Raw genomic sequence first — 42,840 nt, 5'->3', positions numbered from 1 at the left:
CGTCGCCCCCGCGGCCGCTGTCTCGAGCCAATCTAAAACCCCCCGTGGGTGGGGGCGGGCCGCCCCGCCCCAGCGCGGGGGGCGGGGGGGGGCCGCCCCCCCCCCCCCCCCCCCCCCGGGCTGGTCTGGGAGATGGTTACCAGCCGGGATACTGGCTGACGTTGTCGCGAGTGACGAGAACGCTTTCGATGAGGATGGTTTTGTCCTTCGGCGCCTTGCCGGCAATCATGTCCTGCGCGACCTTGACCGCCTGGCGCACCATCTCCGCCGGGTTCTGCGTGGCGGAGCCGATGAACGGCGACCCTTCCCGCTTCAGTTCGGCGACCGCTTCGGGGCTGCCGTCCACGCCGGTGACCTTGATCTGGCTGGTCTTGCCGGCCTGTTCGACAGCGAGCACTGCCCCGAGCGCCGAGGGGTCGTTCATGCCGAAGATACCCGCGACATCCGGGTTGGCGGTCAGCATGTCGGTCGTCACGGCGAGGCCCGAGGCGCGGTCATTCTTCGAGGCCTGCTGGCCAACGATCTTGATGTCGGGAAATTTCGCGGCGACCGCCTTGCAGCCATTGATGCGGTCGATGATCGTCTGGATGGGCGTGCCATCCACCAGGAGCACCTGACCCTTTCCGCCCATTTGCTGGAAGAGGTACTCGCATGATTTCTCGCCCGCCTGTACGGCATTGGTCATGATCACCGCGTCGGCGCCGTGAGCCGGAGTATCGACTGCGATGACGATGATGCCGGCCTCCTTGGCCCGCTGGATAGCCGGCTCGATGCCGGCTTCGTCTACCGCAGAAATGACGATCAGATTGACGCCCTGCTGCATGAAGGCGTCGATCTGGGTGTTTTGGTTGGCCAGGTCGAGTTGCGCGTCCTGCACGTTGACGGTGGCGCCGATCTGCTTGGCTGCATCTTCCGCGCCTTTCGTCATGGCGGAGAAGAACGGATTGGACATGTCCTGCACCATCAGGCCGATTTTCTCGATCTTGCTGGGAAGCTTGCCTTCGGCCCCTGCCGGTGATGCCCCGCAGGATAGGCCGAGCGTCAGAAGGGATGCGGCGGCAAGTAGCCGGATACTAGTGGTTGCTTTCATGGGTTTTCCTCCTTGTTGTCTGCCGTCGTGATGTGACGGCGAATTCGGTTTCCTCGACTGCCGAGCCGCGACAATCACCGCGGTCAGACTCCGAGTTTCGAGTACCCTAATCGTTTAGGTCCGGGCGAAACATCGGTCATCATCTTTCCAATTCTAGTTGTCGTTAGGCTGCTTGCGAGGCCATCGGTCCGCGGGCATGGGCTCCGTCTCTCGAACACCCGCAGGAGCTGCGAATTGTCAGACGGGCAGGCACACGCTGCTGATCCTCGGGAAGATAGATCGGGGTCGCAACCTTGCCCTGCTTCTCGGCTTCGACCTGCTTGTCAATGATCCTGCGCAGGGTCACTGCCGCGAGGCGTCCGATCTGCTCGCTATGCTCGTTCAACACCGTCATCGGCGGATCGGTAAGCTCCGACCAGGCGAATTCGTCATAGGCCACAACAGCCATTTCCTGCGGTATTGCGATGCGCCTTTCAGCGGCAAGTTTCATGGAGCCTAGCAACAGCGGGTTATTGCCAGCGATCAGCGCGCGCGGAATCTTGCCGGTCACGTCGAGATGGCGCGCCAATGTGCTGTAACCCGACTGTGCGTCGTTCTCCGATTCCAGGACCAAGAGGTCGGCCCCGTGGCTCCGCGCTGCCTCCCGTATGCCGCGCTCACGATCGAAGCGCGTCGACCATTTTGACGGATAAACCAGAAACAGCCAGTCCTTGTACCCATGATCGGCGAGATGTTTGCCCACCATCAGACTGGCGTTGTAATTGTCGGTCGTCACACTTGGCGTATGCGAGGCCTCGGCAGGCGGCGAGGAGTCGACAAAGACCAGCGGAATGTCCCAGCGCTCAAGCAGTCGCGTGTTCTCGGCCGTCAGCGTCAGGGTCGAAATCACGCCGGCGGTCCTCGACTCGATTAAGCGGTGGATCATCCTGTCCTCCAGACGGGCGTCATACAGGCCGTTGACCGCGACGTCGCCGACAACCACCGTCCATTCTGAAGGTTCCAGGGCCTGCTGTATGCCTGCCATCAGGTCGAGATAATAGGAATTGGAGGTACTTGCGGTAATAACGGCAACCGAGTCTCGGCTGGCCCGACGCAATTCCTGGGCCGCGCGGTTGAGCACATATCCGAGGTCGCGCGCAGCCGTCAGCACCTGCTGTCGACTTGCCGCGGAGACCCCGTCGGCTCCGCTGAGGGCGCGCGACACCGTGAACACAGACAGGCCTGTGGCGCGACTGATGTCGCGCATCGTTGATCTTGCCAAGGGTCCATCCTCCATCGCCAAGGTCAGCCCACAGCCTGAACCTAAACGATTAGGTTTAATACCCGACCGCTAAGCGCGTTGTCAACGGTTTGTCTTCATCGCACGTGATCGGTTGTGCGCCATCACACCGCGTGGCGGTCATGTATCTGGGAAAGCTCATTGAGATCGCACCTGAGGCGGAACTCTACGAGAGACCACCGCACGCCTATGCGCAAGCCCTGATGTCGGTGCCGCTGGCCGATCCGCCGCGCGAGCGCGCCCGCGCGATCGCATCATCCTGAAAGGCGAAGTGCCGAGCCCGCTTAGACCTCCATTTCGCCCTCGCTGTCCTATCGCTTAGGAAGCGTGTGCATAGAACGAGCCTCTCCTGGCCGCGACCTTGTCGGAACGCATGGCCTGTCATACTCCTCAGATCCTGCGGACCTTTAGCGTTCGAAACTAACTGCTGACGTCACAGATCAATGAAAACGCTCGCTGTCATGTTAGATGGCCAATTCGATCAGAAACGGAGCTTTTTGCTTGAAGCTTTGCCGCATCAGGTCAGCGCATTGTTCGAGTGTGGTAGCGGGAGCTGCTTCAACGCCCATCCCGTTTGCGAGCTTGACCCAATCGATGTCAGGGTTCGACAGATCCAGCATATCCATGGCAATCTTCCCAGGCACCGCCCCGACGCCCTTGTACTCGCCGATTAGTATATTGTATTTTCTGTTGCTTAGGATGATCGTCGTGCAGGGCAGTCGCTCACGTGCCTGCGTCCAAAGTGATTGTAGAGAATACATAGCCGACCCATCAGCTTGGAGGCTGATGACGCGGCGATCGCCATCCGCTCCTATTGCTGCACCTGTCGCTACAGGAAGCCCATCGCCTATGGCGCCCCCCGCCAGATGAAGCCAATCATGCGGCGGCGCATCGAAAGTGTGTTGGTAGAAGCCCCGCCCGTATGAGACGCTTTCGTCGGATATGATTGCGTGCTCCGGCATCACAGCGGCCAGTGTCTGGGCCAAACCCTCTGGAGATGGTTTGCCAGTGACCAGTTCAGGCCGGCGCCCCGAGACAAAGGCTGCGGTTTTGGGTGCACCTAGCGCAGCGGCAAGTGCCTCCAATGCAGCCACTGGATTCTGCTCGGGCCGAGTGAGAACATGGATCTGGGCATCTGGGGGATACTGGCGGGAAGGCTTGCCCGGATAGGCGAAGAAGCCGACTGGAGCACGGGCGTTGACGAGAATGATGTGGCGGAAACGCGCCAGGGCATTCACCGCCACATCTGTAGTATAAGGCACACGCTCTAGACGCATGCGCCCCTGGCCGCGCTCCAGCCGCGCGTTCACGAAATCCCCCATGACGCTGGCGCCGGTGGCGCGCGCAATTCGGTCGACGAGTGCCTGCGCCGGCGCGAGAACGGCTCCGCCAGCCAAAAGCAGCAGCACGTCCTTGTTGTCGCGGAGGATGTGAGCTGCACCTTCGACCGCGTACGGATCCATCGGCGAGAAGCCTGCTTTTGGCAAAGGCCCAGCCACTTCACCGCCTTCGTCCCATGATGCGTCGGAGGGTAAGATTAGCGTCGAGATGCTACCGCCGCCCGCGTGCGCTGCCTGCACAGCCACTGCGGCATCGCGCCCGACATTTGCCGATGACAAGCTGGTACGAACCCATCCGGAAACCGTGCGGGCGAGTGCTTCGGTATCGGCAGTTAGGGGCGCATCGAAGGGCCGGTGATATGTCGCCTGGTCACCGACGATATTGACAATGCCACTTTTTGCCCGGCGGGCGTTGTGGAGATTGCCGAGCCCGTTGCTCAGGCCAGGCCCGCAATGCAACAGCGTGCAGGCGGGCTTTCCTGCTATCCGGAAATAGCCGTCGGCCATACCGGTGACGACGTTCTCCTGAAGGCCCAGAACGCAGTGCATTCCCGGTATCTGGTCGAGCGCTGCCACGAAATGCATCTCGCTCGTGCCCGGATTGGCAAAGCATGTGTCAACCCCTGATGCGAGCAGCGTCCGAACCAAGCTTTCGGCACCGTTCATCTTTGCGTTGCTCAACTGATGCTCAGGCATCGAAAACTCCCCATATCGTGGCGGACATGCCCACCTTGGGGGTCATTCCGCAATATTTGAAACAGCCGCGCTCAGCTTTTGCAAAAGATCGCCTGCGGTGGCGGTCTGCCGCAGGTCAGGGGGCGAATCGGGAATAGACGGGTCGACCTACAAGTTTGGCCTGCAACTTAGATGGCGCAATTCACTCGCCAGGTATGCAGAATGTGCGCTTGTCAACATTCGCCGCCAAGAATTTCCCCCATGTATAAGCACTTCCCACTATCCCTTTCACGACGATGGGGTTGGACCCAAAGTTGCATAAAATTGGGGATCAATCACCAAAGTCGGTGACCACAGTCACGCCCGGCACATCCATCTTGTCCATCTTCATCAAAGCTGTGATGGCGCCCGCGAGATCGGTGGTGGAACCGATGAGGCGGTCGATAGGAAGCAGTCCCTGACCGATCATGGTGAACATCGGCTCATAGGCGTGAGATTGCATGCCGAGGCTTCCGTAGATCTCCAGTTCCCCCATGATGACGTCTTCCATTGGTATCTCGGGAGAGCTCTGAGACCCGAGGGTCAGACCGACCTGGATATGACGTCCGCGCTTGCGCAAACTCTTGACCGAATTGAAACAGGTGACTTTGTTTCCAAGCGCGTCCATGGAAACGTGTGCCCCACCGCCGGTGGCCTCGACGACCGCCTTTGGGACGTTCTGGAAATCACTGGCGTTGATGCAGATGGTCGCGCCGAGGGACTTCGCAAGGCTGAGCTTTTCGGCCGTGATGTCCACCGCAACGACCTGGGCGCCCATGGCATGGCCGATCATGATAGCCGACAGCCCGACGCCGCCGCATCCGTAGACCGCCAGCCATTGGCCCGGCTTCAGACGCCCCTGCTCGACGACGGCCCGGAACGAAGTGACGAAACGGCAGCCGAGGCTTGCCGCGGCCTTGAATTCGAGCGCGTCGGGCAGGCGGACGAGGTTCAAGTCGGCTTGCTCGACGGCGACAAATTGGGCGAAGGATCCCCAATGCGAGAATCCAGGTGTAAATGGCACGTCACAAATGTGCTGATGGCCGGTCCGGCACTGATGGCAGTGGCCGCAGCCTGACGAAAATGGCATCGTGACGCGATCGCCAACCTGCCACCGCGTGACGTCTTTGCCTGTCGCCACCACGGTGCCGGCGAACTCGTGTCCAGGCACATGCGGCAGGACGATAGAGGGATCGTGTCCCACCCAGGCGTGCCAGTCACTGCGGCACACACCGGTAGCCTCGACTTTTATGACCGCGCCGCCCGCGCTTCCATTCGGGTCGGGGACAGTCTTGATCTCTGGCAGTCCCGAAAAAGTCTCATATACAACTGCTTTCACCAACTGCCTCCTTGTTTTGCCTGAATAGGCCCGGCTTGAACGCCGCGCGTCTGACCACTTGAGAGCCGGAGCGGGCTTAATAGTTTCCGCGCGCAGCCTCGGCCAGGATCATATTTTCCCGCGTCAGCTCAGCAACCGTTTGTCTAAGCTGGGTGTTCTCGGCTTCCAATTCCTCCAAGCGCAACAACTGGTGGTTCGTTTGGGCGTGATATTCCCGAAGCCACCGCTCGTACGTCGCTTGCGTCACGCCTATCAGCCGAACCGCTTCAGCGACGCTGAGCCCTTGAGACATCGTCACGTCAACCTCACGCAACTTTGCGGCGATCTCGTCAGCACTGTGTTGCTTGGTCATCGGCCCTCGCTTCAACCTCTATTGGACCCTGCCTCATGGAATTTCTTGCAGCCGGTAAGCTCTCTTGGCAGTTTTGCTGAAAAGGTCAGCCTTTTCCGATGCTGAATAGCTGCTTGCTATCCGTTTGAATGTATTCCAAAGGACATGATAACTATATGATCTTTTATCTACCGGAAAATTTGACTCGAACATACACCTGTCGGGGCCGAACAATTCGATCGCCGTTTCGATGTAAGGGCGCCACGCCTGGGCGAGCTCGGCAGACGTCGATGGTTTGTCCAGATGTTGGAAATCAAGATCAAGGCCGACTATGTGCAAACCTAGCCCCCCAAGCTTTACATATACGTTCTTGCATAGGGCAAGCTCTTGCATGCTCGCTTTCCAGTCAGCGAAAACCTGATCCCTCTTGCCGGCATAGACCCCGATCCCCAGGGGGGCGCCAAGATGGTCGAGTATCATGGTGGTTCCGGGAAAAGTCCGCGCCAGATCCGCAAATTCGGCGATTTGCGGATGATAGAGCCAGCCGTCAAAGGATAGTCCATATCGCTCCAGACGCGAGAACCCGGCCCGGAAAGCTGGATCCATCAGCAGCCGCGGGGGATAGTCGAGCGGGGTCGATTTGATGGTTCGATCAGCGTCCCAGGGCGAAACATGCCTTACGCCCTTGAACCGCTCTCCGCCGCGTTGCATTTGCATTTCAAGGACGCGGTCGACACGTTCCCCTAAAAACAGGTCGGCAAATCCGACAATTCCTGAGCAGACCCTGACATTCCCATAGGTACCGCTCGCAGCACAGGCGGCTACTCCGTTTGCGAACTCGACCTCGCCAACTGGCGCCAAGTCAGGATCACCTCCCTCGCGATACATTGAGCGGCATTGGACATAGACCGTGCCGACGATATTGTGGCCCACATCTATATCCGCGAGCATATCCGCCAGGATGTAACGGTGGCCTCTATCCCAAAGGTGATGATGAGCGTCGATGATTGGAAGGTCGGGCTCCATTATCTCTTCACGGTGTTTGGCGAGCCATTCTTCCGATATGGCAAACATGGACTTCTCGATTTCTTTGATGGTCAAAGCAATTCCCTTCCTGATCGGATCCATGTAGGTTACGAATGCTTCCTGGCTTCCACAATGTTTGGTGGGTTGCCGGCGACACGGGATGCGGCGCCATCATGGAGCGCAACTATCCGGTCAGCCACGCGCAGTGCATTTGCGGCGATTGTCAGCGACGGGTTGATCCCGCCACTGGTGGGAAAAAAGGAAGCATCGACCACGTAGAGGTTCTCGATCTCATGGGCGCGATTGTCGGGATTTAAGACGCTGGTCTGCGGATCAATGCCGAACCGGCATGTTCCGCAGACATGGGCTAGGACCCGGTTCTCGCTGGCGCGATAGATCTTCTTGAATTTGAGCGGCTTGAGCGCGTTTGCGATATGCAATCTGAACTGCGCCAGGCGCCTCGCTTCGAACGGTCCAATTGAGTATTCGAGTGTGATGTTCTGCTTGTCTTCCGAGAGCCCGATACGGTTGGACTGATACGGCAGATCCTCCAGGAACGATACAAGAGCATGTGCGCTCGACCACATGCGCCGAACGCGAAACTCTCCGACCGCTCGGATGACAGGATACAGATGGCCAAGGGGTCGCCAGACGTCCTGCAACGTCTCCTTGAACCCGGCCGCTATGCTTCTGGCCGGAGGCATTCGTCCGTTTGACTGGATCGTCCCGAGTTTCATGCCATCGATCGAGTAGAAATCATTCATGGCAATTTGCTTTTGTGGGCCGCTCGTATATCGCGTCTTGGTATAGACGATGTAATAATCGACGAAATGCCTCATGAGGTTTCTGCCCACCTGGCCAGAGCCATTGGCGAGACCGCCTGCTCCATTCGAGCGCAAGAGAATAGCAGGCGTGTGCACGGCTCCGGCGGCGAGAATGACCTTCCTGCCGGACAGGCGAATTTGCTTTCCACGCGCCGCGACGCTTCCGTTCAGCGGTAAGGCCGCCTGATCCACTCCCTGTCAGAGCCTCCAGCCAGTCTCCCGCCAATGAATCCGGCGAGTCGACATGATATCGTCCCCTCTCGCAGAAGAGGACTGACTGTCCGGCCTTGGCAAGAGCATAACCTGCTGTTGCGCCCCCGACACCTGTCCCTATGACAATGACATCCCACTCTCGCGAGAGTATTTCCGGATCGTCGACAAACTTCTTCACCCCGCAAAAAGCTCCAATTCCGGCCTTGTACTGAGCGACAGGCCGTATTTCAATTGACGATTGCTATCACCGCTTCGATCTCTATCCGGACGTTCGCCGGCAGCGATCCCATGCCAACCGCGGAGCGGGCATGGCGGCCGCGATTCCCCAAGACTTCCACCAGAAGTTGCGAGCACCCTTCCATCACCCGGGCGTGGTCGCGAAAATCGGGAACCGCATTTACCATGCCGAATACTTTCAGGAACTCAATGTCATCGAGTGAACCTGTCACGGACCGTGCAATTGACAGCAGATGCTTGCCGCAAAGCCGCGCGGCCTCGCGGGCCTCGTCAAAGCTGCAGTCGAGCCCCACCTTCCCTGTCAGAAAGGAGCCGTCGGACAAACGCGGGACTTGCCCCGAAATGAAGATCAGCCTGTCGATTTTCCTGAACGGCACGTAGGTATAAGAAGCTGGCACAGTTGGCGGAAGCTCAATGCCAAGCTCCTGTAATCTGTCTTGGGTAGACATCGTCTCTTCCTCACATTTGTTATGTGGCCAGTATCGCGTCGGCGTAGATGCCCGGGTCCACATTTCGGCCACTCAAGACGACCACAGTTGTGCGCCCAGCGGTCCGCTCGCGATCGGCCAACACGACTCCAAGAGCCAAGGCGCCGCCCGGCTCGGCCACCAAGCCGAACTCCTCAAAAGCGCTTTTCATGCCTTGCATTGCCTGCCCGTCGGTGCCCGTCATCACACCAGAGAGGAGCCTCTTGTTGACCTGGAACGTTAGCGGACCAGGAGATGGGGAGAGAATGGCATCGCAGATGCTGCGACTTGTGGCCGGAAGCGTTACGATGTGCCCTTGCTGCAGGCTCTGCGCGGTGTCGTCATAGCCCTCGGGCTCGACCCCCCATACTTCAGTAGCTGGGGAAAGCGCTTCCATGGCGAGCGCGCAGCCGGCCATGAGCCCACCGCCCGAGCACGCGGCGACGAACGTGTCTATGGCGGTGCCCGCTAATTCCTCTGCGACCTCAAGCGCGACGGTGCCGGCGCCGGCGATGACGTGCCGATGGTCAAACGCCGGTATGTAATGCAGACCCTCATTCTCGACGGCGCCTTCAACGAGCGATTGCCTATCCGCGCTGTCCCGGTCGAACAGCCTGATTTCGGCGCCCCATGCGCGCGTTCGATCGAGTTTGGCAGCCGGGGTGGTTGATGGCATGAAGACGACTGTCCGCGCGATCCGAGCTTTGCGTGCAGCCCAGGCGACCGCTTGGCCATGATTGCCGGAAGAAAGCGCCACGATGCCATGTCGGCTCGCCTCGCTGGAGAACTGCGAGACCGTGTTCCATGCCCCGCGCACCTTGAAACTGCCGGTCGGGAGCAATGTTTCCGCTTTGATCAATAACCTCCCGCCCGCGCGTTGATTCAAGCTTTCGCTTTCAAACAAGCGGGTTCGCGGGAGTACGTCCCTTAAGCGTTTGGCAGCCTCCTCAATTTCCCCGAATGGTGGGATCTGGGCCTCTAGTGGGTTTCGCGCGGCATTCATAAGGACTTCCCAAGCATAAGTTTGATATATCGTATAGCGTTAGCGATTCTTCATGTCAACGGGGAGTGCCGCCCTTGCGGAGCGTATGGGAGTGCCGGTGAGTCCCCGCACCCCCGCAAGACTTACCCGGCTAGTTTTGCCGCAACTAGGCAGTTGACATGCTTCGATGCCCCAAGTCCTGGCGCCTTGAGGTATGTCGCGGCAAGTGGGGTATTGTCGCGCCACTTGGTCTGGCCGAAAACATGCCCATCCCTTGAAAAAGAAATTGACAGACGTTCGAAACTGTCACTTATGATATATCAAATGAAAAGTGCTGCCAGTCAGGCGCGCCAAGGGGAGATAGGCGATGGCACCATCAGAATCGCCGACGCAGCGGGGCATTTCTTCCTAAGTCGTGACTTGGAAAGCGATGACCGCTGGGATCTGCACAGGAGCAGCTGATGCAAGCTTATAGATATATGTTGAGGCGTTTGGCCGGCCTGCCTCCGCTGCTGCTTGGCGTGGTGACGATCGCTTTCATTCTATCCCATCTGGCACAGGCAGATCCCTTGACGTCGATCCTACCGGAACGGCAGCTCGGCAACCCGGAGGCCGTGGCGGCGGCCAAGGCAAGGTGGGGCCTCGACAGAAGCCCAATCGAGCAATACGTCGTGTACATCAAGAACATCGCTTCCGGCGATCTTGGAACGTCCTTCCGGACGAAGCGCCCAGTGTCACAGGATCTTCTTGAGCGCCTCCCCGCGACGATGGAACTCGTCGTGGCCGCATTGCTGGTTGGGTCTGCTTCCGGCATCTTGCTGGGGGTCCTGGCGGCGAGAATGCGTGACACTCTAGTCGACCATCTCGTCAGGCTGTTCGCGCTGCTTGGCTCTTCGTTGCCAGTCTTTTGGTCGGGTCTGGCCGCATTGTCTATTTTCTCTGTTCAACTCGGGCTAATGCCAGGCCCTGGCCGCCTCGATTCGCGCTCGCCGGCCCTGGACACATTCACAGGCTTCTACACAGTGGATGCGCTTCTCCAGGGCAAGTTTTCGACCTTCCTCGAGGCTTTGTCGCACCTGATACTGCCCGCCGCAGTGCTTGGCTGGTCCATTACGGGTATTATCTCACGCTTGGTCCGCGCCAGCATGCTCGATGTTCTCGGTCAGGATTACATTTTGATGGCCAGGGCCAAAGGCGCAACCGACAGGGGCGTTCTCTTCCATCACGCCTTGAGGAACGCACTCATTCCCGCGATAACGGTCATCGGATATTCGTTCGCATTTCTTCTTACTGGCGCCGTTCTGACCGAAACGATTTTCTCCTGGCCTGGAATTGGCTCATATGCAGTCGACTCCGCGCGGGCGCTTGACTACCCCGCGATCATGGGGGTGACTTTGCTCGGTGGCGCGTTCTTCCTTCTGACAAACCTCGTGACCGACCTGACATACGTATCCGTCGACCCCAGGATCAAGCTACAATAGGTATTCAGATGACAAGCATCCCATCCAACTTGCCCCGGACGGGATCGAGGCGCCGTCGTAACCTTTGGTCGAGCGCGCCGGGCTATATCGGCTTGGTCATCATTCTGTTCTGGGTTTTCGCCGCGATGACTTCGCAATTCTGGGCGCCTTACCCGTTTCTTGACATGGTCGGGCATCGCCTGCAGCCGCCCAGCTATTCACATCTGTTTGGGACGGACTCGCTTGGCCGGGACGTATTCTCCCGAACAATGGCCGGCGCCTCATATTCGATTCCCATCGCAACGACGGTGGTGGTTGCGGGTGCTCTTTTCGGCAGTGCGCTCGGCGCCATCGCCGGTTTTTTCGGAGGATGGACCAACACCTTGATCATGCGCATGGTGGACATAACGCTGTCGTTCCCGCCGATGCTGTTGGCCATGGCGGTAGCAGCGTCCTTGGGACCCGGCCTGTGGACGGCGACACTGGCGATGATTGTGGTGTGGTGGCCGCTTTATGCCCGGCTGATGCAAGCACAAGTCATAAGCGTCAAACACATGGAACATGTGGACGCGGCTATTTCGTCCGGAGTCAGGCCGCGGAGGCTGTTGACTCGCTATATTCTGCCCCTCTGCTGGACGCCGATCCTGATCAACGCCACGATGGATTTCGGCCAGGTCGTGCTGCTTGCGGCCTCGCTCAGCTTTATCGGGCTGGGCGCCGCCCCGCCTGCGCCCGAATGGGGCGCTATGGTCTCCGACGGTGCCGTCAATTACTATTACTGGTGGATCGCCACAGCACCGGGATTAGCCATTCTCACCGTCGTGCTGGCGCTGAATTTCATCGGCGACAGAGTGCGCGACATCCTTGACCCGAGGAAAGGCTCATGAGCGATGCTGTCCTGCTTGAGGTTCGAGACCTCAAAGTCGCCTTCGAAACTCCCGAAGGTCACGTGGACGCTGTCAGGGGCGTGACGTTCTCGCTGCGAAAGGGCGAGATCATAAGCGTGGTTGGCGAGTCAGGATCGGGAAAGAGTGTGACGATGCGCGCGCTCATGGGCCTCCTGCCCCAGTCGACCCTGATCAGCGGCTCTGCGAAGCTGCTCGGAACCGAATTGGTTGGCATCGCTCCGAAAGAGCTGCAACGGCTGCGCGGCTCCCGAATGGCAATGATCTTTCAGGACCCTCTCACCGCACTCAACCCTGTCTTGACAGTCGGCGACCAGGTTATGGAGGCGATCCGCATTCACAACCCCACGATGTCGCACACCGACATCCGCAGGCGAGCCATGGATTTGCTTGCCGAGGTGGCAATTCCGTTCCCTGAGAAGCGAATGGAGCAATATCCGCATGAGTTCTCCGGCGGAATGCGCCAACGGGTGGTGATCGCCATCGCGATCGCCAACAAGCCCGACTTGATCATCGCCGATGAACCGACCACGGCTTTGGATGTCACGGTACAGGCCCAGATTCTTGAGCTGCTGGAGCAGCTCTGCCATCGCAACAACACTGGGCTGGTGCTGATTACCCATGATCTCGGCGTCGTTGCTGGAATGGCCGAAGGCGTCTCCGTGATGTACGCCGGGTCGGTCGTCGAGCAGGCGAGCGTCGACGACCTTTTCGACAGTCCCGCACATCCCTACACCCGCGGCCTTCTAGGCTCGCTGCCGGAGATAAATGGGGAGATTGGACGCCTGACGGACATCGGCGGCGCACCCCCGACGCCACAAACAATTCCGAATGGCTGCGCATTTCACCCGCGGTGTAGTTTCGCCATCGAGAAGTGTCGCGCGCTATCTCCTTTGCTCACCAAACTAGGCAATTCAGCTGTCGCATGTCACCTGGCGAATGGCCTTCCGACATACCGCAGTCCAAGGAAAGCGGCATGATGGACATTCTCCAAAATCTATCGGCTCCCCATAGTGGTGCGGAAACGGCTGGCCAGGCGCCGGCGCTCGCCCTGCTGTCCGTGCAAAACCTAACCAAGGAGTTCGGCCTAGGCGGTGCCTTTGCGACCGGCGTTGACGCCCCTGTCGTACGAGCCGTCGCAGGCGTCAGTTTTGATCTGATGCGCGGCGAGACGCTTGGCTTGGTCGGAGAATCCGGTTGCGGAAAATCGACCCTTGCGCGGTGTATTTTGAGGCTGACCAAACCCACCTCCGGGGCAGTCCTTTTGAATGGCGTCGACCTGTCAAAGCTCAGCAATGACGAGATGCGCCAGCAGCGCCGGCATCTTCAGGTCGTATTTCAGGATCCCTTCGCATCGCTACATCCACGAATGCGGATTGGCGAAATCGTTGCCGAACCTCTCGGCCTGCTTGATCTCACGAAAAGCGAGAGGCAGAGCCGCGTCCGCGAACTCATCGAATTGGTGAAGCTGAACAAAGAGCACCTTCAGCGCTTTCCACACGAGCTCTCGGGAGGTCAGCGCCAACGTGTGGGTATAGCGAGGGCACTCGCGGTCAACCCGAAACTCATTATCCTCGACGAGCCCGTCTCGGCACTCGATGTCAGTATCCAGGCGGGCATCCTAAACCTCCTCGCCGAAATGCAAGAGAGCCTCGGCCTCGCTTACCTATTCGTCGCTCACAATCTTTCCACCGTCCGGCACATATCCAACAGGGTCGCTGTCATGTATCTTGGAAGGATTGTCGAGATCGCCTCTAGGGAAGAAATTTTCGGCAATCCTCGGCACCCATATACGGTGGCGTTGTTGTCGGCCGTTCCGACGGCTGATCCCCGAACCGAGCGTCGCCGAAAAAGAATCGTCCTGCAGGGCGATTTGCCAAATCCTGCCAGTCCTCCAAGCGGTTGCCGGTTCCGAACGCGTTGCTGGAAAGCACGCGACCTATGCGCAACAGAGGATCCGGTTCTGCGCGAATTGGGAAATTCCCGTGTAGCGTGCCACTTCCCCGAGCCGGACCGTGCATCCCAATCCCAAGCGCAATGAGTTGGGTTTGCGATCTTTGCGGGCCCTTGACCGAGACAGGGCGGGCGCATCGAAGTCCAAGAAGCCGCGACGAGCTAACTCGATCTGCAGTTCCGCCGAACTGAGGCGGAACCTTGGCGCGATCTACGCCGCACGTGGCCGCCCTGCACTCGACCGACGCGATGCATCGGCCGCCGGCGGTCGCGCCAAAAGGAACCACCCTACACAACTCACAACATCACCCCCGCCGCCTTAGTCGGTCTAGCCTATTTTGGCCGCCCGGCGCGCGCGAAGTTTTTCGGCCCCAATCGCGGCGTTTCGCTCCATCATTTTCCAAAGACTGCGTGGGCTGGCGCCAAGCTTCTTGACGGCCTTGCCCCGTTCAGGAGGTGCAAACGCCTCGACCGTATTCTTCCGTATCGCCTCAAGCACGATGTCAGCGACAAACTCAGCGGTGACGGGAGTCCCCGCGAACGACAAAGCCATCGCGTCGTCTTCCGCTTCCTTGTCGAGCATCGGCGTCTCGGTCGACGTTGGATGAACGATCGTGAATTTTAAAGGGCTTTCTCGCTCCTCTAGCGCGAGCGCGAGGTGATAGGCACGAAGTGCATGTTTGGCTGCGGCGTAGCTGGCGATGCCCGGAAAAGGCAGGAAGGCGGTCATGCTGCATATTGTCACGAGATGACCGTGGCCTTGCGCCTTGAACTTGGGAAGTGCCGCCATCATTCCCCTGACGGGCCCGAAGAAGTTGGTCATCATCGTGTCTTCATGCTGCTCCATCTTCATATCGCGGGCGTATCCGGTGTGGACAATGGCGGCATTGTTGACCAGCACATCCAAGCGGCCGAATTTCGTCCTGACTCCTTCGAGAACGTCGTCCCATTGCTGTGACGAGCAGATATCGAGCCGAACAGCTTCTGCCTTCGGCCCAATTCCCTCTGCGACGCTTGTTGCGCCAGCCAAGTTGATGTCGGCCAGAATAATGGTATTGCCGGCTTCGGCTGCCCGCTTGGCCAACGCCGCGCCGATGCCGCTCGCCGCGCCGGTGATTAGGAACACTTTGGATTTGGACACTGTTTTCCCCTCGTGTGGTATGCCTAAATCGCTTCCGATAATATTCACTCCATCCAGCCTTTGATCGGCTGTCGCCAGGCCAAGAGCGGCCGCCGGCCACATTTTGGGTAAAACGATATATCATACTTGCATTTTGTGCGAGAGGGTGCAAGTAGAAAAGGTCGCATCGGGGGACTTGGTCCAATCGTTTCTTGTTGGGTCAGGTTTTGCCGGCCTTTCAGTCTCGAGAGCTGAGCGCCTTTAGATATATCAAACCACCGAAACTCACAGGAGACTTTTGTGAAAAACGCCCTGAACGCGCGTCTTGCGAGCGGCAAGGCCTGTCTAAACGGTTGGTTGGCTATCCCCTCGGGATTCTCCGCCGAAGTCATGGCCAAGGCCGGGTGGCACAGCATCACGGTGGACCTTCAACATGGGGTCCAGGATTACCTCACCATGGTGCAGTGCTTTCAGGCGATCGGCGCCTATCCGGTGACGGCCATGGTTAGAGTTCCGTGGAACGAACCTGGCATTATCGGCAAAGTCCTCGACGCTGGCGCCTGGGGCGTCATCTGCCCGATGATCAACACTGCGGAGCAAGCGAGGGGTTTCGTCGCTGCCTGCCTCTACCCCCCGGCTGGGAGCCGATCGAACGGCCCGGTTCGCGCGGGTGGCTATGGAGAGCCTGGGAACCTCTATCAGGAATTCGCAAACGAGGAACTGCTTATCTTGCCGATGATAGAGACACGCCAGGGCGTCGAGAACCTTGATGAAATCCTGGACGTTCCTGGCATTAGCGGCGTCTACGTCGGCCCAAGCGATTTGGCCTTCTCGTTTGGCCTGCGCCCGACCTTAGACCTGGAGGATCCGGGACTCCTTGCTGTCTTTGCGCGCATAGTCGAGGAGACAGGCAAGAGGGGGCTGATCGCCGGCCTCCACTGTGCAGCTCCGGCCTATGCCGCAAGGATGATCGATATGGGGTTCCGCATCGTGACCATTACCAGCGACGCCACGCTCCTTGGCCAGATCGCGCGAGAAACAGTCAAAGAGATTCAGACCTCTGCAGGCGACCTGAGCCGGTAGCAGTCGTTCCGGATCATCTGTGCGAAGCCAAGAGCAAAATGCGCCGCAACCGCCACGCCTTTGCGGCCAAACAGAAGGACAATTGGAGCGCCCAGCTGGAAGCCGAACGGCTCGGGCCTGCCGGCCTGATAGTATAAAGGCAAAGCCTCTGCCCATCGGCGTTGGAACATCGCTGTGGTGTTTCTGGCGCCTTTTTGAATATACTGGTTGGCGCAAACTCCTGTGCCGAGCGAAGGTCACAAAGGATTGCCCCTCCGTCAGGACAAGCCGATCGGCTGAACGTTGGGAAAGGAAGTCGATGTCTGTTACCGAGAGCTACGATGAGGACGACGCTGCCCAGGAGGCAGACGAAGCCATCGACCGAAACCGCGATAGCCTTTCGGAACAAATCTATACGCGGCTGCGCCTTGCGTTGATGACAGGTCTCTACGGGCCTGGAGCCCGTTTGAGCATCCGCAAGCTGGCGGTCAGCTACAATACGTCTCCAACGCCAGTCCGGGAGGCGATTGTTCAGCTCGTAAGGGAGGGGGCCTTGGAATTGCGGCTTGGATACCAGCCGCGGGTTCCGGTGCTGTCAATTCCGCGATACATTAGCATCCGGGAAACACGCGCTCCGCTGGAGCGGCTTGCTGCCGAATTGGGCGCAGTTAACATTACCGAGGAGGAAATCCAAAGGCTGCGCGAACTTCACGATACCTGGGTGAAGTCTGAGGCGCAGGAGCAATGGAAGGCGGCTCTTGCTGCCAACCAGGAGTTTCATTTTACGATTTACCGGGCATCAGGAAACGAGGTCTTGGTTCACATTATCGAGAACCTGTGGCTACTTTCCGGACCGTTCGTGAACAATCAGTATCCAAACATTCTGCAAGCGGCATCGAAGGTGCATCCGCACGTGTTGATCATAGATGCGCTCGTGCGCAGGTCGCCGAGCGAGGTCGGCGACCTGATCTTGCGCGATACACGCGAGGGCTCCTACCTGATCCTTCAACAGTTGAAGGAAACGCAGCGGCTCGGGAAGAAGAAGACGGCAGCGAAGCAGAAAAAGGGCCCAACGCTCGATTGAACCAAGCATTCAGCGCCAGCTTACAGCAACAGACAATGTCGGCCGGCGTCCCGGTGCAACGCCCCGCAGGTAAAATTTTGATCGACCGACGGGTGAAGCACCTCGCCGGCCGATCGACTATCCTCGGGCTGGGGGTTGGCGGTACTTTGGCCAACCTATTTCTTGAAGCTTAGTTCACGCAGTGGCATCAAGTCGTTGAGGCTGTAACGAACGCCTTGCACGTGTTTGTTATAGACGTAAATGTTGTCGGGATTGACGAGGCCGATGATGATCCGATCCCCTATCATTTCCATGGCAGCCTGCTTGAACAATCCGTCACGCTTGGCCTCGGGAGCCGCCAGTGCCTTGTCCAGCAGTTCCTTCTCCTTGGAGTTCAGCAATCCGAGGCGCTCGGCGCCGGACCGCTTTGCCCACCGTGTCCCGGGGATCATGCCAAAGTTGTCGATATACTGCCCCGTCCCATAATAGTCAGGCGCATAAAACGACGCGGTCAGTGGCGTGCCGTCTCCACGAACGGTATCAAGCCAAACTGGAAAGGTCAGCGGTTCAAGCTTGATACGAATGTTGGCCTTGGACAGATCCTGCTGAAGCTTCTGCATGAGAGTGGACATATCCACTCCATAATAGTTCATGTTCGGAAACTTCGCCTCAAGATCCAGCCCGTCCTTCAATCCAGCTTTTTCCAGTAGTTCCTTAGCCTTCTCGACGTTGGATTCAGGCTCTGGCAAGCCTTGCGTGCCTGGCCATTCGTTAGGCACCGGAGACGGCTGCAGCCGACCGGCGCCACCGACGGTGAAATCGACAAGACCTTTATAGTCAACCGCATAGGCGATCGCCTGTCGGATTTCTTTCGTCATGGGGACGGCGTTCGCCTTCGCCCCTGGGCTAAGCGCCATATAGATGTAGTTTGCCGATGGCAAAGAATCGACAACGACATCAGGGGATGAAATCGTTTTTGCCGTGTCGGGAGCGATCTGCATTGCGATATCGACATCACCGTTCTGGATCAATTGCGCCTGGGCAACTGAGTCCTTCACTTGCTTGAAGAGTATCTCGTCGACACCTGCTGGTTGCCCCCAATACTTTTCGTTCCGCTTCAATCGCAACTCCGCATTGGGACTGTAGGCCGCCAACACGAAGGGACCGCTGCCAGCCGAATTGGACAGGAACCATGGCTCGGCAGGATCGGTGCCGGCGTCTTTCCCTGCCCGCGCGCCGTGTGCCTCGGCCAGATCACTATTGATGATCCCGGAGCTGCTCACCATGACCTTGCCAAGAAACTCGCCATCCGGCTGGGTCAGCTGGACTTTGACGGTGTGGCTGTCGGGCGCTTCCATTGACTTGATCGTGCCCAGCGTCCAGGCGTTCCCGCCTTGGCCATTGATGAGCCTGTTCCAGGACCAGATGACATCTTTTGCCTCCACCGGAGTACCGTCTGCAAAGACGGCCTTGGGATTGAGCTTGAACACGAAAGCCGAGTTGTCCTCGTTGGCCTCCCATGACTCTGCCAGTCCCGGCTCCACGGACCTCCCGTCTTTGCCGAGATGAACAAGCGTTTCGTACGTAGCCGTCAGGTAAATCATGCACGTGTCGCAACCCGCCCGCGAGGGATCGAGTGAGTTCAGGTCCAGGTTTCGGGCAATCACGAGGGGCCTGTCCTGTCCCCAGGCGAAAGTGGAAGCCGCGACTGGAGCGATCAATGACGCGGCAATCGCGGCGACCCTCAACCCGTTCGGGTAAGGACGGGATTTCAACATAATATTCATGGTCTTCCCCTTTTTTGTCTGTGCGCTTTTCATTCGCCAGTCGGCCGCAACATTGACTTGGCCGTATCGGCATTTGGACCGGAAGCTGGTCGTGGACATCCGGCGATGGCTTCATGGATGCTCCGGAGATGCCGGACCAGCACTAGCAGATTCTGCTAACGCGGGACTGAAGGCGCATGCCAGTGCGACGGCCCCATCTTAGCCAGCTGCGAGTGTGGCGGCATTCTGTCCGTCCTTCCAACGGTCTGTCATTTTGGTATATCATAATTGTCGCTCTTGGCAATGACGTTTTTGGCGGGAGCACGCAGCGTTCGTTTGATATATCAACTCGAAACTTTGGAACGATCGGGCTCTTGTCGGGTTCTCGGGCACACAGCCGTCCGCAAGGCTGGGCGAATGCGCCATGCAGTCTCCGCCTCGACGACGGGATCGCGCCCCGGAAGCGCGCCATGGCCCTCTGAAGAGGTCTGATCAAATCCCATCAGGAGCGCCACTGCATTGCGTCCCTCGACTGGCAGTGCATAACCGCTCGGTGTGGAGCGGTAAATCGCCTCGTAAACGATGGATTCCTAAGACAACAGGCTCGGCTGGCTTTCCCGTTGCCAAAGCGGTTTGGCGTAATTTCGATTGTGGTCCATGATATATCAAAAGGGTCGGGAGTTGCTAAGGCAGTTGAGGGCTGCGCGCCGCGACAAAGAAGGCAGCGATGGCTGCCACCGTTTTGACAAGCGGGGTCGCCCTACAACTTCCTCCGCACAATCATGGCAGATGGACGCACGCAGTCGGCTTCAAACCGGCCAAAGCTCGCCGTTTTGCTCTCTTCCGACCCGGGAAGGCTGTTGAGCTACGAATCGCCGAAATTTCGCTGCCGGTGGAAAAAGCACGAATAGCGTTCCTGTCGTGGGCAGGATTTGGGCTGAGTACGTCCAGCACTGCAGCGGGGGGAGTTTGGCCGACATGCGCGGCTTAGACACTTTAGAGGCATCGCTGCGGCGAAACCTCAAACTTCCTCGCCGAGCAAGCAGCGATTTGGCGCGCGGCACAGTAGCCACCGGACCGTTTTGCCATTTGATAGTTATATAAGCGCCACCTGCGGCGACTGGGGCAACAGGCTCCTTGGCCTTATATCACCATCTTTTTTGGATTCTCTCTCTTGGAATTGAGCAGTTCGATAATCCTGGACGAACCGTCGCGCAAATCGCGCACCGCCATCTCACCCGCTTCGGCCGGAGACCGCCTTTCCAACGCATCGATCAGCAGCAGATGTGGATGCACTCCAGACCTGCTCAGGCGTATGTTCCGATATTGATAATAGACAACTGGGTAAGACAACATCCAAAGGTTCTCGATGATGCGAACCAAAATATCGTTCATCGATGTCCTATAGACTGTAAAATGAAATTCATGGTTGGCAACAATGGCCGCTTGCCAATCCCCGTCAGCTTCCAATTGCATCCACTTGTTATTAATCTCCCGAAGATCGCGGATGCCCTCTTCTGTAATATTGACCGTGCTAAGTTCAGCGGCGAGCCGTTCAAGTGGTATGCGGGTGTCGCGGATCTTAATGTACTGTGCAATCGATAGAACCGGCACGATAGGCTGGTACCCAGACCGCAGTTCCAGAGCCCCCTCTCTTACGAGCTGCATAACTGCTTCACGCACGGGTGTCGGCGAGGTGTTAAAGCTTGCGGCCAGCTTCCGGATGCTTAAACGGCTACCGGGCTCATACCGAGCGGTCATCAGGGCACTGCGTAGCTTGGCATAAATCTGATCAGCCAGGCTGTCGCGATTCAACCCTATGCGATCGTCCGTTTCCTGATCCGAGCCTTCAACACCCGTCTTTGTCGCAAGCATCATTTCTCCCTGCCCGTAGCCGGGCACCACAATACACCAGAAATCCCGATCTCGTGTCTCTCAACCTGTAGCGGCAGGATTCACTGTCGGAGCCTGTGATCATCCACATGCAGCAGTCAGCCGCAACATATTTCGAGCAGTCCCGATGCCGGATCAGGTACACGGTGCAGGTCTGCGGATTCAATGAGCGCCCACTGAGCGTTGACGGCCAGCCATGGGCGGGTGCGGCGTCGGAGTCGACGAACGGCATGCCCCCGAGGTGGGCGTCAAGGAATGCATCAATTCAGCATCGTGGGCCTGTGGAGCGCGATGAAATGGCGACAATTCTTGGATACCGACTCCGGCGTTGAACGATGCCGGTGGCCGATTTTCCAGTCGAGGATCGCTCCCATGTCCTCCGCCGCCAGCTCTGATCATTCTCGGTCTTTTCCTTAGCCAAAATGGGTTTTAAACGCGGATTGGATCCGATACTGATCGTCGGTGCCGTACACGACGCTCCAACACTGGAGCGCCGTACAGGGGTGCGAAATGCCAAGTTGAAGGATGTCTCCCACCAAGAGGCCTTCAACGCCTGGTCCGGAAATGAAGGCGTGTTGGTCGTTCAGCTTCGCGACGACCGGCAGTTGGGCATCTGCTGAGGTAATCTTGACGCCATCACGGTAGATTCGCCGCACGATCGGGACCCCTTGGTCGGTTGGCGCGTCGCGCCTTCCGAACCCTGCTATGGCAAGACCCTGTTCTGGCCGAGATACGACTTCCGCCCAAAGTGACAACACCGGCCTGATCGCATTTCCTATCGATCCATAGCGACTTCTTGCTGCTATTGCCGCGAGAGCCCGCTGCTGCATTCCGTCGTCAGAAAAGAAGATGGCTCCGGAGCGCAGCACCAGTGAGGTTGGGCCTTGAGTTTCCGCCACTGGCCGCAGAGCGTCGATCACCTCGTCGAAATAGCTCGAGCCGCCTGCGGTAATAATCAAGTGCTCGCCCAAAGGTACGGCTTCTCTGGCCGAACGATGCGCGTCAGCAACCAGCCGAAAAAGCTGACGAAATACGATCTGATTGTCGACACCGCTTCCGGCCGCAGCGCCGGCTTCGTAGGTGGCAACGCCTGCCAGTTTGATCGCGCCATTCGTGGCGATGATTGCGTCCCGGATGGCCATGGCGGTACCGATGTCTCTGGCGCCGGTCCGTCCAAACCCGACCTCGATCAACCCAAAGGTTTTGGCCCCACCTCTCTTGCGAAGGGCTTGGTGCAGAGCCCTTACGGTTTGGACCGAATCCAGGAAGACATACGCGTCGACGTCCGGAAAGAGCGCCAGGGCTGCGGCCAGGTGAGTACAGCCGGTCATTCCACCTGGGGGGCTTCCGTAAATGACGCGCTTCACGCCTGCAGCCATCAGTGCAGACAGCTGCTGAACATTGGCCACGGTCGCTCCCCAAGCGCCGGCGGTGACGAGCGAGGCCGCTAAGCCTGGCATCATGGGCGTCTTGGCGTGAGGCGCCAGGAGCACTTTCTCATTCTCGGCGAACTGCAGGAAATTGGTGGCATTGGACAACAGCGCTTCCTCGTCCAACGTCAGCACGGGCAGTGTCATGCTGCCGTCGTGCGGCGACCAATTCATCACGCTGAGCTTTCCGCTCGATATCACGACCCCGGGCGGAACGCCTCGTACGCTCCCATCAAGCTCGAGGTCCGTGGCTTCATTAAAGTCCAGCAACTTCATTGTCGCACTCCGTTTGGAAATCGCAGTCAAAGCTTGTCAGACATTTCGTTGCCTTCGACGCTGGCTACGAGGCCAACGGGTCGCTCACAGCTGGCTGCGGACCGTGCTGCGAAACACCGCACGTCCGACGCTGGCTCACCCTCTGCCCTGGCACAGGTGCGCCACTGATTTTCTCCGCGCGGCAGGGGTCAGAGCGGATCTGCCGCATCCTCTCCAAGGAAACAACTAAACTCAGTAGCGTGCGAGGTAGATGCCTCGCTAGTCTGGCCGATGGGGCTCCCGGTCCTCTTTGCTGTGAAGGACCAATGAAACGCTCCAGCGCTGTCGATGACAGACAGTGCCCTCCTCGTCTCAACGAACCGACACGCAGCCAATTCTGCTTATAGGTACCGCTTCCGGATTGTCGTCTTCAGGGCATCCAGCAACATTGCTGCGAGAACCAGAGCGCCTTGAATCATCTGAGTGTAGTGTGGCGGCATCGAAAGGAGGTTGATCGCAGTTCTGATTGCACTCAGTAGAAGCACGCCGGCAAAGACTCCGGACAATCTGCCGATGCCACCCTTTAGGCTCACTCCACCGATGACCACCGCTGCAAACGCTTCGAACAGCATCCCAATGCCAAGGTTCGGGGTCGCCCCGGATGTCCGAGCTGCGAGCAACCATCCGGCAAAAGCTGCGAGTGCAGCCGATAGCACGAAGCTCCATGCAGCGATCTTTTCTACAGCGATTCCGGCCCGGAATGGCGGGATGGGATTGCCGCCCACAAGGTAGAGGTAGCGGCCAAACGGCGTCTTCTTCAGGACGAATGAAAATACCAAGAAAATGGTGACTGTCAGCCAGGCAAAGAGGGGTATTCCCGCCAACTTGACTAGGGCGATCGATCTCAGTGAAGCGGGCAATCCAAACACAGCCGAACCGCCATTGAACGCTACGACGGCCCCGCGAAGGAAGATATATGTCGCGAGCGTCGCAATGAACGCATTGATCTTCAGCTTAATAACCAGGAGGGCGTTGGCGAGGCCGATGGCAACACCCAAGCCAAGAGCAACCGCTAGCGTCCCCGGGATGATCAGCCAACCTGGGCCTTGCCCCCCTCCCCATCCTAGCGGGCCGGTGCTAACCAAGGTCGCGGTAACCATGGCGGCAAGAGCCATGGTCGACTCGATCGACAGATCCATTTGGCCAGCGATGATCGTGATCGATAGGCCGACCGCGAGGATGCCGACAAACGTGGCCTGCTCGATGATATTGAAGAAGATGCCGAATTGGGCATAACCAGGAATTGCGACACAAAACACCGCAAGAATGGTCAGCAGGATCAGCCATACGATGTTCTCGAGTGCGGCTTCGATAAGCGTCCGCTTCATTCCCAGCCCTATCTGCCGAGGGCGAACGGTTTCCTGGTCACTTAAACTTGTCATGGCTGCCTCGAAAGCAAGCCTGAGGCCGAGCGAGCGTGCTCGGTCCCCAGGGGGTCAAATCAAAACGTCAACCGATTGGAGTGACCTTGACGTCCGGGATCTTGCCATTTCCCCAAACGGCCGGATCGTCAACGTTTTCCTTTGTCACGACCTTTCCGGGGATCTTGAAATAGGGACCCCATGGCTCGATCGTCAGCGCAGCGTCAAGGCCAAGAACCTGATAAGTGCCGACGTTGAGAGGCTGTTTGTTGACAAGCTTGTCCATCACCTCAGCCACGGCCAACGCTTGCGCATACATGGGCTGCGCAACCGACGCTTGCTGCCAGCCGGCACGAATCTGAGCCAATCCACCGGGGTCGCCGTCTCCATCCAGGCACATGACCTCGCCTGGCTTCTTTCCGGCCGCTTCGAGCGCTCCTTGAACTGCGGACGCTAGATACCCCGAGTGATAGAAAATGACATCGATATCTGGGTTAGCCTGCAGCTGGTTCTGCGTCGTGCTGCCGGCGTTGGTTGGTTCCCACTGCGGCGTCGGCTTGGTGATAAGCGTCACGTCGGAAAGGCCCGCCAACTTCTCGCCGAAACCCTTTGCCAGGCCCACCACGTACGAGTCGCCGGGATCTCCCATGATTTGCAGCACTTTGCCTTTGAGCGAACCCTTCCGCTCCTTGAGAAGCCGGATCGCCTCATCGCCAGCAATGCGGCCGATCTCAATCGTGCCGGCCACAGAGGTAAAATCGAGCTTGGTGCCCTTGATCTCGCGATCAAATGCGATCACCGGAATTCCGGCGGCCCTAGCCTTCTCGACGCCAGGCAGGGCTGCGTCGTAGTCAACGGCGGCGAGGACGATCGCCGTTGGATTTAGGTTGATAATGTTGTCTATCTGGTTCAGCTGCAGATCGGACTTATTGCCGCCATCCAAGGTGATCATTTCGTAGCCGATCTGCTTAAGAAAGGCGGCCTCGACCTTTGCGGACGCCGGATAGAACGGGCCGCCCGAATCAGGAATTAGGAAGTACACCTTTCCTTTACCGGCAGCGGCCACGCGGCTGGACGCCAATCCGGCCATGGCTCCCAAGGCTAGCCCGCCTATCTGTCTTCTCGAAAAATTCATTGCTGCGCTCCCTGTCTTCTTATTGCCGAGGACAAACGATCAGGATGCGGATCGGCGAGCCGCATCTCCGGTAATCATTCGAATGACATCCTCATGAGTTGTCTGGGCAGTCGGCACGTTTCCTGCAACCCGCCCCTGATGCATGACAACGATGCGATCCGCGATCTCGAAGGCATGGGTCATATTGTGGGTGACGATGATCACCGTGATACCCTGATCGCGCACATGCGCGATTGTTTCCAAGCCCCGCCGCACTTGCTCCACGCCCAACGCGGCAAATGGCTCGTCTAGCACGACGAGCTTTCCACCCCAGTGGACAAAGCGGTTAAGTTCGATCGCTTGACGTTGGCCTCCCGAGAGATGCTCTGCATTAATTAGTACAGAGCGGATGCGCGTACCTCCTGCACTCAGCACTTTCTCAGTGATTGCCTTCATCTCGCCCTCCCGAAGAACCGGGATGCCAAAAAATCGCCGAGTGAGTTCGCGTCCCATGAAGAAATTCGCGACAACGTCGGCATTCAGGCAAACGGAGAGGTCTTGATAGACGGTCTCGATGCCCATCTGCTTCGCGTCATGAGGAGACTCGAAGACACGCTCCTCGCCTTCGAAGAAGATCTTGCCGCCTGACGGCTTCAGTCCGCCAGAGATTACTTTGATCAACGTCGACTTGCCTGCGCCGTTATCACCCAGAAGGGCCAGCACCTCGCCTCGACCGACGGAAATATCCACTCGATCCAGCGCCATGACAGCGCCGAAATGCATACTGATGTCCTTCAGGTGCAATAAATCGCTCACGGCAGCCGCGTCCCTCATGCTGTTTCCGCAATTGATCGACCATATACGATATTTCAAATCGGTCAAAGCTAATGTTTGGAAAATTAGCTCAAAGCCATTCCTCTCATTGTGAGCCTGGCAGTCACAATCGCGGAGAAATAGAACATTATTTCCCCTCGGAATCCCGGGGCCCAGCTTCCATTTTGAACTCTTCCGTACTCCCGGTTAGAGTGGCAAGCGCGTTTTCGGCAGCGCCTACGTCCTCACGGGCGGGCGGATAGCCGTGGCAATTTGATGTTTGCGTCTCATATTTCATCTGCCGCAGGACAAAATCGGCTCGACAAGTCCGAAATTTGCTATATCAAATATGCGTTGGCTGATATAAAATTCTAGAAGCGCCGATTTTTGCACTTCCTGGTCGCCGCCGGCAGGGCTGAAGGAGAGTATCGTTTGCACTTGGATTCGCCCCAGTCTTTCACGCGACATGTTTCCTTCGAACTTGCCCTCGGGGAAAGTCCTGTCTGGGACGACGACCGGCAGATACTTTGGTTCGTCGACATCTTGGCGCCGGCGCTCTATCAACTCGATCCAGCTTCGGGACAATTGACCGTTCATCCGATGCCCGCGCCGGTCGGCAGCGTCGGCCTGGCGCAGGGTGGACGATTGATCGTCGCGCTTCGGAGCGGCGTGCACCTTTATGACCCGGCGTCGCGATCGCTCGAGTTCCTCGTTCACCCTGAGCCGAATGTCTCGATCAATCGGCTCAACGACGGCAAAGTCGGTCCGGACGGCTGCTTTTGGGTGGGCAGCATGCACGATTCCGTTCCCCGCTTGCCCACCGCGTCGCTTTACAGGATCACGCCGGACGGCCGGTGTACTCGGATGTTGGGCGGGATCAATGTGTCGAATGGTTTGGCTTGGAGTCCTGATGGCACAACGATGTACCACGCGGACTCGAGAGGTTCGGTCTCTGCATATGATTTCGATCCCACCAGCGGCCAGATGTCCCGAATGCGGGTGCTGGTCACGCCCAGTGAGGAAGAGGGTCTGGCCGATGGGGCCGCGGTCGATGTCGATGGCTTCTATTGGAGCGCCGGAGTAACGGCAGGCCGCATCAACAAGATTTCACCGGCCGGCGGCATCTTGGCCTCGATGCCGGTGCCCACAGATGCGCCAACGATGCCGTGCTTTGGGGGCCGCGATCTTCGAACCTTGTTCATAACGTCGCTCTCGACAGCCCGCAACGGCAAACCGGACCTGGGAACCCTGATCTCTTGCCGGATGGACGTACCTGGCGCGCTAGTCGGGAAGTTCGGGTGATGGAGAGCTCACCTGATGGTCGACGAGACCCGACCCGCCACGTATCGCAGACCTTTCTTGGTCGACCTCGCCACGCCGCAGCTGGCATGGGCATGCGGCCTCTTCCAACTGACGGATCGCCGCGCCTGCGCGCCCTGGCAAAACCGAAGGCGGCCTCGCTACTGGTAAAACGATTGGGGTCTCGTCTCGTGCTGAATACTCAAAATTCGGGGTGCCATGCCAACCAATCAAAGGCCGCGGCGCCATTAGCCAAGAGGACATACCCGTGACCAAGCCTTCAGTTTCGACCGAAATCGCCTATCCCGACGTGCTTTTGCGTATCGATGGGGATTGGCGTCAGTCAAGCAACGGCCGTACCTCTCCCGTCGTCAACCCGGCCACCGGCGAGGTGCTGGGCGTGTTCGCCCATGCTGGAGAGGCTGATTTCGGAGCCGCGATAGAAGCCACGAGCAAGGGTTTTAAAACTTGGCGTGCGACCTCGCCCTTCGATCGTTCCAAGTTGATGCGGCAAGCCGCCGAACTGCTGAGAGCCCGGTCCGGGGATGTTGCGCGGCTCCTGACGCTCGAACAGGGAAAGCCGTTCGCCGAAGCCAAGGCAGAGACGCTGAGTGCCGCCGACATCATCGATTGGTTCGCCGAGGAGGCGCGGCGCACCTATGGGCGTGTTATTCCGGCCCGCTCTCGCGCCGTTCGCCAACTCGTGATTAAGGAACCGGTTGGGCCGGTTGCTGCATTCACACCCTGGAATTTCCCCGTCAGCCAGCTTGCGAGGAAGCTTGCCGCCGCCTTGGCCACAGGATGTTCAATCATCATCAAAGCGGCCGAAGAAACGCCTGCGGCGCCAGCCGAACTGGTACGTGTGTTCATCGACGCCGGCTTGCCGGACGGCGTCATTGGTCTCCTGTACGGAACACCAGCTGAAATTTCGCAGCACCTTATTTCCCATCCGGTGATCAGGAAGATATCGTTCACTGGATCGACTCCCGTCGGCAAGCAGTTGGCGTCTCTGGCCGGCCAGCACATGAAGCGTGTGACTATGGAACTCGGTGGCCACGCACCGGTGATCGTTCTCAAGGACGCTGATTTGTCACGCGCCGCGTCGACGATGGTCGCATCCAAATTCCGCAATGCGGGGCAGGTCTGCGTGGCACCGACACGCTTCCTCGTTGAGGAGCCTGTCTATGACGAGTTCGTGGCGAAATTCAGCGACGCTGCCAGGAAGATCAGGGTTGGCAACGGGCTCGCCGCGGAGACAGCCATGGGTCCGCTGGCCAACGCGCGGCGGGTAGAAGCGACAGAAATCTTCGTTCAAGACGCGGTGCAGCACGGAGCCGAATTGGTGACTGGAGGCGAAAGGATAGGCAATACCGGCTTCTTCTTTCAGCCGACGGTACTCTCCAATGTGCCCACATCGGCGCGCGTCATGAACGACGAACCATTTGGCCCCCTGGCGCTCATGGTCCCGATGCGGTCGATTGACGAAATCATGGTCGAAGCAAACAGGCTGAATTTCGGTCTGGCGGCATACGGGTTTACCCGGTCGGCAGCTAACGCCGCCAGGATCGGCGATGAAATCGCTTCGGGCATGATGTCGATCAATCATGCTGGGCTGGCGCTGCCAGAAGTGCCGTTCGGAGGCATCAATGACTCGGGCTACGGCACCGAAGGCGGCGCCGACGCTTTGGAAAGCTATCTGAACCCCAAATTCGTCTCCCATTTGCAGATCGACTGACTTTCCCAAATAGACGGAACCCAATCCATGAGCACATATGACGTCGTGATCATCGGCGGCGGCATTGTTGGCGTTGCGACTGCAATGCGCATAAGTGACCGCTATCCTGGTTTTTCAGTTGCGATAATCGAAAAGGAGGCAGACCTCGCCCAGCATCAAACCGGGCGAAACAGCGGCGTCATTCATGCCGGAGTGTACTACAAGCCCGGCAGCCTAAAGGCGTTGTTCTGCAAGGAGGGGGTCGAGGCAACTATGGCTTTCTGCCGCGAGCACTCCATACCATTCGATCAATGCGGAAAGATGATCGTGGCGACAAAGCCGGACGATCTCCCGCGCATGACCGCTCTGCATGAACGCAGCAAGGAGAACGGGTTGAATGTCGAAGTTCTCGATGCAACGGAGCTTGCGCGGCGCGAGCCGAGGATAACAGGCCTCGGGGCGCTATTCGTGCCGACCACTGGCATCGTTGACTATGCCGTAGTCGCCCGAAAAATGGGCGCGGAACTGGTGCGACGCGGTGGTGAAATCCTCACGGGCCTGAAGGTCGAGGCCATCAAGGAGGAGCCGAACGGGGTCACGATCGAGGCGGGCCCGAGAACAATCAAGGCAGGTCACCTGATCGTCTGCGCCGGGATTATGGCTGACCGCCTGGCCAAGCTCAGTGGACTGACTCTGGATTTTCAGCTGGTGCCATTTCGCGGCGAGTACTACCGGCTCGGCTCTCACAAAAACGATATTGTCAACCACCTGATATATCCCGTACCGGATCCTGCCCTGCCATTCCTCGGCGTCCACCTGACGCGCATGATCGGCGGATACGTCACCGTGGGTCCGAACGCCGTGCTCGCCTTCGCGCGCGAAGGCTACCGGTTCAGCGATTTCAACTTCAAAGATGTGGCCGAGATATTCTCGTACCGGGGGTTCCGTGTGCTTGCTAAGAACAATCTTGGTTTGGGTCTGTCAGAAATGGCCAATTCGTTGAGCAAACGACGCTATCTGGCGCTTTGCAGGCAGTACTGCCCCGAACTGAAGATCGATGACCTGGAGCCTTACCGTCCGGGTATCCGCGCTCAAGCGGTGATGAGCGATGGGACGATCGAGCATGACTTCATCATACGCTCCACGGCCCGGATCGTGCATGTCTGCAACGCGCCCTCCCCGGCAGCGACGTCCTCAATGCCGATTGCTCGCGCGGTCGTTGACCGCGCGGCAACGCAATTCGGATGGTGAGGTGGGCAGCCGCGCTTCCCAGCGAGCCCGCAGCCATTGTGCAGTGTTTGGTCGGTCGAGGAGGCATTCACACGCACCCGGAAGATCTGGCGTTATGATCCGCCGTTCACGGCAGTAGGATGTAAAAACCAGCGCACAGCCCAGCCGCAAAGCAGAAGATGCGTAGACTCCTTTGGGGTGATGGATTGATTCACGCGGCGGTCGGCATCGCCTTCAAGGACTGGAAGGGCGATCTCTATGGGGTATCGATCCCGACGCCATCGACGCGCTTCCAACAAAGCGACCAAGCTCATGGCGGCAGTCTTGAAGTTGCATCAAGATATTGATGCCCTCACCAGCGGGTAAGGTCGGGCAGCCCGTCCCCGTCAGCGAACCGCAGGATCGTCGACAAACATCGGATTGCACCTTCCAGGCTCTGTTCCAAGAGCAGCGCGACGGACGCCGGGAGCCTCTCTCCCCGACCTTAACCGCTACGCCCGCCCTATTTCTCTACACTAACGTCCTGCGTTTCGAGTGAGGCTTTCAGCAGATAGTGGGCAAATGCCTTGGCTAAACAAGATCCCGATTGGTTAACCGCTCACGTCCGAAACTACTCCCTGGACCGTGGCCACATGTAAACTGGATGTCGTCGCCCAAGGGTAGAAGCTTCTCCTTTACGGAGCGTATCAGCGCAGTCTGGTCGCCAAACGGAAGGTCCGCGCGTCCCAGCGAACCGGAGAGCATGACGTCGCCCAAGTGGGCGACGCGCGCGGCCTTGTTGATGAAGACGATGTGGCCGGGCGCATGACCGGGGCAGTGAAGAACGTGAAACTGGTGATCGCCGAACTGCACGATATCGCCCTCTTCAAGGAATCGATCAGGTGTGCAGTTACGAGCCCCATCCACTATCCCGTGAAATTCAGCGCGCTCGATGATCGTGGAGAGCCAAGGAATGTCCGCTACGTGCGGGCCGATTATGTCGACGTTCAATCTATCTTTGAGCGTCATCGCCCCTCCGGCGTGATCGACATGACCGTGAGTCAGCCAGATCGCCTGTGCGCGCACACGTCGTCTCCGCAACGTTTCAACAATCGAATCCACCTCACCACCGGGATCGATGACCACCCCTACCAATGTGTCCTGATCGAACAAAATCGTGCAGTTCTGCTCCAGTGGCGTAACAACGACTGTCTCTACACAAATCTTACCCACTGTTCTTCCTCTCATGTCATGCCGCCAGAAGCACCAGATCAGTTCCTTTACGCAGTTGGCGGATCCGCGCGGTTGACCAGCCGGACTCAAATCTCGACGGTATGAACGCCGCCGCGAAGCCATCCTGAATTTGCTGACACTTCGGTTGCACACTCTCCACCCTCAGAGCCGATAGCGCCGAACTCCCCTAGTGCACAATCGGCGCCACCACCCGGCATTCGCGTCTCCTCTACAAAGGAATCGATACGGGGCCATATGGTGTTGCGAACTTCGATGTTGCGGCGTCTTTACAACGAGGCTCCCGCCACAAGTGGCTCATCGTTCAGGTGACATGCGGCGAAGCGTCCGGGCGTCACCTCTTTCAGCTCAGGCTCCACCCGAACGCACCTATCGAAGGCGTGCGGGCATCGAGTGTGGAAATAGCACCCGGTTGGAGGGTTGATCGGGCTCGGTATGTCGCCGTTCAGGACGATTCGCCGCCTCTGGTCGCCCACTTTCGGCACGGGAACGGCCGACATCAGCGCCTCCGTGTATGGATGCCTGGGGGCCGCGAAAACGTCACGCTTGGAGCCGAGTTCAACGATCTTGCCGAGATACATCACAGCCACGCGGTGCGTCAGGTGCTCGACCACAGCGAGATCGTGGCTGATGAAAAGCAGGGCGACGCCCAGCTCAGCCTGGAGATCCTGAAGAAGGTTGATGATCTGCGCCTTGACCGAGACGTCGAGGGCGCTGACCGCCTCGTCGCATACGATGACGTCGGGATTGGTCGCCAGGGCGCGCGCGATACCGATCCGCTGCCTCTGACCGCCGGAGAACTCGTGCGGCCATCGGGAACCGGCGTCTTTCGGCAGGCTTACCGTCGCGAGCAGCTTACCGACCTTGGCGTCGATCTCGCTGCCATTGGTCGCAAGTGAAAAATTGCGCAGTGGTTCGGCCAGAATGTCCCGCACGCGCATACGTGGGTTCAATGAGCTGAACGGGTCCTGAAATACGAACTGCATGCGCCTGCGCAGCGGCCGCCACGCGCTTTGGCTGAATGCGTCGATACGCGTACCGTCCAGGAAGATTTGTCCGGCAGTCAGGCTGGAAAGACCGAGTATCGAGCGTCCGACCGTGGACTTTCCGCAGCCTGACTCTCCAACCAGCGACAGGGTTTCACCCCGATGAAGGTCAAACGACACATCGTCGACTGCATGCACGAAGCTCTTGGTCCGCCAAAAAAGTGACGAGGACAATGGGTAGTATTTCTTCAACCCAAGGACCTGAAGTATCGGCACCGTCATATGGGCTGCTCCATTGCGTCGACCACCGCATGATGGCAAGCGACCTCATGCGCCGGCGCCTTCATGATTAGCGGGGGGACGGTATTGCGGCATATCTCCGTCGCCCGAATGCACCTCGACGCGAAAGCGCAGTAGTCGATCCTGCGCTTCAGGCTCGGAACCATGCCGGGAATGTCGGCAAGACGGCTTGATTCGCCCGCCAAGGAAGAACCCAGTTTCGGAACCGATCCGAGCAACCCGATCGTGTACGGATGCAGAGGACGCTCGAAAAGTTCGGTCGCTGTCGTCGCCTCGACCACACGCCCCGCATACATGACCATTACACGGTCCGCGATCTCAGCGACCACACCCAAATCGTGCGTGATAATGACGACCGCGGCGCCGACCTTGCGTTTCAGCTCGCGCATCAGATTAAGGATCTGAAGCTGGATGGTGACGTCAAGCGCGGTCGTAGGCTCATCGGCGATTAGGAGCTTCGGACTGCAGGCGATGGCCATCGCAATCATTACCCGTTGACGCATTCCGCCAGACAGCTGATGCGGATACTCGTTGATGCGGCGCCGCGCTTCCGGGATTCCGACGACATCGAGCATCTCGATAGCGCGGCGCTCGGCTTCCTTCTTTCCCAGGCCCTCGTGAAGCCGCACCGACTCGGAGAGCTGGTAGCCGATCGAGAGAACCGGGTTAAGGCTCGTCATCGGTTCTTGAAAGATCATGGCCATGTCCTTGCCACGGATCCGGCGCATGTCTCGCTCCGGCAGTCCCAGCAATTCCCTGCCCATCAATTTGATCGACCCGCGCGACCCGCCGGACGACGCATCGATCAGGCCGAGAATGGACATCGCGGTGACGGATTTTCCGGATCCGGATTCTCCAACGATCGCGAGCGTCTCCCCCGCGTCAACGCCGAATGAGACGCCGTCGACCGCGCGAGTGATGCCGTCCCTAGACCTGAAGTGCGTCTGCAACCGCGACACTTCCAACAAACGCATGTTAGACTTTCCCTGCAATTCTCGGATCAAGCGCGTCGCGCATACCGTCGCCAAGCATGTTGATGGCAAGCACCGTGACCGAAAGAAAAGCTGCCGGGAACATCACGATGTACGGCTTCACCTGCCAGAGCGCACGCCCCTCCGCCATGATGTTGCCCCAAGACGGCGTGGTCGGTGGCGTTCCGGCGCCGATGAACGAAAGGACAGCCTCGGTGATCATCGCCGAGGCGCAGACATATGTTGCGTGCACCAGAAGCGGAGCCAGCGTGTTTGGCATAATGTGGCGGAATATGATTTTCGCCCTATGTGTCCCCGAAACGATTGCGGCGTCGACATAGGGCTGTTCGCGCAATGACAGAACCACTCCGCGCACGAGTCGAGCGACCCGTGGTATCTCCGCGACGCTAATGGCAAAGATCACATTTACGATGGAGCCGCGCATGAGAGCGATGAGAGCTATCGCCAGGAGAATGGGCGGGATGGACATGAGACCGTCCATCACGCGCATTATTATGGAATCGGCGCTTCGCAAGAAGCCCGAGACTAGGCCGATCAATAAACCTAAAACGGAGGCGACGACGGCGACGGCCAGCCCGACGACAAGTGAAACACGGGTGCCATAAATGACGCGCGAATAAACGTCACGGCCAAGCATATCCGTTCCGAACCAATGCTCGGCTGAGGGCGCGAGCGTTCTGAGCGAGGGGGCGAGCGCCGTCGGGTCTACCGTCCATAGGATCGGAGCGGCGACGGCGATGGCCGCAATCGACATCAAGAGCGCTGCGCCGATCGTGATGGTTGGGTTGCGGAGCGCGAAGCCGAGAACACCTGTTCGCACCTTTACCGGCGGCAGAAAGTCCGCGGGTATGCCGTCGTCAATGTTGCTGATCATCGTGCATTCCTAGTATTTCACTCGTGGATCGAACACGGTGTAAAGCAGGTCGATCAGGAGGTTGACGATCACATAAGAGAAACTGAAGAGGAGGACGACGCCTTGGATAACGGGATAGTCGCGTCGCAGGATGGCGTCGACCGTAAGGCGGCCCAGGCCAGGGATGACGAACACGCTCTCGGTGACGACAGCTCCTCCGATCAAAAGCCCGACCCCGATTCCAATCACCGTCACGATCGGAATCGCCGCGTTCTTCAGCGCATGAACGAAAAGGATCATCCGCTGGCCGACGCCCTTGGCCTTGGCCGTGCGTATGTAGTCTTGCTGCAGGACTTCGAGCATCGCCGCGCGGGTAACGCGTGCGATCAACGCGATGTAGCCCGTGGATAAGGTCAGGGAAGGCAGAATCAGCGATCTGAACCAAGGCCACAATCCTCTCTCGAGAGGGGCGTATCCTTGGACGGGCAGTATTTGAAAATGCAACGCCAGGACATAACAGAGGGCATAGCCGACGACGAAGACGGGCACCGAAAAGCCGACCACCGCAGCGCCCATAACGATGCGATCGACAAGCGTGCCTTGTCGCCAAGCGGCCACGACTCCCAGCGGTACCGCGACGAGCACCGCGAAAACAAGCGTGATGAACATCAGCGACAGAGTCGGCCCGGTCCGTTGCATGATCATCGTGCTGACAGGGAGGTTGGCGAAGATAGAGGTTCCCAAATCGGCGTGAAGCAGGCCCACGAACCATACGCCGAAGCGTATCAGGAACGGCTGGTCGAGCCCCAAGCTTTCTCTGATGCGAGCGATGTCTTCCTGCGTCGCCTGGTCGCCAGCGATAATGGCTGCCGGATCTCCCGGGGCGATATAGAGAAGACTGAAGACGAAAAATGCGACGAACACCATCACCGGTATCGTCGCCATCGTTCGCCTTGCAACGTAAGACAACATGCGTTCGTTCCTAGGGTTCCGGCGAGGCGCTGCCCCAGGCAGGGCCGGCGCGATAAAAGAAATTATTCGCTGCACGAACGATGTGGAACGAGAGCCGAACCAGGTTCGCGCGAAGACGTTCGAATCAAAGAGGCTGTGCAAGACCACGTGGTCGCACAGCCTCGCTCGACACTTCAGGCGGACTTCTCGACCCCATAGAACAGCGGGAAGCCCTCCACGATGTTGCTGAGGGTCTTGAGGTAAGCGGTCGGCTGCTTATAGAAACCGGTCGGTATGTAGGGCAGATCCTCGAAGTATTGTGTCTGCAGATCCTTCGCTACGCGCATTTGTTCGGCGGCGTCGTCCGTCGCCATGAACTCTTTGCGCAGTGTTTCGATCCGTTCACTGGCAGGCCAACCGACGGCGCCTTCCTTGCCGATTCCCCGAAGATACGAGTTGCCTACCGGATTGATGCACACCACGCCCGCGAGGTAGTTGCACCACGCGCTCCAGCCGCCTTTCTCGACGGGTTCCATCGAGTTCAGACGCGGATACACAGTTCCCCAGTCCTGCGCCTGATAGTCGAGGTTGATGCCGACCCGACGGAACACATCCGCGGCGACTTCGCTCATTGCATTCAAGGCAGGGAGGTCTGTCGGGACAAGCAGAACGACCTTCTCGCCATTGTAGCCCGCGGCCTTCAGGTCGGCCTTAACCTTCTCCAGATCGCGCGGGGCGGTCAGAGCCTGCATGCCGGCGTCGTTTACGAATGGAGAGCCGGGCGTAAAGAATCCCACATTGTCCTGCCAAAGACTGCGATCATTGCCCATGACCGCGGTCATGTAATCCGCCTGGTTGATGCCGGCGAGAAGCGCCCGGCGGATGGCGGGGTTGTTGAACGGCGGCTGAAGGTGATTGAGCCGGATGTGGCCCATCAAACCGCTCTTGTCTTTGACTTCCACGGCGATGTCAGGGATCTGTTGCAACAACGGAAGAAGGTCCGGCGTCGGCTGCTCCCACCAATCCATCTCGCCCGATTGCAGTGAGGCCGCCGCTGTCGAGGCGTCCGGAATTGTGTGCCATTCGACCCGGTCGACCTTGACCACCTTGCCCCCGCACATAAAGCTCGGAGGCTCGTCGCGAGGCACATATCCCTTGAATTTCTCGTAGGCGTTTAGCTGCCCAGCCATCCGCTCACTGGCGAGAAAGCGGAATGGCCCGCTGCCGATTATCTCCGAAATTGGAGTCGAAACGTCGGTCTTCGCCAGCCGTTCTGGCATCATGAAGCATACAGACGAGCCCTTTCCGAACACGAAGGGCAGTTGCGGGAAAGGCGTCTTCAGGCGAAACTCGATGACCTTGTCAGACTTGGCGCTCAGTTCGTCGGTGTTTGCCAGCAGATTTTTGCCGAGCGGATCCTTGCTGCCCCACCGCCGCATGCTGGCGATAATGTCACGTGGCAGAACCGGTTCATTATCATGAAAGCGCAGCCCGTCGCGCAGCGTGATCGTCCAGGTAAGCCCGTCATCCGAAGAGGTGTGCCCCGCCGCCATCTGCGGCCGCAGGTTGAAATTTGCATCCAGGCCATACAAGGTGTCGAACACCATCATGCCATGGTGACGAGAGACGAGGCTGTTGGTCTGAACGGGATCGATCCCCGATAGGTCGGCTTGGGGAATGAACTTGATGACAGACTGATTTTGCGCTCTGACTATCGATGGCGCGAACATCATGGTGGCGGTTGCCGCTGTAGCTTTAAGCAGCGTACGTCTGGCGATTTTCATCGAACTCCGTTCCCATTTTTTCGCTAAGTGACAGACATTTGTTGACGCCGAATAGCAATTTCGGGGCTATTCAGCCGAAAATCGATCCAATATGTTTCTGGTTATCTTCTCGGTGAATGGTTCGCCGCGCGTGAGTCCAACGATCCACTCGCACGATCCGGCAGTGACCACATGACCCTTGCCGCGCGGCATCGAGACCATCATACCCGAGCCATAGCGGAGCTTGCGGCGAGCCACGTCCGGTTCATCATCCACCATTGAAACGATGGTCTCGAGATCGTCGTCTCCTATGTAGTTGCGGAAGCCGGACCCGACCTGCTCATGCTCGAACAGAACCGCAGGGCTCATGGCCAGGATTTCGATGTTGTCGGGCACGCCGGAGGCGGGGACGGCGCGTGGGAGACCCTCGCTGAATGTATAATCGAGGCCGTCAACCTCGTATCCAAACACGCCAGCCTCCGAACCGAAAACGTCCGCATAACTCAAATTCGTCCCGGCGAAGGCCCAGTGATGAGGGCGGAAGACGGTGAACCCTCGCGACCCCCGAGGTGTAAAGCTGCCCCAGTTCGCATACATGCCGTGGTAGCCGTTGACGCCGACTGTCGAGGCGCCAGGCCAGCCGACGGCCGGGCTTTCCCAAGCGCATGTGACCAGATGCTTGCGCTGGGGGTCATCGCGCAATGGATCCTGTTTCGGCGCCTTGGATTTCCAACAAATCTGCTTGCCGCCATCCTCTTCCAATCTGATCTGCCAGAGGAAGTTGCCGCCGAAGCGGCTTAAATTGCCGCCACGCTCGACGAAGGCCTCGATGGCCTGGCGCATATCCCAAGACCAATACTCGTCGTGCCCAACCGTCACGACGCAACTATAGCGGTCGAGAGTTTCGGGCCGGGCGTGCAAATCGGTCTGAGTGATCACGTCGAAATCGTAACCTTGCGATTCCGCCCATACCGCGAAATGGCGATCGAACTGGGCCCATCCGGCGCAGGCATAATTCTGCGCCCATCCGCCCGGGTAGCCCCACTCCTTGGACGGGTAACGAGGCATCTCGTTCATGCGTGGAGCGTGGTCCAGCGTGATCCGCGGTGCGCCGTCGGGGAGCCAGACGAAGCCGCGCGACCAAGGCCGCCGCAGGCTCAGTATCGGCGAGCCCTCGTTGCGGTTTGCACCCCAGGTGCCGAAATAATGGTTGGCGCCGCCCCAGTCGTTGTAGGCAGTCCAGGTGGCGGTGGCCAGGACGAACAGAATGCGCCCCTTCTGCGTTTGCGGAGTGGGACGAACGACCACAAAATGATGCTGGATGAACCGCTCGCCGTGTGCGCGCTCGCAAGTCGACACGATACGGTAGAAACCAGAGCGCATATCGTGCGGAATGCGCCAAGTATGTAGGACGGGCCAGTCGCATCCATCCATATAGGCGGTGGGCGACGTCGCGGCGAAGGCGCCGGAAAGGCCTTCGGCCTGCTCGACGCGTTCCGGCGCATGACCGTCCCTGTAGATGGTCATCGACCAGCGATCCGCAGTCGTCGAGGCAAGAAATTCCACGGTCTCGCCGGGATCGTAGGACATCCTTTCAGTGCAGACGAAGACCTCAGGAAAATCCCGATCCTCCCGCGGGGCCTGGAAACGAAAATCAGAGAAAACCGACTCGTCGGCGAAGCCCATGCGCACGCGCCTCGGGGCGATGGCGTGCGAGCCGAGTTCAGGGGGCACCCATTCAGTGGTCTTCATTCGTACCTCGACGATGACACGCGGGAAACAACCAGCGCCCGCCGCACCATAGCCTAGCATACGATATACCAAATGCAAGATCGTTGAATCACACGAATCTATTCGGACCCTGGTGCGAAATCATCAGTTGTAGTCAGCCCTCGACCGGAAATTATGGTTGAATTTGAGCCTGATACGGTCCCATTTTTCGCCATCCATCAATGCGAATGAAAGCGGGCTAGCAGCTCCACGCGGGCCATATTTTAAAATGTCATTTCAAAATTCTTCATGATGCTCGACACAAAGCCCAAGTTTGATATATAGAAAATCGCTTAGATGACCCGCCCGGCATGCGCTTACCCACCAACTTGATGAGGCCTCGACGAACGTCACAGCGTTCGGCGAGTGAAAGGTCCTAGAATGGCAGACACGAGAGATAAGAAGAACATCGAGAAGACGTGGGATTTCATCATAATCGGCACCGGCATCGGCGGCGGCACGATTGGACATGCCCTTGCCCAAGCAGGAAAGTCCGTCCTGTTTTGTGAGCGTGGCAGATCGTATTTCGGGGATCAGGAGGCGCTCGCGGGTGACTTTTTGGACGCACTGGTTCCCGATCCGCGTTCCACCATAAGCGACCACGACAAGGCGCGGGCTGGACGTTTTTCGGGGCAGATATTCGACGCGACCAATGGGCGGAAGATTCCAATTCAGCCGATGATCGGGATCGGGACAGGGGGCAGCAGCGCGCTCTATGGCATGGTCATGGAACGCATGTTTTCGGAAGACTTTGAGCCCGGCGCCAATTTCCCAGACGCAACCGACGCAAACATCCCGAGAAGTTGGCCAATCAGCTACGACGACCTTGCGCCCTATTACACCGCCGCTGAAAAACTGTATGAGGTAAGGGCGACGAGGGATGCCCTGAGGCCATCCGAGGAACGCGGCATCGCCGATCCGCGCCCCTTCTCCCCGGCAACCAACGAGATCGCGGAACACTTTCGCAGTCGCGGCATGCATCCCTACCATGTACCCGTCGCCTGTGCGCAGGTTGATGGCTGCCAGGAATGTGTCGGCTACCTGTGTTCTAGGCAATGCAAGCGGGACAGCGTCATGGCCTGCCTAAAGCCGGCGCTGGATAATTTCGGCGCCGAGATCCTTACGGAATGCGAGATCGAGACGCTGGAAATTGCGGAAGGCCGTGTCGCCGCGGTGAACGCTCGACGGCGCGGCGACGCCGTCAAGCTTCACGCGCGAACCGTGATCCTGGCCGCAGGAGCGATCCACACGCCGGCGATCTTGCTGCGATCTGGTGGTCCGGAGGGCGTATCCAATGGCTCTGGTCAGGTCGGCCGTAATCTGATGCGGCACTTCATCGATTACTACCTAGTTTATCCCAAGGCAGATGTTCGCGGTGGCTTGTTGAAGCAGCTTGCCCTGAATGACCTGTACAGGAAGGACGGCGTGAAGCTGGGAACAATTCAGTCGAATGGGCAATTGCCATTGCCGAGCAGCTTGGCGCTCAGCTTCAGGGAGAATTTGAAAGCGATCTGGCCACCACTTGCAAAACTTTTTCCCCTCATCCGTCCTCTCGTTGAGATGCGTGCGGCCCAGTTGCGAGCAGGCGCTTATGCGATGGTGGCATTCGGCGAGGACTTGCCTTACCAGCGCAACCGCATTTTCCTCTCCGATGCGAGAAAGCACATAAACTTGAGCTACTCGATATCTCGGCAGGACCAAAAGAGGTTAGAGACGTTCAGAAAACTGATCATTGAAGCGTTGCGCCCTTTTCGGGCAAAGACAATCTTTAGAGCACACCAAAACTTCGTACTTGGCCATGTATGCGGGACATGTAGATTCGGCGACGATCCGGCCACAAGCGTTCTCGACCGAAACAACCGTTCGCACGAGATCTCCAATCTCTACGTCACTGATGCGTCGTTCTTCCCAACGAGTTCCGGCACCAACCCATCACTGACTATCGCCGCGAACGCGCTTAGAGTCGCCGACGTGATCCTCGGAAAAACGCACGTGTCCAGGGGGGTCGATGACGTTCTCGTATACGCAAGCCAACCAGTTGATGATGTAAATCCATCAGCGTAGCGCTGTTCTCAGACCTTAAGTTCTGGCGCTGTTGCGCATGCGAGGTCATTGCCTCGACTTGGCGAAACCTCATAATGATTCTTCGGGGCTTGCGCGGCTTGGCTCCGCACGGCCACTGGCGCACACTGACCTTCCTTGGCGCGCTGCGCTGCGATCGGCTCGCGGCACCTTGCGTCTTCGATGGGCCAATCAACGGCCAATGCTTCCGGGCCTATGTCGAGCAGCAGCTCATCACCGTGCTGAAGCCCGGCGACATCGTCGTCATGGACAACCTGGGAAGCCATAAGTCGGCCGCCATCAGGCAGATGATCAAGGCTGCCGGCGCAAGGCTCTGGTACCTGCCACCTTACTCTCCCGATCTCAATCCAATCGAGCAGGCCTTTGCCAAGATCAAACATTGGATGCGCCAGGCTCAAAAGCGCACCGTCGAGGACACATGGCGTCACATCGGCCACCTCGTCGAAACCATCGAGGCAGCCGAATGCAGGAACTACTTCGAAAACGCCGGATATGCTTCCGTCAAAACGTGAAGGGCTCTAGAGGATTTCGAGGCCGTTGGTGTCTGAGGTACGGACAAGGCATTCGCCGCGCTTGCCCGCAAACGCAAGGCGTAGGGCCAATAGCCTTCACCCACAGCGATCGGGGAAAGGCCTCGCTGACGACCTTCATCCCTACCGCCCCGGCATAAGGCACAGGCGCTCATGACTGACAGCACCCTCGAGCATGATTTCATTTGTCCGGTCGACGCGTAGAACGGTTCATGGATGCAACGCTCTTTCACCCGCCAAGACACCGCCGATCCGTATCGCCAATTATGCGGGTCGAAATGCGGTGGAGAAGTTCGGCTGTAAAGTTGCCCAGTTTGGCCGGTTTCTGTGTGAACATCTCAACGAAGAAGGGTTTCCAGCTCACGCATCGGCCTGAAAATCTCACGCCCGGTATTTTTGAACCAATGGTCCAGCCGCGTCGGAATATCGATCACCTTTTGCTGCGCTGCCCAAAACATCGGGCCGCCTTTGCCAGCCGGAAATCCGTAGCCATAAACCCAAACGAGATCTATGTCCGAGGCACGGCCGGCAATCCCCTCTGCGAGAATCCTTGCCCCCTCATTGATCATCGGAAACAGCGTGCGTTCCACAATCTCGTCCGCAGGTATGGCCCGTCGCGTGATACCTTGTCGTCGGGCAGCACCTTCGACCAGGGCGTCGACTTCGGGATCAGGCTGCGGATCACGGGACCCATCTTTGTAGAGGTACCAGCCTCTCCCAGTCTTCTGGCCGAAACGCCCAGCTTCGCAGAGCGCGTCCGCGATTAGAGCGGTTTTTCCTTGGGCCTTGCGGTTGCGCCAGCCGATATCGAGGCCGGCGAGGTCGCCCATCTGAAAAGGTCCCATAGGCCAGCCAAAATCAGTGAACGCCTTGTCGACCTGCCCGGGGGACGCTCCCTCGAGCAGCAGAGCTTCGTTTTCCATGGCGCGGGCCGTAAGCATGCGGTTTCCCACAAAGCCGTGACAGACACCAACGACGACGGGCACCTTTCCAATCCTGCGCGCGACGTCCAATGCAGTCGCGATAACGTCGGGCGAGGTTTT

At 58.5% G+C, this 42,840-nt stretch carries 33 protein-coding genes and 5 pseudogenes (1 of these 38 cut by a window edge); 12 read left to right on the top strand and 26 right to left on the bottom strand.

Features of this window, described 5'->3' with window-relative positions:
• Positions 1 to 136: 136 nt before the first annotated feature.
• Positions 137 to 1,090 carry an ABC transporter substrate-binding protein gene (locus NKJ18_RS25695; RefSeq protein ID WP_352760312.1) on the bottom strand — a complete coding sequence of 318 codons (954 nt, stop codon included), beginning with the start codon at positions 1,088 to 1,090 and terminating at the stop codon, positions 137 to 139.
• Between the two features lie 163 nt (positions 1,091 to 1,253).
• Positions 1,254 to 2,336, bottom strand: coding sequence for a LacI family DNA-binding transcriptional regulator (locus tag NKJ18_RS25690; RefSeq protein ID WP_352760310.1), 1,083 nt, complete (start codon positions 2,334 to 2,336; stop codon positions 1,254 to 1,256).
• 137 nt (positions 2,337 to 2,473) lie between these two features.
• Between NKJ18_RS25690 and NKJ18_RS25685 the strand changes: the two are divergent.
• A pseudogene (locus NKJ18_RS25685) lies at positions 2,474 to 2,679 on the top strand (ABC transporter ATP-binding protein); the annotation flags it as partial.
• A gap of 154 nt (positions 2,680 to 2,833) precedes the next feature.
• Here NKJ18_RS25685 and NKJ18_RS25680 read toward each other — a convergent pair.
• The 9 genes and pseudogenes from NKJ18_RS25680 to NKJ18_RS25645 all read right to left on the bottom strand — a co-directional run bounded on the left by NKJ18_RS25680 (position 2,834) and on the right by NKJ18_RS25645 (position 9,764).
• Positions 2,834 to 4,405: an acetolactate synthase large subunit gene (locus tag NKJ18_RS25680; protein ID WP_352760308.1), complete on the bottom strand. Its 1,572-nt coding sequence runs from the start codon at positions 4,403 to 4,405 to the stop codon at positions 2,834 to 2,836.
• Between the two features lie 310 nt (positions 4,406 to 4,715).
• A complete protein-coding gene (locus NKJ18_RS25675; RefSeq protein WP_352760306.1) occupies positions 4,716 to 5,762 on the bottom strand; it encodes a zinc-dependent alcohol dehydrogenase family protein in 1,047 nt (348 codons plus the stop codon).
• 76 nt (positions 5,763 to 5,838) lie between these two features.
• Entirely contained in the window at positions 5,839 to 6,114 is a 276-nt protein-coding gene (locus NKJ18_RS25670; RefSeq protein WP_352760303.1) for a transposase, read from the bottom strand.
• 33 nt (positions 6,115 to 6,147) lie between these two features.
• Positions 6,148 to 7,221: an amidohydrolase family protein gene (locus NKJ18_RS25665; protein WP_352760301.1), complete on the bottom strand. Its 1,074-nt coding sequence runs from the start codon at positions 7,219 to 7,221 to the stop codon at positions 6,148 to 6,150.
• A gap of 83 nt (positions 7,222 to 7,304) precedes the next feature.
• Positions 7,305 to 7,502, bottom strand: a pseudogene (locus NKJ18_RS33045) (GMC family oxidoreductase); the annotation flags it as partial.
• A 453-nt stretch (positions 7,503 to 7,955) separates the two neighbouring features.
• Positions 7,956 to 8,135: pseudogene (locus NKJ18_RS33040) on the bottom strand (GMC family oxidoreductase N-terminal domain-containing protein); the annotation flags it as partial.
• Positions 8,136 to 8,205: 70 nt separating this feature from the next.
• Positions 8,206 to 8,334 (bottom strand): annotated as a pseudogene (locus tag NKJ18_RS25655) (FAD-binding protein); the annotation flags it as partial.
• Positions 8,335 to 8,383: 49 nt separating this feature from the next.
• A complete protein-coding gene (locus NKJ18_RS25650) occupies positions 8,384 to 8,842 on the bottom strand; it encodes a RidA family protein (protein ID WP_352760297.1) in 459 nt (152 codons plus the stop codon).
• A gap of 19 nt (positions 8,843 to 8,861) precedes the next feature.
• On the bottom strand, positions 8,862 to 9,764 hold the full coding sequence (locus NKJ18_RS25645; protein ID WP_352760294.1) for a threonine ammonia-lyase: 903 nt from the start codon (positions 9,762 to 9,764) through the stop codon (positions 8,862 to 8,864).
• A 539-nt stretch (positions 9,765 to 10,303) separates the two neighbouring features.
• Between NKJ18_RS25645 and NKJ18_RS25640 the strand changes: the two genes are divergently transcribed.
• The 4 genes from NKJ18_RS25640 (at position 10,304) to NKJ18_RS25625 (ending at position 14,248) form a co-directional block, all read left to right on the top strand.
• Positions 10,304 to 11,323, top strand: coding sequence for an ABC transporter permease (locus NKJ18_RS25640; protein WP_352760291.1), 1,020 nt, complete (start codon positions 10,304 to 10,306; stop codon positions 11,321 to 11,323).
• Between the two features lie 92 nt (positions 11,324 to 11,415).
• Positions 11,416 to 12,189, top strand: a complete 774-nt coding sequence (locus NKJ18_RS25635) for an ABC transporter permease (protein ID WP_352760288.1) — start codon at positions 11,416 to 11,418, stop codon at positions 12,187 to 12,189.
• Positions 12,186 to 13,187 carry an ABC transporter ATP-binding protein gene (locus tag NKJ18_RS25630; RefSeq protein WP_352760285.1) on the top strand — a complete coding sequence of 334 codons (1,002 nt, stop codon included), beginning with the start codon at positions 12,186 to 12,188 and terminating at the stop codon, positions 13,185 to 13,187. The genes NKJ18_RS25635 and NKJ18_RS25630 overlap by 4 nt, the downstream gene beginning before the upstream one ends.
• Positions 13,184 to 14,248, top strand: coding sequence for an ABC transporter ATP-binding protein (locus NKJ18_RS25625; protein ID WP_502906177.1), 1,065 nt, complete (start codon positions 13,184 to 13,186; stop codon positions 14,246 to 14,248). The genes NKJ18_RS25630 and NKJ18_RS25625 overlap by 4 nt, the downstream gene beginning before the upstream one ends.
• 240 nt (positions 14,249 to 14,488) lie before the next feature.
• On the opposite strand, the gene NKJ18_RS25620 is transcribed toward NKJ18_RS25625, so the two are convergent.
• Positions 14,489 to 15,301 carry an SDR family NAD(P)-dependent oxidoreductase gene (locus NKJ18_RS25620; RefSeq protein WP_352760282.1) on the bottom strand — a complete coding sequence of 271 codons (813 nt, stop codon included), beginning with the start codon at positions 15,299 to 15,301 and terminating at the stop codon, positions 14,489 to 14,491.
• A gap of 279 nt (positions 15,302 to 15,580) precedes the next feature.
• Between NKJ18_RS25620 and NKJ18_RS25615 the strand changes: the two genes are divergently transcribed.
• The gene (locus NKJ18_RS25615; RefSeq protein WP_352760280.1) at positions 15,581 to 16,363 is read left to right on the top strand and encodes an HpcH/HpaI aldolase family protein; all 783 of its coding nucleotides are present in this window, start codon (positions 15,581 to 15,583) and stop codon (positions 16,361 to 16,363) included.
• A 298-nt stretch (positions 16,364 to 16,661) separates the two neighbouring features.
• Positions 16,662 to 17,426 (top strand): GntR family transcriptional regulator, encoded by a 765-nt coding sequence (locus tag NKJ18_RS25610; protein WP_352760277.1) that lies wholly within the window; start codon positions 16,662 to 16,664, stop codon positions 17,424 to 17,426.
• Between the two features lie 155 nt (positions 17,427 to 17,581).
• Here the strand turns inward: NKJ18_RS25610 and NKJ18_RS25605 are convergent, their stop codons facing one another.
• The 6 genes from NKJ18_RS25605 to NKJ18_RS25580 form a co-directional block, all read right to left on the bottom strand.
• Positions 17,582 to 19,192 (bottom strand): ABC transporter substrate-binding protein, encoded by a 1,611-nt coding sequence (locus NKJ18_RS25605; protein ID WP_352760274.1) that lies wholly within the window; start codon positions 19,190 to 19,192, stop codon positions 17,582 to 17,584.
• A 1,122-nt stretch (positions 19,193 to 20,314) separates the two neighbouring features.
• The gene (locus NKJ18_RS25600; protein WP_352760272.1) at positions 20,315 to 21,046 is read right to left on the bottom strand and encodes a GntR family transcriptional regulator; all 732 of its coding nucleotides are present in this window, start codon (positions 21,044 to 21,046) and stop codon (positions 20,315 to 20,317) included.
• A 431-nt stretch (positions 21,047 to 21,477) separates the two neighbouring features.
• Positions 21,478 to 22,770 (bottom strand): alanine racemase, encoded by a 1,293-nt coding sequence (locus NKJ18_RS25595; protein ID WP_352760270.1) that lies wholly within the window; start codon positions 22,768 to 22,770, stop codon positions 21,478 to 21,480.
• Between the two features lie 380 nt (positions 22,771 to 23,150).
• On the bottom strand, positions 23,151 to 24,191 hold the full coding sequence (locus NKJ18_RS25590) for an ABC transporter permease (protein ID WP_352760268.1): 1,041 nt from the start codon (positions 24,189 to 24,191) through the stop codon (positions 23,151 to 23,153).
• A gap of 67 nt (positions 24,192 to 24,258) precedes the next feature.
• Positions 24,259 to 25,305: a sugar ABC transporter substrate-binding protein gene (locus NKJ18_RS25585; RefSeq protein ID WP_352760266.1), complete on the bottom strand. Its 1,047-nt coding sequence runs from the start codon at positions 25,303 to 25,305 to the stop codon at positions 24,259 to 24,261.
• A gap of 39 nt (positions 25,306 to 25,344) precedes the next feature.
• Positions 25,345 to 26,118: an ATP-binding cassette domain-containing protein gene (locus tag NKJ18_RS25580; protein WP_352760264.1), complete on the bottom strand. Its 774-nt coding sequence runs from the start codon at positions 26,116 to 26,118 to the stop codon at positions 25,345 to 25,347.
• 411 nt (positions 26,119 to 26,529) lie between these two features.
• Here NKJ18_RS25580 and NKJ18_RS25575 point away from each other — a divergent pair, with 411 nt between their 5' ends.
• The 3 genes from NKJ18_RS25575 to lhgD all read left to right on the top strand — a co-directional run bounded on the left by NKJ18_RS25575 (position 26,530) and on the right by lhgD (position 30,361).
• Positions 26,530 to 27,399: an SMP-30/gluconolactonase/LRE family protein gene (locus tag NKJ18_RS25575; RefSeq protein WP_352760324.1), complete on the top strand. Its 870-nt coding sequence runs from the start codon at positions 26,530 to 26,532 to the stop codon at positions 27,397 to 27,399.
• 265 nt (positions 27,400 to 27,664) lie between these two features.
• Entirely contained in the window at positions 27,665 to 29,131 is a 1,467-nt protein-coding gene (locus NKJ18_RS25570) for an NAD-dependent succinate-semialdehyde dehydrogenase (protein WP_352760263.1), read from the top strand.
• Positions 29,132 to 29,158: 27 nt separating this feature from the next.
• Entirely contained in the window at positions 29,159 to 30,361 is a 1,203-nt protein-coding gene (gene lhgD / locus NKJ18_RS25565) for an L-2-hydroxyglutarate dehydrogenase (RefSeq protein WP_352760260.1), read from the top strand.
• A 549-nt stretch (positions 30,362 to 30,910) separates the two neighbouring features.
• Here the strand turns inward: lhgD and NKJ18_RS25560 are convergent.
• The 7 genes from NKJ18_RS25560 to NKJ18_RS25530 all read right to left on the bottom strand — a co-directional run bounded on the left by NKJ18_RS25560 (position 30,911) and on the right by NKJ18_RS25530 (position 39,167).
• Positions 30,911 to 31,552 (bottom strand): MBL fold metallo-hydrolase, encoded by a 642-nt coding sequence (locus NKJ18_RS25560; protein WP_352760258.1) that lies wholly within the window; start codon positions 31,550 to 31,552, stop codon positions 30,911 to 30,913.
• A gap of 287 nt (positions 31,553 to 31,839) precedes the next feature.
• Positions 31,840 to 32,838, bottom strand: coding sequence for an ABC transporter ATP-binding protein (locus tag NKJ18_RS25555; RefSeq protein WP_352760257.1), 999 nt, complete (start codon positions 32,836 to 32,838; stop codon positions 31,840 to 31,842).
• Positions 32,835 to 33,830, bottom strand: coding sequence for an ABC transporter ATP-binding protein (locus NKJ18_RS25550; protein ID WP_352760255.1), 996 nt, complete (start codon positions 33,828 to 33,830; stop codon positions 32,835 to 32,837). Before NKJ18_RS25550 ends, NKJ18_RS25555 begins: the two co-directional genes overlap by 4 nt.
• Position 33,831: 1 nt before the next feature.
• Positions 33,832 to 34,722 (bottom strand): ABC transporter permease, encoded by an 891-nt coding sequence (locus tag NKJ18_RS25545; protein ID WP_352760252.1) that lies wholly within the window; start codon positions 34,720 to 34,722, stop codon positions 33,832 to 33,834.
• Positions 34,723 to 34,731: 9 nt separating this feature from the next.
• Positions 34,732 to 35,673, bottom strand: a complete 942-nt coding sequence (locus tag NKJ18_RS25540; protein ID WP_352760250.1) for an ABC transporter permease — start codon at positions 35,671 to 35,673, stop codon at positions 34,732 to 34,734.
• A gap of 173 nt (positions 35,674 to 35,846) precedes the next feature.
• Positions 35,847 to 37,436: an ABC transporter substrate-binding protein gene (locus tag NKJ18_RS25535; RefSeq protein ID WP_352760249.1), complete on the bottom strand. Its 1,590-nt coding sequence runs from the start codon at positions 37,434 to 37,436 to the stop codon at positions 35,847 to 35,849.
• Positions 37,437 to 37,502: 66 nt separating this feature from the next.
• Positions 37,503 to 39,167: a N,N-dimethylformamidase beta subunit family domain-containing protein gene (locus NKJ18_RS25530; RefSeq protein ID WP_352760246.1), complete on the bottom strand. Its 1,665-nt coding sequence runs from the start codon at positions 39,165 to 39,167 to the stop codon at positions 37,503 to 37,505.
• A gap of 399 nt (positions 39,168 to 39,566) precedes the next feature.
• On the opposite strand from NKJ18_RS25530, the gene NKJ18_RS25525 reads away from it, so the two are divergent.
• Positions 39,567 to 41,249 carry a GMC oxidoreductase gene (locus NKJ18_RS25525; RefSeq protein ID WP_352760244.1) on the top strand — a complete coding sequence of 561 codons (1,683 nt, stop codon included), beginning with the start codon at positions 39,567 to 39,569 and terminating at the stop codon, positions 41,247 to 41,249.
• Between the two features lie 47 nt (positions 41,250 to 41,296).
• Positions 41,297 to 41,779: pseudogene (locus tag NKJ18_RS25520) on the top strand (IS630 family transposase); the annotation flags it as partial.
• A gap of 356 nt (positions 41,780 to 42,135) precedes the next feature.
• On the opposite strand, the gene NKJ18_RS25515 reads toward NKJ18_RS25520, so the two are convergent.
• A protein-coding gene (locus NKJ18_RS25515; RefSeq protein ID WP_352760241.1) for a 3-hydroxyacyl-CoA dehydrogenase NAD-binding domain-containing protein crosses the window boundary here: on the bottom strand, positions 42,136 to 42,840 show its 3' portion. Its footprint extends 1,344 nt past the window's final position; only the last 705 of its 2,049 coding nucleotides appear in the window; the start codon falls outside the window, past its right edge — the gene reads right to left on this strand; it ends in the stop codon at positions 42,136 to 42,138.

It is taken from the genome of Mesorhizobium sp. M0217, from assembly GCF_040321955.1.
Classification (GTDB): domain Bacteria; phylum Pseudomonadota; class Alphaproteobacteria; order Rhizobiales; family Rhizobiaceae; genus Mesorhizobium.
The sequence above is the reverse complement of the archived record's forward strand: the minus strand, read 5'-3'. Positions and strand labels throughout refer to the sequence as shown.

Bases quoted from the DNA above. Each gene is read 5' to 3' on its own strand.
- NKJ18_RS25695 (WP_352760312.1), bottom strand. From the start codon at position 1,090: ATGAAAGCAACCACTAGTATCCGGCTACTTGCCGCCGCATCCCTTCTG.
- NKJ18_RS25690 (WP_352760310.1), bottom strand. From the start codon at position 2,336: ATGCGCGACATCAGTCGCGCCACAGGCCTGTCTGTGTTCACGGTGTCG.
- NKJ18_RS25680 (WP_352760308.1), bottom strand. From the start codon at position 4,405: ATGCCTGAGCATCAGTTGAGCAACGCAAAGATGAACGGTGCCGAAAGC.
- NKJ18_RS25670 (WP_352760303.1), bottom strand. From the start codon at position 6,114: ATGACCAAGCAACACAGTGCTGACGAGATCGCCGCAAAGTTGCGTGAG.
- NKJ18_RS25665 (WP_352760301.1), bottom strand. From the start codon at position 7,221: ATGGATCCGATCAGGAAGGGAATTGCTTTGACCATCAAAGAAATCGAG.
- NKJ18_RS25650 (WP_352760297.1), bottom strand. From the start codon at position 8,842: ATGTCTACCCAAGACAGATTACAGGAGCTTGGCATTGAGCTTCCGCCA.
- NKJ18_RS25640 (WP_352760291.1), top strand. From the start codon at position 10,304: ATGCAAGCTTATAGATATATGTTGAGGCGTTTGGCCGGCCTGCCTCCG.
- NKJ18_RS25630 (WP_352760285.1), top strand. From the start codon at position 12,186: ATGAGCGATGCTGTCCTGCTTGAGGTTCGAGACCTCAAAGTCGCCTTC.
- NKJ18_RS25625 (WP_502906177.1), top strand. From the start codon at position 13,184: ATGATGGACATTCTCCAAAATCTATCGGCTCCCCATAGTGGTGCGGAA.
- NKJ18_RS25610 (WP_352760277.1), top strand. From the start codon at position 16,662: ATGTCTGTTACCGAGAGCTACGATGAGGACGACGCTGCCCAGGAGGCA.
- NKJ18_RS25605 (WP_352760274.1), bottom strand. From the start codon at position 19,192: ATGAATATTATGTTGAAATCCCGTCCTTACCCGAACGGGTTGAGGGTC.
- NKJ18_RS25600 (WP_352760272.1), bottom strand. From the start codon at position 21,046: ATGCTTGCGACAAAGACGGGTGTTGAAGGCTCGGATCAGGAAACGGAC.
- NKJ18_RS25595 (WP_352760270.1), bottom strand. From the start codon at position 22,770: ATGAAGTTGCTGGACTTTAATGAAGCCACGGACCTCGAGCTTGATGGG.
- NKJ18_RS25590 (WP_352760268.1), bottom strand. From the start codon at position 24,191: ATGACAAGTTTAAGTGACCAGGAAACCGTTCGCCCTCGGCAGATAGGG.
- NKJ18_RS25585 (WP_352760266.1), bottom strand. From the start codon at position 25,305: ATGAATTTTTCGAGAAGACAGATAGGCGGGCTAGCCTTGGGAGCCATG.
- NKJ18_RS25580 (WP_352760264.1), bottom strand. From the start codon at position 26,118: ATGAGGGACGCGGCTGCCGTGAGCGATTTATTGCACCTGAAGGACATC.
- lhgD (WP_352760260.1), top strand. From the start codon at position 29,159: ATGAGCACATATGACGTCGTGATCATCGGCGGCGGCATTGTTGGCGTT.
- NKJ18_RS25555 (WP_352760257.1), bottom strand. From the start codon at position 32,838: ATGACGGTGCCGATACTTCAGGTCCTTGGGTTGAAGAAATACTACCCA.
- NKJ18_RS25550 (WP_352760255.1), bottom strand. From the start codon at position 33,830: ATGCGTTTGTTGGAAGTGTCGCGGTTGCAGACGCACTTCAGGTCTAGG.
- NKJ18_RS25545 (WP_352760252.1), bottom strand. From the start codon at position 34,722: ATGATCAGCAACATTGACGACGGCATACCCGCGGACTTTCTGCCGCCG.
- NKJ18_RS25540 (WP_352760250.1), bottom strand. From the start codon at position 35,673: ATGTTGTCTTACGTTGCAAGGCGAACGATGGCGACGATACCGGTGATG.
- NKJ18_RS25535 (WP_352760249.1), bottom strand. From the start codon at position 37,436: ATGAAAATCGCCAGACGTACGCTGCTTAAAGCTACAGCGGCAACCGCC.
- NKJ18_RS25530 (WP_352760246.1), bottom strand. From the start codon at position 39,167: ATGAAGACCACTGAATGGGTGCCCCCTGAACTCGGCTCGCACGCCATC.
- NKJ18_RS25525 (WP_352760244.1), top strand. From the start codon at position 39,567: ATGGCAGACACGAGAGATAAGAAGAACATCGAGAAGACGTGGGATTTC.